56 protein-coding genes are annotated in these 53,917 nt (G+C 69.4%); 24 read left to right on the top strand and 32 right to left on the bottom strand.

Going from position 1 to position 53,917, the window contains the following annotated elements:
* On the top strand, nt 1–306 hold a 306-nt coding region (locus VEC04_RS07455; protein WP_324775390.1), incomplete at its 5' end, for an alpha/beta hydrolase.
* Here VEC04_RS07455 and VEC04_RS07450 read toward each other — a convergent pair.
* Nucleotides 303–1,289 (bottom strand): LLM class flavin-dependent oxidoreductase, encoded by a 987-nt coding sequence (locus VEC04_RS07450; RefSeq protein WP_324775388.1) that lies wholly within the window; start codon nt 1,287–1,289, stop codon nt 303–305. The two genes, VEC04_RS07455 and VEC04_RS07450, sit on opposite strands and share 4 nt — an antisense overlap.
* Nucleotides 1,290–1,404: 115 nt before the next feature.
* Between VEC04_RS07450 and VEC04_RS07445 the strand changes: the two genes are divergently transcribed.
* Complete coding sequence (locus VEC04_RS07445; protein ID WP_324775386.1) at nt 1,405–1,764, top strand: hypothetical protein; 360 nt, start codon at nt 1,405–1,407, stop codon at nt 1,762–1,764.
* A 6-nt stretch (nt 1,765–1,770) separates the two neighbouring features.
* Here the strand turns inward: VEC04_RS07445 and VEC04_RS07440 are convergent, their stop codons facing one another.
* Nucleotides 1,771–2,712 carry a pirin family protein gene (locus tag VEC04_RS07440; protein WP_324775384.1) on the bottom strand — a complete coding sequence of 314 codons (942 nt, stop codon included), beginning with the start codon at nt 2,710–2,712 and terminating at the stop codon, nt 1,771–1,773.
* A gap of 36 nt (nt 2,713–2,748) precedes the next feature.
* A complete protein-coding gene (locus VEC04_RS07435) occupies nt 2,749–3,237 on the bottom strand; it encodes an Lrp/AsnC family transcriptional regulator (protein WP_324775383.1) in 489 nt (162 codons plus the stop codon).
* A 145-nt stretch (nt 3,238–3,382) separates the two neighbouring features.
* Between VEC04_RS07435 and VEC04_RS07430 the strand changes: the two genes are divergently transcribed.
* The 7 genes from VEC04_RS07430 to VEC04_RS07400 all read left to right on the top strand — a co-directional run bounded on the left by VEC04_RS07430 (nt 3,383) and on the right by VEC04_RS07400 (nt 12,244).
* Nucleotides 3,383–4,618 (top strand): thiamine pyrophosphate-dependent enzyme, encoded by a 1,236-nt coding sequence (locus VEC04_RS07430; protein ID WP_324775381.1) that lies wholly within the window; start codon nt 3,383–3,385, stop codon nt 4,616–4,618.
* 229 nt (nt 4,619–4,847) lie between these two features.
* Nucleotides 4,848–5,915: an alpha-ketoacid dehydrogenase subunit beta gene (locus VEC04_RS07425; RefSeq protein WP_349255593.1), complete on the top strand. Its 1,068-nt coding sequence runs from the start codon at nt 4,848–4,850 to the stop codon at nt 5,913–5,915.
* Nucleotide 5,916: 1 nt separating this feature from the next.
* On the top strand, nt 5,917–7,635 hold the full coding sequence (locus tag VEC04_RS07420; RefSeq protein WP_324775377.1) for a 2-oxo acid dehydrogenase subunit E2: 1,719 nt from the start codon (nt 5,917–5,919) through the stop codon (nt 7,633–7,635).
* A 5-nt stretch (nt 7,636–7,640) separates the two neighbouring features.
* Entirely contained in the window at nt 7,641–8,051 is a 411-nt protein-coding gene (locus VEC04_RS07415; RefSeq protein WP_324775376.1) for a hypothetical protein, read from the top strand.
* 8 nt (nt 8,052–8,059) lie between these two features.
* The gene (gene lpdA / locus VEC04_RS07410) at nt 8,060–9,505 is read left to right on the top strand and encodes a dihydrolipoyl dehydrogenase (RefSeq protein ID WP_324775375.1); all 1,446 of its coding nucleotides are present in this window, start codon (nt 8,060–8,062) and stop codon (nt 9,503–9,505) included.
* Between the two features lie 208 nt (nt 9,506–9,713).
* Nucleotides 9,714–10,778 carry a substrate-binding domain-containing protein gene (locus VEC04_RS07405; RefSeq protein WP_324775374.1) on the top strand — a complete coding sequence of 355 codons (1,065 nt, stop codon included), beginning with the start codon at nt 9,714–9,716 and terminating at the stop codon, nt 10,776–10,778.
* Between the two features lie 251 nt (nt 10,779–11,029).
* Nucleotides 11,030–12,244, top strand: a complete 1,215-nt coding sequence (locus VEC04_RS07400; protein ID WP_324775373.1) for an OprO/OprP family phosphate-selective porin — start codon at nt 11,030–11,032, stop codon at nt 12,242–12,244.
* 184 nt (nt 12,245–12,428) lie between these two features.
* On the opposite strand, the gene VEC04_RS07395 is transcribed toward VEC04_RS07400, so the two are convergent.
* Together VEC04_RS07395 and VEC04_RS07390 are read right to left on the bottom strand one after the other, a co-directional pair.
* Nucleotides 12,429–13,514 (bottom strand): glycosyltransferase family 1 protein, encoded by a 1,086-nt coding sequence (locus VEC04_RS07395; RefSeq protein ID WP_324775372.1) that lies wholly within the window; start codon nt 13,512–13,514, stop codon nt 12,429–12,431.
* A 71-nt stretch (nt 13,515–13,585) separates the two neighbouring features.
* Nucleotides 13,586–14,047 carry an Lrp/AsnC ligand binding domain-containing protein gene (locus tag VEC04_RS07390; RefSeq protein ID WP_324775371.1) on the bottom strand — a complete coding sequence of 154 codons (462 nt, stop codon included), beginning with the start codon at nt 14,045–14,047 and terminating at the stop codon, nt 13,586–13,588.
* 109 nt (nt 14,048–14,156) lie between these two features.
* Between VEC04_RS07390 and putA the strand changes: the two genes are divergently transcribed.
* Nucleotides 14,157–17,279, top strand: coding sequence for a bifunctional proline dehydrogenase/L-glutamate gamma-semialdehyde dehydrogenase PutA (gene putA / locus VEC04_RS07385; RefSeq protein WP_324775370.1), 3,123 nt, complete (start codon nt 14,157–14,159; stop codon nt 17,277–17,279).
* Nucleotides 17,280–17,303: 24 nt separating this feature from the next.
* Here putA and VEC04_RS07380 read toward each other — a convergent pair whose 3' ends face one another.
* The 7 genes from VEC04_RS07380 to VEC04_RS07350 form a co-directional block, all read right to left on the bottom strand.
* A complete protein-coding gene (locus VEC04_RS07380) occupies nt 17,304–17,879 on the bottom strand; it encodes a hypothetical protein (protein WP_324775369.1) in 576 nt (191 codons plus the stop codon).
* Nucleotides 17,880–17,908: 29 nt separating this feature from the next.
* The gene (locus tag VEC04_RS07375; protein ID WP_324775367.1) at nt 17,909–18,265 is read right to left on the bottom strand and encodes a hypothetical protein; all 357 of its coding nucleotides are present in this window, start codon (nt 18,263–18,265) and stop codon (nt 17,909–17,911) included.
* Between the two features lie 35 nt (nt 18,266–18,300).
* A complete protein-coding gene (locus tag VEC04_RS07370; RefSeq protein WP_324775365.1) occupies nt 18,301–19,005 on the bottom strand; it encodes a hypothetical protein in 705 nt (234 codons plus the stop codon).
* 9 nt (nt 19,006–19,014) lie between these two features.
* Nucleotides 19,015–20,199: a P1 family peptidase gene (locus VEC04_RS07365; RefSeq protein WP_324775363.1), complete on the bottom strand. Its 1,185-nt coding sequence runs from the start codon at nt 20,197–20,199 to the stop codon at nt 19,015–19,017.
* A gap of 361 nt (nt 20,200–20,560) precedes the next feature.
* A complete protein-coding gene (locus VEC04_RS07360; protein WP_324775361.1) occupies nt 20,561–20,953 on the bottom strand; it encodes a GFA family protein in 393 nt (130 codons plus the stop codon).
* Between the two features lie 29 nt (nt 20,954–20,982).
* Complete coding sequence (locus VEC04_RS07355; RefSeq protein WP_324775359.1) at nt 20,983–21,402, bottom strand: hypothetical protein; 420 nt, start codon at nt 21,400–21,402, stop codon at nt 20,983–20,985.
* Between the two features lie 96 nt (nt 21,403–21,498).
* Nucleotides 21,499–22,716 carry an RtcB family protein gene (locus VEC04_RS07350; protein WP_324775357.1) on the bottom strand — a complete coding sequence of 406 codons (1,218 nt, stop codon included), beginning with the start codon at nt 22,714–22,716 and terminating at the stop codon, nt 21,499–21,501.
* 309 nt (nt 22,717–23,025) lie between these two features.
* Here VEC04_RS07350 and VEC04_RS07345 point away from each other — a divergent pair, with 309 nt between their 5' ends.
* Genes VEC04_RS07345 through arsB form a run of 3 tightly spaced genes read left to right on the top strand, consistent with a single transcriptional unit; the run spans nt 23,026 to nt 24,905 of the window.
* A complete protein-coding gene (locus VEC04_RS07345; protein ID WP_324775355.1) occupies nt 23,026–23,391 on the top strand; it encodes a metalloregulator ArsR/SmtB family transcription factor in 366 nt (121 codons plus the stop codon).
* On the top strand, nt 23,388–23,864 hold the full coding sequence (locus VEC04_RS07340; RefSeq protein ID WP_324775353.1) for an ArsI/CadI family heavy metal resistance metalloenzyme: 477 nt from the start codon (nt 23,388–23,390) through the stop codon (nt 23,862–23,864). The genes VEC04_RS07345 and VEC04_RS07340 overlap by 4 nt, the downstream gene beginning before the upstream one ends.
* Nucleotides 23,865–23,885: 21 nt before the next feature.
* Nucleotides 23,886–24,905 carry an ACR3 family arsenite efflux transporter gene (arsB, locus tag VEC04_RS07335; protein WP_324775351.1) on the top strand — a complete coding sequence of 340 codons (1,020 nt, stop codon included), beginning with the start codon at nt 23,886–23,888 and terminating at the stop codon, nt 24,903–24,905.
* Nucleotides 24,906–24,920: 15 nt separating this feature from the next.
* Here arsB and VEC04_RS07330 read toward each other — a convergent pair whose 3' ends face one another.
* Complete coding sequence (locus tag VEC04_RS07330; protein WP_324775349.1) at nt 24,921–25,898, bottom strand: hydroxymethylglutaryl-CoA lyase; 978 nt, start codon at nt 25,896–25,898, stop codon at nt 24,921–24,923.
* Nucleotides 25,895–27,601 (bottom strand): glycosyltransferase family 39 protein, encoded by a 1,707-nt coding sequence (locus VEC04_RS07325; protein ID WP_324775347.1) that lies wholly within the window; start codon nt 27,599–27,601, stop codon nt 25,895–25,897. Before VEC04_RS07325 ends, VEC04_RS07330 begins: the two co-directional genes overlap by 4 nt.
* A 90-nt stretch (nt 27,602–27,691) precedes the next feature.
* On the opposite strand from VEC04_RS07325, the gene VEC04_RS07320 reads away from it, so the two are divergent.
* Together VEC04_RS07320 and VEC04_RS07315 are read left to right on the top strand one after the other, a co-directional pair.
* Nucleotides 27,692–28,420, top strand: a complete 729-nt coding sequence (locus VEC04_RS07320; protein WP_324775345.1) for a glycosyltransferase family 2 protein — start codon at nt 27,692–27,694, stop codon at nt 28,418–28,420.
* A gap of 116 nt (nt 28,421–28,536) precedes the next feature.
* A complete protein-coding gene (locus VEC04_RS07315; RefSeq protein ID WP_324775344.1) occupies nt 28,537–28,962 on the top strand; it encodes a hypothetical protein in 426 nt (141 codons plus the stop codon).
* Between the two features lie 161 nt (nt 28,963–29,123).
* On the opposite strand, the gene VEC04_RS07310 is transcribed toward VEC04_RS07315, so the two are convergent.
* Nucleotides 29,124–29,921 (bottom strand): phosphatase PAP2 family protein, encoded by a 798-nt coding sequence (locus VEC04_RS07310; RefSeq protein ID WP_324775342.1) that lies wholly within the window; start codon nt 29,919–29,921, stop codon nt 29,124–29,126.
* Between the two features lie 239 nt (nt 29,922–30,160).
* Here VEC04_RS07310 and VEC04_RS07305 point away from each other — a divergent pair, with 239 nt between their 5' ends.
* Nucleotides 30,161–32,044: a ribonucleoside-diphosphate reductase subunit alpha gene (locus VEC04_RS07305; RefSeq protein ID WP_324775395.1), complete on the top strand. Its 1,884-nt coding sequence runs from the start codon at nt 30,161–30,163 to the stop codon at nt 32,042–32,044.
* Nucleotides 32,045–32,048: 4 nt separating this feature from the next.
* Here VEC04_RS07305 and VEC04_RS07300 read toward each other — a convergent pair whose 3' ends face one another.
* Nucleotides 32,049–32,786: a hypothetical protein gene (locus tag VEC04_RS07300; RefSeq protein WP_324775340.1), complete on the bottom strand. Its 738-nt coding sequence runs from the start codon at nt 32,784–32,786 to the stop codon at nt 32,049–32,051.
* Nucleotides 32,787–33,278: 492 nt separating this feature from the next.
* On the opposite strand from VEC04_RS07300, the gene VEC04_RS07295 reads away from it, so the two are divergent.
* Both VEC04_RS07295 and arfB read left to right on the top strand, forming a co-directional pair.
* Nucleotides 33,279–33,740: a YaiI/YqxD family protein gene (locus VEC04_RS07295; RefSeq protein WP_324775338.1), complete on the top strand. Its 462-nt coding sequence runs from the start codon at nt 33,279–33,281 to the stop codon at nt 33,738–33,740.
* Nucleotides 33,737–34,141 carry an alternative ribosome rescue aminoacyl-tRNA hydrolase ArfB gene (arfB, locus tag VEC04_RS07290; protein ID WP_324775336.1) on the top strand — a complete coding sequence of 135 codons (405 nt, stop codon included), beginning with the start codon at nt 33,737–33,739 and terminating at the stop codon, nt 34,139–34,141. Before VEC04_RS07295 ends, arfB begins: the two co-directional genes overlap by 4 nt.
* Before the next feature lie 2 nt (nt 34,142–34,143).
* Here arfB and VEC04_RS07285 read toward each other — a convergent pair whose 3' ends face one another.
* Nucleotides 34,144–35,433, bottom strand: a complete 1,290-nt coding sequence (locus VEC04_RS07285) for an MFS transporter (RefSeq protein ID WP_414642659.1) — start codon at nt 35,431–35,433, stop codon at nt 34,144–34,146.
* Nucleotides 35,430–35,900, bottom strand: coding sequence for a cupin domain-containing protein (locus tag VEC04_RS07280; protein WP_324775334.1), 471 nt, complete (start codon nt 35,898–35,900; stop codon nt 35,430–35,432). The genes VEC04_RS07285 and VEC04_RS07280 overlap by 4 nt, the downstream gene beginning before the upstream one ends.
* Nucleotides 35,901–35,948: 48 nt before the next feature.
* Here VEC04_RS07280 and dapE point away from each other — a divergent pair, with 48 nt between their 5' ends.
* A complete protein-coding gene (gene dapE, locus VEC04_RS07275; protein WP_324775332.1) occupies nt 35,949–37,145 on the top strand; it encodes a succinyl-diaminopimelate desuccinylase in 1,197 nt (398 codons plus the stop codon).
* On the opposite strand, the gene VEC04_RS07270 is transcribed toward dapE, so the two are convergent.
* Together VEC04_RS07270 and VEC04_RS07265 are read right to left on the bottom strand one after the other, a co-directional pair.
* Nucleotides 37,142–37,279 carry a hypothetical protein gene (locus VEC04_RS07270; RefSeq protein ID WP_324775330.1) on the bottom strand — a complete coding sequence of 46 codons (138 nt, stop codon included), beginning with the start codon at nt 37,277–37,279 and terminating at the stop codon, nt 37,142–37,144. The two genes, dapE and VEC04_RS07270, sit on opposite strands and share 4 nt — an antisense overlap.
* An 83-nt stretch (nt 37,280–37,362) precedes the next feature.
* Nucleotides 37,363–38,670 carry an amidohydrolase gene (locus tag VEC04_RS07265; protein ID WP_324775328.1) on the bottom strand — a complete coding sequence of 436 codons (1,308 nt, stop codon included), beginning with the start codon at nt 38,668–38,670 and terminating at the stop codon, nt 37,363–37,365.
* 82 nt (nt 38,671–38,752) lie between these two features.
* On the opposite strand from VEC04_RS07265, the gene VEC04_RS07260 reads away from it, so the two are divergent.
* Complete coding sequence (locus VEC04_RS07260; RefSeq protein WP_324775326.1) at nt 38,753–40,054, top strand: MFS transporter; 1,302 nt, start codon at nt 38,753–38,755, stop codon at nt 40,052–40,054.
* Nucleotides 40,055–40,099: 45 nt separating this feature from the next.
* Nucleotides 40,100–40,531, top strand: a complete 432-nt coding sequence (locus tag VEC04_RS07255) for an SRPBCC domain-containing protein (RefSeq protein ID WP_324775324.1) — start codon at nt 40,100–40,102, stop codon at nt 40,529–40,531.
* On the opposite strand, the gene VEC04_RS07250 is transcribed toward VEC04_RS07255, so the two are convergent.
* The 9 genes from VEC04_RS07250 to VEC04_RS07210 all read right to left on the bottom strand — a co-directional run bounded on the left by VEC04_RS07250 (nt 40,528) and on the right by VEC04_RS07210 (nt 49,655).
* Entirely contained in the window at nt 40,528–41,517 is a 990-nt protein-coding gene (locus VEC04_RS07250; RefSeq protein WP_324775322.1) for a type II secretion system F family protein, read from the bottom strand. The genes VEC04_RS07255 and VEC04_RS07250 overlap by 4 nt on opposite strands.
* A gap of 9 nt (nt 41,518–41,526) precedes the next feature.
* On the bottom strand, nt 41,527–42,504 hold the full coding sequence (locus VEC04_RS07245; RefSeq protein ID WP_324775320.1) for a type II secretion system F family protein: 978 nt from the start codon (nt 42,502–42,504) through the stop codon (nt 41,527–41,529).
* 5 nt (nt 42,505–42,509) lie between these two features.
* Entirely contained in the window at nt 42,510–44,141 is a 1,632-nt protein-coding gene (locus VEC04_RS07240; RefSeq protein ID WP_324775318.1) for a CpaF family protein, read from the bottom strand.
* 3 nt (nt 44,142–44,144) lie between these two features.
* Nucleotides 44,145–45,707 carry a CpaE family protein gene (locus VEC04_RS07235; protein WP_324775316.1) on the bottom strand — a complete coding sequence of 521 codons (1,563 nt, stop codon included), beginning with the start codon at nt 45,705–45,707 and terminating at the stop codon, nt 44,145–44,147.
* Between the two features lie 7 nt (nt 45,708–45,714).
* Nucleotides 45,715–46,374 carry a CpaD family pilus assembly protein gene (locus VEC04_RS07230; RefSeq protein ID WP_324775314.1) on the bottom strand — a complete coding sequence of 220 codons (660 nt, stop codon included), beginning with the start codon at nt 46,372–46,374 and terminating at the stop codon, nt 45,715–45,717.
* Between the two features lie 11 nt (nt 46,375–46,385).
* The gene (locus VEC04_RS07225) at nt 46,386–47,801 is read right to left on the bottom strand and encodes a type II and III secretion system protein family protein (RefSeq protein ID WP_324775312.1); all 1,416 of its coding nucleotides are present in this window, start codon (nt 47,799–47,801) and stop codon (nt 46,386–46,388) included.
* Nucleotides 47,802–47,812: 11 nt separating this feature from the next.
* On the bottom strand, nt 47,813–48,733 hold the full coding sequence (gene cpaB / locus VEC04_RS07220; protein WP_324775310.1) for a Flp pilus assembly protein CpaB: 921 nt from the start codon (nt 48,731–48,733) through the stop codon (nt 47,813–47,815).
* Between the two features lie 126 nt (nt 48,734–48,859).
* Nucleotides 48,860–49,372 (bottom strand): A24 family peptidase, encoded by a 513-nt coding sequence (locus tag VEC04_RS07215; RefSeq protein WP_324775308.1) that lies wholly within the window; start codon nt 49,370–49,372, stop codon nt 48,860–48,862.
* A 112-nt stretch (nt 49,373–49,484) separates the two neighbouring features.
* The gene (locus tag VEC04_RS07210) at nt 49,485–49,655 is read right to left on the bottom strand and encodes a Flp family type IVb pilin (protein WP_168047289.1); all 171 of its coding nucleotides are present in this window, start codon (nt 49,653–49,655) and stop codon (nt 49,485–49,487) included.
* 302 nt (nt 49,656–49,957) lie between these two features.
* On the opposite strand from VEC04_RS07210, the gene VEC04_RS07205 reads away from it, so the two are divergent.
* Genes VEC04_RS07205 through VEC04_RS07195 form a run of 3 tightly spaced genes read left to right on the top strand, consistent with a single transcriptional unit; the run spans nt 49,958 to nt 51,461 of the window.
* Nucleotides 49,958–50,374, top strand: coding sequence for a pilus assembly protein N-terminal domain-containing protein (locus VEC04_RS07205; protein WP_324775304.1), 417 nt, complete (start codon nt 49,958–49,960; stop codon nt 50,372–50,374).
* A gap of 5 nt (nt 50,375–50,379) precedes the next feature.
* Entirely contained in the window at nt 50,380–50,931 is a 552-nt protein-coding gene (locus VEC04_RS07200; RefSeq protein ID WP_324775302.1) for a TadE/TadG family type IV pilus assembly protein, read from the top strand.
* On the top strand, nt 50,928–51,461 hold the full coding sequence (locus VEC04_RS07195) for a TadE/TadG family type IV pilus assembly protein (RefSeq protein ID WP_324775300.1): 534 nt from the start codon (nt 50,928–50,930) through the stop codon (nt 51,459–51,461). Before VEC04_RS07200 ends, VEC04_RS07195 begins: the two co-directional genes overlap by 4 nt.
* Here VEC04_RS07195 and VEC04_RS07190 read toward each other — a convergent pair.
* Genes VEC04_RS07190 through VEC04_RS07180 form a run of 3 tightly spaced genes read right to left on the bottom strand, consistent with a single transcriptional unit; the run spans nt 51,458 to nt 53,882 of the window.
* A complete protein-coding gene (locus VEC04_RS07190; protein WP_324775299.1) occupies nt 51,458–52,747 on the bottom strand; it encodes an anthranilate synthase component I family protein in 1,290 nt (429 codons plus the stop codon). The two genes, VEC04_RS07195 and VEC04_RS07190, sit on opposite strands and share 4 nt — an antisense overlap.
* On the bottom strand, nt 52,744–53,523 hold the full coding sequence (locus VEC04_RS07185) for a tyrosine-protein phosphatase (RefSeq protein ID WP_324775297.1): 780 nt from the start codon (nt 53,521–53,523) through the stop codon (nt 52,744–52,746). Before VEC04_RS07185 ends, VEC04_RS07190 begins: the two co-directional genes overlap by 4 nt.
* A gap of 44 nt (nt 53,524–53,567) precedes the next feature.
* Complete coding sequence (locus VEC04_RS07180; RefSeq protein ID WP_324775392.1) at nt 53,568–53,882, bottom strand: transcriptional regulator; 315 nt, start codon at nt 53,880–53,882, stop codon at nt 53,568–53,570.
* Between the last annotated feature and the right edge of the window lie 35 nt (nt 53,883–53,917).

Below are 53,917 nucleotides of genomic sequence, written 5' to 3'. Positions count from 1 at the left end.
TACGTCGCCGCCTTCTCCGCCGGCGGTTTCAAGGGCCCGGTGGACTGGTACCGGAACCTTGACGCCAACTGGCAGGCCACCGCCTTCCTGCAGGACGCCCGCATTCGCGTTCCCGCCGCCTTCGCGGTCGGCGAGCGCGACCCGGTCCGCCACTACGCCGGACCAGCCGAGGCCGGGCTGAAGGACTGGCTTGCCGATCTGCGGATGCAGCAGGTCATCCCCGGCGCCGGCCACTGGATTCAGCAGGAACGGCCGGACGAGGTGAACCGTCTGCTGCTCGACTTCCTCGGAGGGGTCGAGGGTTAGAGACCCGACCCCGCCCCGGCGGTGATCTCGAGGCTGCGCACCCTCGCGTCGAGATCGTGGATCATGCCCGTGACCATCACCTCATCCACGCCCGTCAGCCCGATGAACTCGGCCAGCTTGGCGCGCACCGTGTCGCGCCCGCCGATGGCGGTGTAGGTCAGCCGGCTCTCCACGGCCGCGACCTGGCGCGCATCCAGCACCTCCGTGATGTCGGCCACCGGCGGCTTCAGCCGGCCCGGCTTGCCGGTCACCACCGCCGCGAAGGCCTGCTGCATCGAGGTCGACAATCTCTGCGCCTCCGCGTCGGTGTCGGCCGCGAAGACGTTGAACGCCGCCATCGCATACGGCCGCTCCAGCTGTTTCGACGGGCGGAATCCCTCGCGGTAGGTCCGCAGCGCCGGCAGCAGCAGCTCCGGCGCGAAATGGCTGGCGAAGGCGAACGGCAGGCCGAGCTGCGCCGCCAGTTCGGCGCTAAACAGGCTGGAGCCCAGCAACCAGATCGGCACGTTCGAACCCTGCCCCGGATACGCCGCCACCCGCTGCCCCTCCACGGCGGGCGCCAGGTAGCCCTGCAGCTCCAGCACGTCGCGTGGGAACTGGTCGGCGGCTTCGAAATAGCGCCGCAGCGCCCGCGCCGTCTCGCCGTCCGTGCCCGGCGCCCGCCCCAGCCCCAGATCGACCCGCCCCGGATGCAGCGCCTCCAGGGTGCCGAACTGCTCGGCCACCACCAGCGGCGCGTGGTTGGGCAGCATCACCCCGCCCGAGCCGACGCGGATCGTCTCCGTCGCCGCCGCCACGTGGGCCAGGGCCACCGCGGTCGCCGCGCTGGCGATACCCGGCATGTTGTGGTGCTCGGCCAGCCAGAAGCGGGTGTAGCCCAGACGCTCGGCGGCCCGGGCCAGTTCAGTGGTTTCCAGCAGGGCGCGACGGGCGTCGCCGCCCTCCACGATCGGCGACAGGTCAAGGACGGAGAGAGCGGTCATCCGGAACAGATCGGGTTGCGGTCGCCGGATTCAAGTCGCGCCGCGCCCACGCGAACGGCGCGACGTTGCACAATCTCCGGTTTGTGAGAGGATGGCTCCACAAGGAGGATCCGTCATGCGCCTGTCTCCCTGCCTGATCGCCGTCGCCGCGTTCGCCACGGCCGCGCCCGCCATCGCCCAGCAGCAACCGCCGCTGCCGCCGCCGCAGCAACCGCAGCCGCCCGTCTTCCGCGATCTCCGCCCGATGATCGCATCGAACGCGTGGACCCGGTCCGAGTACGAGACCTTCCTGCAGGCGGCCCGCGGCAACAACCTGCCGTCCCAGCCGCTGGCCCGCGTCGATCTCGCCAACCGGGTCAGCACCCTGATGGAACTGGGCCGCTGCACTGAAGCCCGCAACGAGGCCCGCACGGCCGGCGACCGGCTGATGGCCGTGCGCGCGCGGCAGCTCTGCCGCACCGACCGGGACGGCTGACCCGCTCTAGACGGGGTCGGTCGGGTCCGGCCTGACCGGCGCCGGGGCCGGCTCCGGCGTCGACGGCACGTCGGGCAGCGGAATGAATTCGAGATCGTCCCCGACGGGCAGGGTCATGCGGCCCGCCTGCCAGTCGGCCTTGGCGGCGTCGATCTTCGCCTGCGACGACGAGACGAAATTCCACCAGATCAGCCGCGGCCCGACCGGCTCGCCGCCCAGCACCATCACCGTCGCGGGCCGCAGCGCCCGCACCGTCGGCTCGGCGGTCGGCTCCAGTACGATCATCTGGCCTTCGTGGAAGGTCCGGTCCCCGACCTCGATCTCGCCCTTCGCCACATAGAGCGCCCGCTCGGAATAGCCGCCGGCGACACCGCGCCCGGGCGGCGGCGTGGTGCGCACCCCCTCGGCCAGTTCCCAGTGGACATAGAACAGCGGCGACGACGTCGGCACGGCCGCCTTCGCCCCATAGGCCTCGCCCGCCACCAGCCGCGCGAACAGGCCGCCGTTCTCATAGGCCGGCTGGTCCGCCTCGCCATGATGGTGGAACGACGGATCGACATCCTCCGCCTCGGTCGGCAGGGCGATCCACGCCTGCATGCCGTGCATCGGTCCGCCCGTGGACTTCTTCAGCGGATCGGTGCGCTCCGAGTGGACCACCCCCTTGCCGGCGGTCATCCAGTTGACCTCGCCGGGACGGATCGCCTGGCTCGCGCCGGTGTTGTCCCGGTGCATGATCTCGCCCTCGAACAGATAGCTCAGCGTCGACAGGCCGATGTGCGGATGCGGCCGCACATTGATCGCCTCGCTGCCCGGCGCGAACTCGGCCGGCCCCATCTGGTCGAGGAAGATGAACGGTCCCACCATTCGCCGGGCGTGGAACGGCAGCACGCGCCCGACCTCGAACCCGCCGAGGTCCTTGCGCCGGGCGTCGATCACCATCTCGATCATATGGAACCCCTCGGCGCCACGCGCGCCCGAACCGGACTATCCAACGTGCGGAGTGATTATGCCAAGAGGCAGGGAGGTCACGCTCTTCACCCCGCGCGTGACGATGTGGCTCTCGCAGTCCGAGACGATGCCGAGGCTGAGCAGCTTCTCGCGCAGGAAACGGTCGAAGGCGTGCATGTCCGAGGTGATGATCCGCAGCACATAGTCCTCGCGGCCGGTGATGGTGGCGCACTGCACCACCTCCGGCCAGTTGGCCACCGCCGCCTCGAAGACGTCGAGGTTTTCGGTCGACGGCAGGCTCAGCTTGACGATGGCGTAGACCTCGAAATCCAGCCCCAGCTTGGTCGCGTCGAGCAGGGTCACCCGCTTGCGGATGAAGCCCGTATCCTCCAGTCTCTTGATCCGGCGCCAGCACGGCGAGGCCGACAGACCGACCCGCTCCGCCACCTCGGCCACGGACAGTCCGGCGTCCTGCTGCAGGATGTCCAGAATTCGGGCGTCAACGGGATCCAGATCGTCGGCCAAGGCGTTTCTCCGGTTCTTGTTATGGCGCAATAAAATACCCGTGAACCGGCATATGCAAGGTCAAAATCGAGCGAGCCTTGGCTGAAAGACCGTGCTACAGGGCGCCGGAGGAAACGCGGTCGGATCAACCGGACGGCAGGACGGAATGAAAAAGCCAAACACCCAGCCCTTGTCGCTGCGCGTGCCCGAGCCCTCGGGCCGCCCCGGCGACAAGCCGGACTTCAGCCATCTCAAGCTCGACGCGCCCGGCGCTGTGGAGCGGCCGGTCGTCTCGACCGCGCCCTTCGACATGCGCGATCACGCCTTCCGCCTCGTCCGCGTTCTCGACGACGAGGGCAAGGCGGTCGGGCCGTGGAACCCGAAGCTGGACGCCGAGACCCTGCGCCGCGGCCTCAAGGCCATGATCCTGACCCGCGCCTTCGACGACCGGATGCATCGCGCCCACCGCCAGGGCAAGACCAGCTTCTATATGAAATGCACCGGCGAGGAGGCCATCGCCGTCGCCCAGGGCATGATCCTGTCCCGCGAGGACATGGGCTTCCCGACCTACCGCCAGCAGGGCTTGCTGATCGCGCGCGGCTATCCGCTCGCAACCATGATGAACCAGATCTATTCCAACGCCTCGGATCCGATCAAAGGCCGCCAGCTGCCGATCATGTATTCGGCAAGGGACTACGGCTTCTTCACGATCAGCGGCAATCTCGGCACCCAGGTGCCGCAGGCCGTCGGCTGGGCCATGGCCAGCGCCTACAAGGGCGACGACAAGATCGCCATCAGCTGGATCGGCGACGGGGCCACGGCCGAAGGCGACTTCCACAATGCGCTGACATTCGCCGCCGTCTACCGCGCCCCGGTCATCCTCAACATCGTCAACAACCAGTGGGCCATCAGCTCCTTCCAGGGCATCGCCGGCGGGCTGGAGACCACCTTCGCCTCCAAGGCGATCGGCTATGGCCTCCCGGCCCTGCGCGTCGACGGCAACGACTTCCTCGCCGTCTGGGCCGCGACCCAGTGGGCCGAGGAGCGGGCCCGCTCCAACCAGGGGGCCACCGTCATCGAGCTGTTCACCTACCGCGGCGCCCCGCACTCGACCTCGGACGACCCCAGCCGCTACCGACCCGGCGACGAGCACGAGAAATGGCCGCTGGGCGACCCCATCGCCCGCCTCAAGCAGCACCTGATCGCGCTCGGCGAATGGTCCGACGAGCAGCAGACCGCCGCCGAGGCCGACGCCGTCGAACAGGTCCGCGCCGCCGGCAAGGAGTCCGAGGCCATCGGCACGCTCGGTCAGTCGCGCCCGTCCGTGAAGACCATGTTCGAGGAGGTCTATGCGACCGAGGACTGGCGCATCACCGAACAGCGCCGCGAGGTGGGGATATGAACCTCTCTCTCCACCGTCATCCTCGGGCCAGACCCGAGGATCAGACCGTCCGGTGCTCGATGTCCGCCAATATGTTCCTGAACTCGGCGCGCCTTCCTGAGACAGCCAGCGTGACTCAACGCCTGATCCTCGGGTCAAGCCCGAGGATGACGGGCGTGGGAGGGCAAGCCTGATGAGCGAGCAAACCACCTTCACCGCCTCCGACCGCACTGACGGCGTCGAACCAGACATGGTCACGGCGTCCAACGCGCCGGACTCGGTCGCGCCCGCCAACGGCGTGCAGCCGATGAACATGATCCAGGCGCTGAACTCGGCCCTGCACGTCAAGATGGCCGAGGACCCCAATGTCCTCAGCTTCGGCGAGGACGCCGGCTATTTCGGCGGCGTCTTCCGGGTCACCGACCAGCTGCAGCAGAAGCACGGCCTGACCCGCAGCTTCGACGCGCCGATCAGTGAATGCGGCATCGTCGCCGCCGCCATCGGCATGGGCGCGTATGGCCTGCGTCCGGTCGTCGAGATCCAGTTCGCCGACTACATCTACCCCGCCTACGACCAGATCGTCTCCGAGGCGGCCAAGCTGCGCTACCGCTCGGCGGGCCAGTTCACCTCGCCCATCGTGGTGCGCTCGCCCTATGGCGGCGGCATCTTCGGCGGCCAGACGCACAGCCAGTCGCCGGAAAGCCTGTTCACCCACATCGCCGGGCTGAAGGTGGTCATTCCGTCCAATCCCTACGACGCCAAGGGCCTGCTGACGGCGGCGATCGAGGACGACGATCCGGTCATCTTCTTCGAGCCCAAGCGGCTCTACAACGGCCCGTTCGACGGCTGGCACCAGAAGCCGGTCTCGCCGTGGAAAGCCCAGGCCCTGGCCCAGGTGCCGACCGGCAAATACATCGAGCCGATCGGCAAGGCGCGGGTCATGCGCGAGGGGAACGACGTCACCATCCTCTGCTACGGCACGATGGTCTGGGTGTCGCTGGCCGGGGCCGAGCACGCCGGGATCGACGCCGAGGTCATCGACCTGCGTAGCCTCGTGCCGCTCGACATCGAGACCATCGAGGCCAGCGTGAAGAAGACCGGCCGCTGCGTCATCGTCCACGAGGCGCCGAAAACGTCCGGGTTCGGCGCCGAGCTCAGCGCCCTGGTTCAGGAGCGCTGCTTCTATCATCTCGAGGCGCCGATCGCGCGGGTGACCGGCTGGGACACGCCCTATCCGCACGCCTTCGAGTGGGAATATTTCCCGGGTCCGGAACGGGTCGCCACGGCGCTGAAGGCCGTCATGAGCGGGGGGCGCTGAGATGGGTCGTTTCGTCTTCAAACTGCCCGACGTGGGCGAGGGCACGGCCGAGGCAGAACTGGTCGGCTGGCACGTCAAGGTCGGCGACACGGTCGCCGAGGACCAGATCATCGCCGACGTCATGACCGACAAGGCCACCGTCGAACTGACCTCGCCCGTCGCCGGCAAGGTCGTCGCCGCCCACGGCGAACCCGGCCAGCAACTGGCCGTCGGCTCGCCCCTGATCGAGTTCGAGGTCGAGGGGGCGGGGAATTCTGCTCCCTTCCCCCTCGATGGGGGAAGGGTCGGGGATGGGGGTGCTCGCGCCTCTGACGCCGGTGAAGCGCAAAAGGTTCCGTCCACGCCTTCCGCACCTGCCTCTCGACAGCCTGCACCCACCCCCACCCAACCCTCCCCCATCGAGGGGGAGGGCTCGGCTGGTTCGGCCAACTACGTCTTCAAACTCCCCGACGTCGGCGAAGGCACCGCCGAGGCCGAACTGGTCGGGTGGCAGGTCAAGGTCGGGGATGCGGTCGCCGAGGACCAGCTGCTGGCCGAGGTCATGACCGACAAGGCCACGGTCGAACTGACCTCGCCGGTCTCCGGAACCGTAGCCGCCCTGCACGGCGAGCCCGGGCAGCAGATCGCCGTAGGCGGGCCGCTGGTCAGCTTCAACGTCGAGGGCAAGGGCAATCAGGCCTCGGCTCCGGCCGCGGCTGCCACGCCCACGCCCACGCCCACGCCCACGCCCAAGGCAGAGGCCGCACCGGCTCCTGTCACGAAGGCCGTTGCGCCTGCGCCCGCCAAAGCCCCGGCGAAAGCCGTGGCCGAAGCCTTCACCACCCGCGCCGCCGGCCAGCGTCCGCTGGCCTCGCCCGCCGTGCGCAACCGCGCCCGCGATCTCGGGATCGAACTGCAGTTCGTCCCCGGCTCCGGCCCCGCCGGCCGCATCGAGCACGGCGACCTGGACGCCTATGTGGCCTCGGGCGGTCGTGGATCGTCGGTCTCCGGATCAAGCACCGCGTCGACCTACGCCCGGGCCGAAGGAACCACCGAAACCCGCATCATCGGCCTGCGCCGCAAGATCGCGGAGAAGATGGCCGAGAGCGTTCGCCGCATCCCGCATATCACCTACGTCGAGGAGATCGACGTCACCGCGCTGGAAGAGCTCCGCGCCCACCTCAACGCCACGAGGAAGTCGGACCAGCCCAAGCTCAACGTCCTGCCCTTCATCGCCCGCGCCATCGTCGTGGCCCTGCGTGACCAGCCGCAGATCAACGCCTGGTACGACGACGAGGCCGGCATCCTGACCCAGCACGCACCGGTCCACCTCGGCATCGCCGCCCAGACGCCGAACGGCCTGATGGTCCCCGTGGTCCGCCACGCCGAGGCCCGCGACCCGTACGACACCGCCCTCGAGATCGCCCGCGTCTCCGGCGCCGCCAAGTCCGGCAAGGCCAGCCGCGAGGAGCTCTCCGGTTCGACCATCACCATCACCTCGCTGGGCACGCTCGGCGGCGTCGTCCACACCCCCATCATCAACCACCCCGAGGTCGCCATCGTCGGCCCCAACAAAATTCAGGAACGGGTGGTGGTGAAGGACGGCCAGATGGTGGTTCGCAAGATGATGAACCTGTCCTCCAGCTTCGACCACCGCATCGTCGACGGCCACGACGCGGCGGTCTTCGTCCAGCGCATCAAGGGCCTGCTGGAGCATCCCGCGACGCTGTGGATGGGGTGAGTGCGATGAGGGCCCTGGGCCTGTTTCTGGCGATCGGCGCCACGACGTTCGCGTCGAGCGCTATGGCCTGCGAGTGGACAAGCCTCGGTCAGCGGCGAGCGGCGGCCGATCGCATCGTTGAGGGGCGCGTCTCGAGCGTGCGCATTGCCCGCGTCTGGGTCCACGACTGGAAGGTTCAGATCGACCGCATAGCCACAGTTGAGCCGGTGACGACCGTCAAGGGCGGACCTCAGTCGGCCCGTTTTGAATATCGCTTCAGCACCCACGAGGCCCACGACCAGGACTGGAGCTGTTCGAGCAGACCGGACCGCACGGTCGAGGCGGGGGAGACGGGCTACTTCCTCTGGGAGCGTCTTCAACGCCCGACGCTGGTGCTGACCCCGGCCGAGTTCCGCCAGCGCGACCTAGATTATTGACGGATGCAATGACCCAGACCCTCTCCACCAAAGTCCTGATCATCGGCGCAGGCACCGGCGGCTACGTCGCCGGCATCCGCTGCGGCCAGTTGGGCCTCGACACCGCGCTGGTCGACGGCGGCGACGGCCTGGGCGGGACCTGCCTGAACGTCGGCTGCATCCCGTCGAAGGCGATCATCCACGCCGCCTCGAAATTCGAGACCGTCGCCAAGGCGGCCGCCGGCGGGACGCTCGGCATCACGGCGTCGACACCCGCCATCGACCTGGCCCAGACCACGGCGTGGAAGGACGGCATCGTCCGCAAGCTGAACGCCGGCGTGGCGGCCTTGCTGAAGAAGGCGAAGGTCAAGGTCGTCAAGGGCTGGGCGACCTTCTCCGACGCCAAGACCTGCACGGTGAAGACCGCCGACGGCGACCTGATCATCACCGCCGAGCACGTCATCCTCGCCACCGGCTCCGAGCCGGTCGAACTGCCCTTCCTGCCCTTCGGCGGCGACGTCATCTCCTCGACCGAGGCCCTGTCGCTCGACAAGGTCCCCGGCAAGCTGGTCGTCGTCGGCGGCGGCTATATCGGCCTCGAACTCGGCATCGCCTTCCGCAAGTTGGGGGCCGAGGTGGCCATCGTCGAAATGGCCGACCGCCTGCTGCCGCTCTACGACAAGGCCCTGACCGATCCGGTCGCCAAATGGCTGGAGAAGCACGGCGTCGAACTGCACCTGGGCGCCAGGGCCGGCTCGTTCGAGAAGGGCCAGCTCAACGTCACCACGAAGGACGGCAAGGCCATCAAGCTCAAGGCCGACAAGGTCCTCGTCACCGTCGGCCGCAAGCCGCGCACCCGGGGCTGGGGTCTGGAGAACATGGGCGTGGCCATGGCCGGGCCCTTCGTGAAGATCGACGACCGCTGCGCCACCAGCATGAAGAACGTCTGGGCCGTCGGCGACCTGACCGGCGAACCCATGCTGGCCCACAAGGGCTCGGCACAGGGCGAGGTCGTCGCCGAGATCATCGCGGGGCGTGAACGCGCTCAAGCAGCGAGCGGCCGCGCCGCGAGCGCTAGCGCACAAGAACCTCGCTTCGACCCGGTGACCATCGCCGCCGTCTGTTTCACCGAGCCGGAGATCATCTCCGCCGGTCTCGGCCCGGAAGACGTCGAGGGTCGCGACGACGTCATCACCGCCGTCTTCCCGCTGGCCGCCATCGGCCGCGCCCTGGCCATCGAGGCGGGCGAGGACGGCGGCTTCGTCCGCGTGCTCGCCTCAAAGACCGACCACCGCCTGCTCGGCGTCCAGGCCGTCGGCCAGCACGTCTCGGAGATGTCCAACAGCTTCGCCCAGATGCTGGAGATGGGCGCGGTGCTGGAGGACGTCGCCGGCGTCATCCACGTCCATCCCACCCTGGGGGAGGCCTTCCACGAAGCCAGCCTGCGCGCGCTCGGACACGCCATCCACATCTAGCGGCGCTAACGCTCGCGACGCGGTCGGTCGCTGCTTGAGCGCGGGATCGCGCGAAGGGCCGGGCCGCGTCGGGTCGGGAGGTCCCGTAGGGCCGACGACCGCACCCCCAAAAAGAGCGTCGCCGAACCGTCACCTTTCCGTCAGCCCGTCCGTCACAAACCTGTGGTCCAAGCGGCTTCGACACAAACCGTCGTCGGAGCCTGAATTCATGAACCGCACCCTGTTCGCCGCCGCCTCGGCGATCGCCCTCGTCGCGCTGGGCGCCTGTGGCGACAACGCCGGCGGAACCGCCCCGGCCGGCGCGACCGGCATCCTCGCCGTCGGCTCCTCGACCGTCTTCCCCTTCGCCAGCCGCGTGGCCGAGAACTTCAACCGCACCGCCGGCGGCGCGACGCCGCGCGTCGAATCGCTGGGCACCGGCGGCGGCATCCAGAAATTCTGCGAGGGCGTCGGACGGGGCACGGCCGACATCGCCAACGCCTCGCGGCCGATGAAGAAGTCCGAGTTCGAGCTGTGCCAGAAGAATGGCGTCACCGACATCGTCGAGATCAAGATCGGCTATGACGGCATCGTCGTCGCCACGGCGCGCACCGGCGAAAGCCTCAATCTCCGCCTGCAGGACCTCTACCTTGGCCTTGCCAAGGAGGTTCCCGGCGCCAACGGGGCCTTCGTCGCCAATCCCGCGACCACCTGGAACCAGGTCAATCCCGGCCTGCCCGCCCAGCGCATCCAGGTCTACGGCCCGCCGCCCACCTCGGGCACCCGCGACGCTTTCCTGGAGCTCGGCATGGCCCCGGGCGCCAAGCTGATCCCGGCCCTGGCGGCGGTGGACGAAGCCGACGGCGACCGTTTCGAGTCGCTGGCCCACACCCTGCGTGAGGACAACGCCTGGATCGACTCCGGCGAGAACGACAACGCCATCGTCCAGACCCTGACCCGCACCCCCGGTTCGATCGGCGTGTTCGGCTACTCCTTCCTCGAGCAGAACATGGACTCGGTGAAGCCGCTGTCCATCGACGGCGTGGCCCCCTCGGCCGCGACCATCGGCGACGGCTCCTACCCGCTGGCCCGCAGCCTCTACATCTACGTCAAGAAGCAGCATGTCGGCGTCACCCCGGGCCTGCAGGAGTTCGTCATGGAGTTCATGTCCGACGCCTCGGCCGGACGCGGCGGCTATCTGCAGGACCGCGGCCTGATCCCGCTGCCCGCGGACGAGCTGGCCGCCCAGCGCGCCATCGCCACGAGCATGACCCCGATGACCGCCCCGCAATAGCGGCGGCTCTTTCGCCGGAAACTGGAACGCCGCGGGCCGGAAGGTCCGCGGCGTTCTGCTATGCGGCGTGACGCGTCTCCGGTGTCACAAATTTTCATGGGAAGCGTCACGGTTATGAGTCGGCCCGGTCGGAATTGCGTCACCGCAATCTCATCGTTCCTTCGCCGGACCTAAGCGAAACCGTCGCCGACGCGGAATACTCCGTGGCCTGACGGACCGTGACGGTCAGCGGCCAACCGAAGGATTCTCCCATGCGACAACATTCCCTGTTGGCGGGCGCCGCGCTCGCCGCCGCCCTTGCGCTCACAGCCGCTCCGGCTCTCGCCCAAAACGTCGGACCCGCCCCTGCCTGGTCGGGCGCACCCGAATACAAATGGGGGGACTTCACCCTCAAATTCCGGGGCCGGGTGTTCGCAGACTACGTCGAACAGGACGTCGACCGCGCCGTCGGCGCCGACTTCAGCGCCTCCGAAGACCGCTTCCGCACGGCCCGCATCGGCGTGCAGGGGGCGTTCGGCGATCAGTGGACCTATGTCGCCGAGGGCAATTTCATCAACGGCGAGTCGAACTGGGAAGACCTGTACGTCCAGTACTCGCCCCGCAAACACACCGCCTTCACGGTCGGCAATTTCAAGAGCCTGTCGCTCGAGAATGTGACATCGGCCCGTTTCACGACCTTCATGGAAAGAGGCCCGTTGAATGATCTGATCGACGCCGGCCGCGTCATGACGCTGGCGGCGCGGACGGGCGGCGACAACTGGTCGATCACGGGCGGCGTCCACGGCGATTCGGTCAATGACGGCGCGCCGGGCGGCGGCGACGAACAGCGCGGCGTCTTCGTCCGCGCCCACTTCGCCCCGATCGTCAGCGACGATACAAAAGTCCACCTCGGCGTCTGGGCCCGCGACCGTGACCGGCGCGACGACACGGCCTTCCGCTACCGCGTGCGCAACAACACCAATTTCGGCGGCCGCTACACCGACGCCGGCTCCTCGCCGCTCGGCGCGGGCGACGCCGACACCGCCATCGGCCTCGAGGCCGCCGCCGTCTGGCGTTCCGTCTCGGTGCAGGGCGAATGGGCGACCATCGACGCCGACCTGACCGGCGGCGGTTCGGCCCAGGCCAGCGGCTACTACGTCTTCGCCTCCTTCTTCCCGACCGGCGAACAGCGCAAATACAAGGCCGCCGACGGCAAGTTCGACCGCGTCAGCATCCGCAGGCCCCTGACCCGGGGCGGCATCGGCGCCGTGGAACTCGCGGTTCGCTATGACGCCGCCGACCTGACCGAGTTCGCGGGCGTGGCCACGGCGGGCGAGTACTCGGCCGTGACCCTCGGCGCCACCTGGTATCCCTGGTCCCACATCCGCTTCATGGCCAACTACACGGACTCGAAGAACGAGGCGCAGGTCGTGGCCTCGGACGTCGACGTCCAGACGCTGCAGTTCCGGGCGCAGTTCGACTTCTAGATCGGAGCCTCACCTCCCCATCGGCGCAGGCCGGTGGGGAGGACAGATCGCGCAGCGATCAGGAGGGGCGGCTCGGTGACAGAGGATTGGCGATAGGCTGGTCGACGCCTGCGCCGCCCCCTGCGGATCGCCGCTCCGCGTCGACCGTCCTCCCCATTCGCCTTCGCTCATGGGGAGGTGAACCTTAAGCCGCCGCCTTCTTCCGCAGCCGGGCGATCCGCCGCAGCCGCCGCCAGAACCGCCCGCGCTCCGGCTCCGGATAGGGCTGCAGGTTCTCGACGAACTGTTCCGCCGAGGCGCGCCAGCTGAACTTTTCGGCATAGGCCCGCACCGCCGCCCGGTCGCATTTCAGCGCCTCGAGGCAGGCTGCGCGCAGGTCCTTGTCGATGGCCCCGGCGTTCGAGCCTGGGATGATGTCGATCGGCCCATGCGCCGGATAGGCCGCCACTGGCGTGCCCGTGGCCATGGCTTCCAGGATCACCAGGCCGAAAGTGTCGGTCCAGCTCGGGAAGACGAACACATCGGCGTCGCGGAAACAGCGCGCCAGCTCCTCGCCGAACCGGGCCCCGAGGAATTTCGCCTCCGGGTATTTCTCCTGCAGCTCGGCCCGCGCCGGGCCGTCGCCGACCACGATCTTCGTGCCGGGCAGGTCGGTCTTGAGGAAGGCCTCGATGTTCTTCTCGACCGCCACCCGGCCGACGTTGAGCCAGAACGGCCGTGGCCAGTCCTTGCCCCCCAGTTCGTCGTAGATCCGCGGCAGGTCCGGGTTGAACTGTTCGGTGTCGACGCCCCTCGACCACGGCGAGACGTTGCGGAACCCGTGCGCCAGCAGCTCGTCGCGCAGGGTCGGCGTGGCCACCATCAGCCGGCCCGACGGCTTGTGGAACCACTTCATATAGGCGTAGCCGACCTGCACCGGGATCGGGAACCGGGCCGAGACATACTCGGGGAATTTGGTGTGGTAGCTGGTCGTGAACGGCAGCTTCCATTCCACGCAGATGCGCCGCGTGGCGATGCCGATCGGCCCCTCGGTGGCGATGTGAACCGCCTCCGGCTCGAAGGCGCGCAGCCGCTCGCGGATCTCCTCCTCGGCCCCCAGGGCCAGCCGGATTTCCGGATAGGTCGGGCAGGGGATGGTCTTGAACTGGCTCGGCTCGATGACCTCGACCTCGTGGCCCATGGCGCGGCATTCCGCGATGGTCCGGGTCAGGGTGCGGACGACGCCGTTGACCTGGGGCTCCCAGGCGTCGGTGGCCAGAACGATGCGCATGAGGGCCGAATGGCTCCGCCGTTGATCGGGGAACCGATCTAGCCGTTTGGAACCGGCTTGGCGAGACGCCCTCAGAGCGGCAACGCTGTCGTCGCCTTCACCTCTTCGAGAACGGCATAGGTTCGTGTCTCGCGCACGCCCGGCATCCGCACCAGCACATCGCCCAGGAAGGTCCGATAGGCGTCCATGTCGGCGACCCGCGCCTTGATCAGGTAATCGAAGCCGCCGGCGACCATGTGGCACTCCAGCACCTCGGGCTGGCGGCGCACCGCCGCGGCGAAGGCCTCAAAGACATCGCCCGTGGTGCGGTCCAGATGGACCTCCACGAAGATCAGCAGCCCCCGCCCGACCTTGGCGGGGTCGATCAGGGCGGCGTAGCCGGTGATGACGCGGCGCTCCCGCAGCCGGCGCACCCGCTCGAAACAGGCGGCGGCGGACAGATTGCAGCGCCGCGCCAGTTCCGCGTTCGACAGACGGCCATCCTCCTGCAGGGCGCGCAACAGGCGGCGGTCGACGGCGTCCAGCGCTTCCATCGGTAAATTCCTGCTCTTGCCGAATGATCATCGGCGCCACAGCCGATCATACGATACACATTCGGCGGCGTCCGCCATATATGCCCGCTGCACCCAGGACCGCACCCCCATGACGATCGCCTTCTCTCCCTCGACCGTCGCTCACTGGGACACGCTGGACGAAGGCAAGTTCGCCGACGAAACCGCCACAGTCCGCGACCTGCTGGCCCGCATTCCGCTCGACGCTGGCGAGCGCGCGGCGGTGCTGTCCAGCGCCGTCGACCTCGTCGAACGCGCCCGCGCCAGCCAGAAGAAACAGGGCGTGGTCGAGAGCTTCCTGCAGGAATTCTCGCTCGGCACCCGCGAGGGCCTCGCCCTCATGTGCCTCGCCGAGGCCCTGTTGCGCACGCCGGACGAGGACACCCGCGATCGCCTGATCGCCGAGAAGATCGGTTCGGCCGACTGGGCCAGCCATCTCGGCCAGTCCGACAGCCTGTTCGTCAACGCCTCGACCTGGGGGCTGATGCTGACCGGCAAGCTGGTCGACGTCGACGAGGAGGCCAGGACCGACCTCCCCGGTTTCCTCAGGCGGATCGTCGGCCGTCTCGGCGAGCCGGTCATCCGCGAGGCCGTCGCCGCGGCCGTCCGCATCATGGGCGAACAGTTCGTGGTCGGCCGCACCATCGAGGCGGCGCTGAAGCGCTCGAACCGCGAGGGCTGGCTGTGCTCCTTCGACATGCTGGGCGAGGGCGCCCGCACAGCCGCCGACGCCGAACGCTACGAGAAGATCTACGCCGACGCCATCGAGGCCGTCGGCAGGACCGCCAGGGGCCAGGGCCCCGAAGCCGGCCACGGCGTCTCGGTCAAGCTGTCGGCCCTGTCGCCCCGCTACGAGGCCACGCATGAGGCCCGCGTCTGGGACGAGCTCTACCCCCGCATCGTCCGGTTGGCCCGCATCGCGGCGAAATACGACATCAACTTCACCATGGACGCGGAGGAGGCCGACCGCCTCGCCCTGTCGTTGAAGCTGCTCGACCGGCTGGCGCACGAACCCGATCTCGGCGGCTGGACCGGCCTCGGCCTCGCGGTGCAGGCCTATCAGAAGCGCTGCCCCGAGGTGATCCGCCGCGTCGCCGAGCTGTCGAAGGCGTCCGGCCGCCGCCTGATGGTCCGGCTGGTCAAGGGCGCCTACTGGGATACCGAGATCAAGCGCGCCCAGCAGTTCGGCCGCACCGACTATCCGGTCTTCACCACCAAGGCCGCGACCGACCTCAACTACCTCGTCTGCGCGAAAGCGATGATCGAGGCCGCGCCGCACATTTACAGCCAGTTCGCCACCCACAACGCCCACTCTCTGGCCGCCGTCTACAGGATGGCGTCGGAGCGCGGCGTGAAGATCGAGTTCCAGCGCCTGCACGGCATGGGCGAAGCCCTCTACGACGCCGCCCGCGACGCCTTCGGGCCCGTCACCGTTCGGGCCTACGCTCCCGTCGGCGGCCACGAGGACCTGCTGCCCTATCTCGTCCGCCGCCTGCTCGAAAACGGCGCCAACTCCTCCTTCGTCCACGCCCTGCTGGACGAGCGGGTGCCCGCCTCCGCCGTCGCCGCCGATCCCATCTCCGCCGTCGAGGCCCACCCCGACCGCCACGCCAAGATCCCGACCCCCAAGGACATGTACATGGACCGCCAGAACTCGCTGGGCCGCGACTACTCCCAGGCCGCCGACCGCGAGCGGCACGCCCTCGCCCTGCAGAAGGTCGACAGCGAGAAGCTGACCTCGGGCCCGATCCTCGGCGGCAAGCTGAAGGCGGGAACCAACCCCCAGCCGGTGACCAACCCCTTCGACACGACCCAGGTGCTCGGCCACGTCTCGGAAGCGACCGAGGCCGACATCGACGCCGCCGTCGACCTCGCCGTCCGCGCCCAGGTGAAGTGGGACCGCATCGGCGGCGCCGGCCGGGCCCCCATCCTGCGCGCCATGGGCGACGCGCTCGAGGCCGACATGGACCGCCTCGTCGCCCTGCTCAGCCGCGAGGCGGGCAAGACCCTCAACGACGGCGTCGCCGAGGTGCGCGAGGCGGCCGATTTCTGCCGCTACTACGCCATGCTGGCCGAACGCGACTTCGGCGGACCGCAGGAGCTCAAGGGCCCGGTCGGCGAGATCAACCAGCTGGTCCTGCACGGCCGCGGCGTCTTCGCCTGCATCAGCCCGTGGAATTTCCCGCTGGCCATCTTCACCGGCCAGATCGCCGCGGCGCTGGCCGCCGGCAACGCGGTGCTGGCCAAGCCCGCCGAACAGACGCCGCTGATCGCCGCCGAGGCCGTGCGCCTCTACTACAAGGCCGGCCTGAACCCCGACCTGCTGGCCCTCGTCCCCGGCCGCGGCGAAACCGTCGGCGCGAAACTGGTCAGCCATCCGGGCGTCGACGGCGTCGCCTTCACCGGCGGCACCGACACCGCCACCCTGATCAACCGCTCGCTGGCCAACCGCCCGGGTCCGATCATCCCCTTCATCGCTGAGACCGGCGGCCTCAACGGCATGTTCGTCGACACCACGGCGCTGAAGGAACAGGTCATCGACGACGTCATCCTGTCGGCCTTCGGCTCGTCGGGTCAGCGGTGCTCGGCCCTGCGCCTGCTCTATGTGCCGCACGACGCAGCCGACGCCCTGATCGAGGGCCTCAAGGGCGCGCTGGCCGCCCAGGTCGTCGGCGACCCCGCCGATCCCTCGACCGACATCGGCCCGGTCATCGACGCCGACGCCAGGGCCATGCTCGAGGCCCACCTCGAACGACTGGGCAAGGATGCGAAGATCGTCGCCCGCGCCGATCTGCCCGCCGGCGCCGACAAGGGCCATCTGTTCGCCCCGACCATCGCCGAGGTCCCCACCCCCGACTATCTCGAGCGCGAGGTGTTCGGCCCCATCCTGCACGTCTGCCGCTACGAGCCCTCGAAGTTGAAGCAGACGGCGTCGAAACTGGCCGAGCGCGGCTACGGCCTGACGCTGGGCGTGCACAGCCGCATCGAGGCCTTCGCCGACGAGGTCGCGCGTCTGGTCCCCGCCGGCAACGTCTACATCAACCGCTCGATCATCGGCGCGGTCGTCGGCGTCCAGCCCTTTGGCGGCGAGGGCCTCAGCGGCACCGGCCCCAAGGCCGGCGGCCCCTACAGCCTGATCCGCTACGCCGCCGAGAAAGCCATCAGCAACAATATCTCCGCCCAGGGCGGCGACCCGGCCCTGCTGAACCTCTAGGCCGCCTGGTCATCCCGGACGCCGCTAGGCGGCGGTCCGGGGCGTCTCCCCCCGCGCCGCTTCCCGGAACAGCCAGACCGACAGCAGCCAGCCGAGCGTGAACACGCCGACGATGACGAAGACGATGTGCTCATAGGCCAGGGCGACGAAGGCGGTTCCGAACTGGGCCAGCGCCGTCACCAGCATGGCCGCCGCCATCCCCTTGGGCCGGAACCGGACGAGAAACGCCCCGACCAGCGCGATGGCGATGACGCCGAAGAAGATCTGGTTCAGCGGATTGTCCTCGTCGCCGATGATCCCGACCGCCAGGTTAGACCAGGTGATCAGGAAACTGGTGCCCACCGCTACGATCACCCCCGCCCGGTAAGCCAGCTGGCCCGACAGCCTCAGGCCGATCTCACACAGCGCCGCGGCCGCCAGCAGCATGATCGCCCAGACGACAAAGTCGAACGTCGTCCACTCCATCCCCGGCAGCAGCAGCCTCGCGGCCAGAGGCACGCACCAAGCGAAGACCGCCCCGCCCCAGACTAACCGCCGCAGCACCCTCGTCAGCCGCGCCTCGGTCTCCATCGTCCCGCCCATCGGCCCGGTCCCGTTCATCGCAGAGTCCTTCGACCGACTGTCCAGTTCTAGTGGAAAATGCCGACCGCGGCCTCGGCCCAGATCAGGGCCACCACTGCGACGACGCCCAGGGCGAAGCCGATGCGGATCACCGGATTGCGCACCCGCCAGGCGACCAGTTCGATCAGGGCCGCGCCGCCGATCAGCAGCACGCCCGCGAAGACGAAGTCGGTCGTCGTCCAGTTGACCTCGTCGGTGAACCGCATCGCGACCGCCGGCGCCAGCATCACAAGGGCGACCGCCGCCCACCCCAGCGGCCGCAGGATGCGCCACAGCTGGTCCAGGTCCTCGTTCGTCACGTTCATCTCGTCCCTCCACGTCGCCATCGACGCCCGAACCATGCCGCAGGCGGCGGTGACCGGCATGAGCGGAATGTGAGGAGTTGCTGAAAAGCGGACCGTCAGCCGGCCGGCCCGGCCACATAGATGGTGCAGGTCGAGGCGCCGCCGGTCAGGGGATTGTCGAACGCCACCACCTCCGCGCGCGCCGCCGGGAACACCGCCGCCAGCACCGCGAGAAAGCCCTCGTCCGGCCCCTCGTCCGACCACATGGCGAACACGCCCTCGGCCGTCAGCGCATCCCGCACCCGGGCCAACCCGTCGCACGAATAGAACCGCGCATGGTCCGGGTGCAGCAGGTTGCGCGGCGAGTGATCGATGTCGAGCAGCACCACGTCGTAGCGCCCGCCCTCGGCCCGCGGCGCATCGAACCAGCCGAAGAAATCTCCGTGCGACAGCCTGCACCGCGGCTCCGTCCCGAGGCTGTCGCCGATCGGAACCAGACCCGCCCGGTGCCACTCGATCACCGGTTCCAGCGCATCGACCACCTCCACCGAGGCCACCCGCGGAACGGCCAGCGCGGCCCGCGCCGTGTAGCCCAACCCCAGTCCGCCGACGAGCACGCGCAGCCCCTGCCCCTTCGCCGCCGCCAGACCGCGCACCGCCAGCTCGATCTCCCCGACCGTGAACAGGCTCGACATCAGATGCTCGTCGCCGAGGATCACCTCCACCACGTCCCGGTCGATGGCCGCCACCCAGCGCCGCCTCAGCACCAGCGGGCCCATGGCCGTGGGCCGGTAGTCCAGTTCCTCGATCAGCCGCCCCATCCCGCCCTCTCAGCCGCCGGCCAGCCGGTGCTCTTCCAGTATCCGCCGGACCGCGGCGACGTCGATCGCCTCGACCGCCACCGGCCGCCCCGTGGCCGCGTCGACGCTGCGCACCGTCGTGGCCATCAGCAGCGAATTGTAAATCGCCTCCTCGGTCGCCTCGATGACCGCGGCGAACAGCGGCGAGACCTGGTCGTTGCCCAGCTCGCTGTAGCCGGTCACGCCGCCGCGTCGCTCCGGCGTCCGCCGCACCGCCTCGGCTGTCGAAAAGGCCACCGCATAGTCTCCGGACCCGTTGGAGAAGGTCGATCCGGTGCGCGCCACGCCGGCCATCGCCCGCCGCGCCAGCCGCGTCAGATTGCGGTCGCCCAGCGGCGCGTCGGTGGCCACCACGATCATGATCGAGCCATCGGCGCTCCGGTCCTCGACGAACTCCCTCAGATGATACTGCCCCAGCGTCCGCCCGACCGGCGCCCCGCCCATGCTCAGCACCCCGCCGTAGTTGCTCTGCACCAGCACCCCGACCGTATGGCCGCCCAGCCGGGCCGGCAGGACGCGCGAGCTCGTGCCGACGCCGCCCTTCCAGCCGAAGGCGACCGTGCCGGTCCCGGCGCCGACGCTGCCCTCCTCGACGGGCCCGCCGCTCGCCCGGGCGATGGCCTCGCGCACATGGGCCACGGTCACCGGCCGGGCCCGGATGTCGTTGAGCCGCCCGTCGTTGGTCTCGCCGACCACAGCATTGACCGAGCGCACGCCCTCGTTGCCGGGCTGCTCCAGCGTCCAGTCGATCACGGCCTCCGCCGCCCGCGGCACGGCGAGGGTGTTGGTCAGGACGATCGGCGTCTCGATCTCGCCGAGCTCGACGATCTGGGTCGCGCCCGCGAACTTGCCGAAGCCGTTTCCCACCGCCAGCCCGGCGGGAACCTTGTCCTGAAACAGGTTGCCGGAATGCGGCAGGATCGCCGTCACGCCAGTCCGGACGCTGGCGCCCTCGATCAGGGTCACCTGACCGACCCGGACGCCGGCGACATCGGTGAGGGCGTTGAGCGGGCCGGGCTGCAGCACGCCCGGGACCAGCCCGATCTCCCTCGCGCGGACCCGGCCGCCGGCCCGCTCCTGCGCCAGAACCGCCGGCGCCAGCAGGACGGCGGGCCCCGCCAGAAGCCCCGCCAGAAGCAATGAACGCCGCAGCATGGCTGCCCCCCGTCAACGGACTGGCGTCCTGCTTAACAGGCCGGCGGGCGACTGCAATGCGGAGGAAACCGGCGGCCGGAGGCTCTCTCGCCTCGCCGGGCGATCCGCGGCCATGGACGTCGCGTCGTCCTCTCCCGCGGCTGGGCCGGACCCGGTCTGGACGACGACCGGAACCACTGCTTCGCCACCGGCGACGTCAACCAGCAGGCGCTGTTCCCCCGCGTCGCCGCGGTCGTCCACCACGGCGGCGCCGGCGCCACAACTGCCGCCGGCCGCGCCGGCGCGATCGGCGCCGACGGGGCCGACGTCGCCGCGCGGTGGCTGCTCGACAGCCTGCCGGAGTAGGCCGCCTGCCGCGTCCTCAGGGCTCGGAGCGGCCCGGGCCTTCCCGGTCGCGCCCATACCGCTTCGCCAGCGGGAAGGGAGGCAACCACGCCTCGCGCCGCACCGTCCAGAGCTCATAGGTCGGCGTCAGCTGGTCGGGGGCGTCGAGCGCCCCCAGCGCCACCTCGGTCTCGTCGCCGGTGCGAGAGAACACGGAGGAGCCGCAGCGGGGGCAGAAGGAGCGGCCGGCGTATTCGCCCGTCTCGCCCTCGATCGTCACCGCCTTCCGCGGGAAGATCGCGAAGGCGTGGAACAGGCTGCCGTGATGCTTGCGGCAATCGAGGCAATGGCACAGCCCGACCCGGTACGGCCGACCCGTCGCCTCGATCCGCACGTCGCCGCACAGGCACCCGCCGGTGAACTGATCCATCCTGCGTCTCCTCCGTCGCGGACTCGCGCTTAATGGCCCTCGGGCGTCCAGAGGGTGCAGCGGGCAATCCAGAGTTCCAGTTCCGCCACCAGATCCGCATAGGCCCGTGTTTCGAAGCTGTGCACCGTCTGCGCATCCGCGTCGAAGGCGAACGGCGCGTCGTGCCGGCGTCGCCCCCGTTCGGTCCGCGGCCAAGGCTGGTACAGGACCGTCAGATTGAAGCTCCCGTTCGGATTGAACTCGGGGCGGAACTCGATATCGATATTGAATCGGCGGCCCGCGTTGGTCGCATTGAACACCGACGAGCCCCCGACCTCGCCAAGGTCGGCGTCCATGCCGACGTGGAGCTCATTCCATCCTACCGCCCATCCAGCCGGCAGGCGCAACGGCTGAAGCTCGCGATAGGCCCTGGAGTTCGGATAGGTGTCGTGCGGGTCGTAGGGGGTCACAGGGTCAGCCTACTTCTAACGCGCCTCTCCGCAACGGTCCTGTGCGCCTCTCTCAACGACGAAAGCCGGCTCCACCTGCGGCGGAACCGGCTCCCGTCATCCCTTGACGCACACCACCTGACGCAGGGTGTGCACGACTTCGATCAGGTCGGCCTGGGCCGCGATGACCGCGTCGATGTCCTTGTAGGCCATCGGCGTTTCGTCGATCACCTCGGCGTCCTTGCGGCACTCGACGCCTTCGGTGGCGCGGACGTGGTCCTCCACCGTGAAACGCCGCTTCGCCTCGGTCCGGCTCATCGCCCGGCCGGCGCCGTGCGAGCAGGTGCAGAACGAGTCCGCATTGCCCTTGCCGCGCACGATGAAGGATTTCGCCCCCATCGAACCGGGGATGATGCCCAATTCGTCGAGCTTGGCCGACACCGCGCCCTTCCGGGTCAGGAACACGTCCTTGCCGAAGTGGCGCTCCTTCGAGACGTAGTTGTGGTGGCAGTTGACCGCTTCCTGCGTCGTCTCCAGATCCGGCCAGAACGCGCGCAGCACGTTCAGGACGCTGTCCATCATCACCTCGCGGTTGGCGCGCGCGTACTTCTGCGCCCACGATACCGCGCGGATGTAGTCGATGAAGCCCTCCGACCCTTCCGGGAAGTAGGCGAGGTCCTGATCCGGCAGGTTCAGGAACCAGCGTCGCGCCTCGTGCTTGGCCCGCTCGATGAAGTAGCTGCCGAAGCGGTTGCCCACCCCGCGCGAGCCCGAGTGCAGCATCACCCACACGTCGCCCGCCTCGTCGAGGCACAGCTCGATGAAGTGGTTGCCCGTGCCCAGCGTGCCCAGGTGGCCGAAGCCACGCGGGTGCGCCGCCTTGGGGTGCTTCTCCACCACGGCGTCGTAGCCGGCCTGCAGGTCAGCCCAGCGGCTCACCGCCGAAGCGGGCGGCTCGCCGGCCCAGGCGCCCTTGTCGTTGCGCCCGCCGTTGTCGGTGCGGCCGTGCGGAACGGCCGCCTCGATGGCGGAGCGGATGCCCGACAGGTCGTCCGGCAGGTGTTCGGCGCGGATCGACGTCCGCACCGCCATCATGCCGCAGCCGATGTCCACGCCCACGGCGGCCGGGATGATGGCCCCCACGGCGGGGATCACCGAGCCCACGGTCGCGCCCTTGCCCCAGTGCACGTCCGGCATCACCGCCACGTGCTTGTGGATGAAGGGCAGCGACGCAACGTTCTTCAGCTGCGCCAGCGCCGCATCCTCGATAGGCACCCCCCGGGTCCACGCCTTGATCGGCGCGCCCGGGCTTTCGATCACGTCATAGCCGCTCATGGCCGACGTCTCCTTCTCTGTCTGATCCTTCCGGACCGGCGCGGCGGAGTCTCGCGGATACAAGAAACCCCTCCGGCCGGCGGCGGGAGGGGTTGCTGGAAAACCGAAGTCGATGGACCCCTGCTCCTATGCACCCTCCGCGCGCGCGCCCTTGCCCTCGACCGGCTGACGGTCGAGCGACATGGGCAGGGTCGCGTTGATGCAATAGGCGAACATGGGTCGTCTCGTTTTCGGGAGGGCGCTGATATCCGAAACCGGACGGCAAAGCCAGCCCTTGACCGCAACGATTAATTCCATATTCTTTGAATTATGGAATTAATGGCTGCCGTCACCCGCCTCTCCGCCCTGGCCCAGGACAGCCGCCTGTCGGTCTTCCGGCTTCTCGTCCGGGCCGGCCGCGAAGGCGTCCCCGCCGGGGAGATCGCCCGCTCGCTGGACATCACGCCGAATACCCTGTCCGCCCAGTTGACCATCCTCTCCAACGCCGGGCTGGTCAGGAGCCGTCGTGACGGGCGCTCCATCATCTACAGCGCCGACTACGGCGGCATGAGCGAGCTGCTCGTCTACCTGATGGAAGACTGCTGTCAGGGCCGCCCCGAGGTCTGTTCGCCGCTCGCCGAAGCCGCGAGCCGCGCCGCCTGCTGCAACACCACCGAAGAAGGAATTCACCAATGAAGCGCCTGCACGTTCACGTCGCCGTCGACGATCTCGACCGGTCCATCGGCTTCTATACGACCCTGTTCGGCGCGCCTCCGGCGATGACCAGGGAGGATTACGCCAAGTGGATGCTCGATGATCCGCGGGTCAATTTCGCCATCTCCGACCGGGCCCGAACGGCCGGAGTCGACCATCTCGGCATCCAGGTCGACAGCGCCGGCGAGCTTCGGGATCTGGCGTCCCGTCTGAAGGCCGCCGGCGAGACCACCCGCGATCAGGAGGCCGCCACCTGCTGCTACGCCCGATCGGACAAGGCGTGGGTGACGGACCCTTCCGGCCTGCGGTGGGAGACCTTCTTCACCTTCGGCGACGCCACCAGCTACGGCGAGGACGGGGCGGACGCGCGTCCGGCCGACGCCGGCAAGCCGGACGCGTCCTGCTGCCCCGCGCCTGTCGGCGCTGTTGACCAACCCGCCGCCGCCTGCTGCTGACCCGCCGGCGCCGACGTCTCCATGAACCTCTTTGAACGCTACCTCACCGTCTGGGTAATCCTCTGCATCGGCGCCGGGATCGGCCTCGGCTGGCTGTTCCCGGGCGTGTTCTCCGCGCTCGCCTCGGCCGAGATCGCCAAGGTCAATCTGCCGGTCGCGGCGCTTGTCTGGACCATGATCGTGCCGATGTTGATGCGCATCGACTTCGGCGCCCTCGGTCAGGTGGGGAGCCACTGGCGCGGCATCGGCGTCACCCTCTTCATCAACTGGGCGGTCAAGCCGTTCTCGATGGCGCTGCTCGCCTGGCTGTTCATCGGCTGGCTGTTCCGGCCGCTGCTGCCGCCGGACCAGATCGAGAGCTATATCGCCGGCCTCATAATTCTCGCGGCGGCGCCCTGCACGGCGATGGTCTTCGTCTGGAGCCACCTCACCAGGGGCGAACCCCATTTCACTCTCAGCCAGGTCGCCCTCAACGACCTGATCATGCTGGTGGCCTTCGCCCCCATCGTAGGACTGCTGCTCGGCCTCGCCGCCGTCACCGTGCCCTGGGAGACCCTTCTCCTGTCGGTGGTCCTCTACATCGTCGTTCCGGTGATCCTCGCCCAACTGTTGCGCCGGGCCCTGCTCCGCTCCGGCCAGCTGGAACGGGCGCTGAGGATGCTGGCGCCCATCTCCATCAGCGCCCTGCTCGCCACCCTCGTCCTGCTGTTCGCTTTCCAGGGCGGGCAGATCATCCGCCAGCCGCTGATCATCGCCCTCCTTGCCGTGCCGATCCTGATCCAGGTCTATTTCAACTCCGGCCTCGCCTATCTGCTGAACCGCGTGGCCGGCGAGTCCCACAGCGTCGCCGGCCCCTCCGCCCTGATCGGGGCGAGCAACTTCTTCGAACTCGCCGTGGCGACCGCCATCAGCCTGTTCGGCGTCCAGTCCGGCGCGGCGCTGGCGACCGTGGTCGGGGTGCTGATCGAGGTGCCCGTGATGCTGTCCATCGTCTGGATCGTGAACCGGACCCGCGGCTGGTACGAACGGCGCCAGGCCTGATCCGGGGACGAACCGTCAGCCCCTCGGCCAGCCCCCGGCCCGGCTCAGCGCGCTCGGGGCCGGGCGGCCGATCTTTTCGCCGATCCAGCGCGCCGTCGTGATCAGGGCGTCGAGGTCGTAGCCGGTCTCGAAGCCCGCCCGCTCCAGCATATAGACCAGGTCCTCGGTGGCGATGTTGCCTGTGGCGCCCGGCGCGAACGGGCAGCCGCCGATGCCGCCCACCGAGGCGTCGAGCACGTCGATCCCCGCCTCCACGCCGGCCCAGGCGTTGGCCAGCCCGGTGTTGCGCGTGTCGTGAAAATGCAGCCGAAGCACCGCCTCCGGCGCCGCCCTGCGCGCCGCTTCGACCGTCTTCGTCACCGCCCACGGGTCGGCCACGCCGATGGTGTCCGCCAGCGCGATCTCGGCCACGCCCAGCTCGCCGATGCGGCCCACCAGATCGGCCACCTGATCCACCGACACCTCGCCGTCGAACGGACAGCCCCAGACGCAGCTCAGGGTCGCCGACAGCGACGGCGCCGCCCCCGGCTCGCCATTTCCTCCCCCCTTCAGGGGGAGGGGGACCGCCGAAGGCGGTGGAGGGGGGGCGTTGGCCCGTCCCGTCAGGATGTCCGACAGCATCGACACCTGCTGATCGACGCCCATGCCCTGGTTCTTCAGCCCGAAGCCGTCGGTCGCCGACATGGCCACATTGACCTCGTCAACGGCAGTGCCCAGCGCCCGGTCGTAGCCCTTGCCGTTCAGCACCAGGCCGATGCGGCTGCGCGCCGCCTCGTGGGGCCCGTTCCTGGCCAGTTCGGCCATGACCTCTTCGGCCCCGGCCATCTGCGGCACGTATTTCGGATGCACGAAGCTGACCGCCTCTATGCGCCGCGCCCCCGCCGCCTCCAGCCGCCGCACCAGATCGGCGCGGACGGCGGGCTCGAGGATCGCCTTCTCGTTCTGCAGTCCGTCGCGCGGCCCGACCTCGACGATCGTGATCGGGCGGCTCACCGCGCCCCGCTCCCCGCCAGTTCGCTCCCCCCCAGCCCGCTTCCTGCCAACCCGCTCCCCGAAGGCGCGTAGACGGTCAGGCTGACGTCGTCGCCGCGCGAATAGTTGTGGCCGTTGACCACCCCCACCGCCCGGCCGGTCACTCCCAGCTCGGCCGAGGCGACGCTGAAGGCGTCGGCGTCGCGTGCCTCGACGATCACCGGCCGCCCCTCAGCCAGCGCCCGCGCCGCGCCCGCGGCGTCGGTCAGTTCGGTCTCGCGCCCGGTCAGGAAGACAAAGCTCGGCTCGTGGAAGCCGGTGATGGCCACCGGCCCCGGCCGCCCCTGCCGCGGATGCAGGTCGGCCCGCTCCAGCACCTGCTGCAGCTGCGGCGCAATGGCCAGCGGGCGCAGCTGACGGATCGTGCCCGCGAGTCCGGCGTGGGCCACCACGCCCAGCGCGATCGCCGCCGCCACCGCCGTCGCCGCCGCCCGGTGCAGCAGCAGGAAGGCCCCGATCAGCGCCGCCAGCGCCGCGAAGACGATGGTGATCGTCGCCCAGGTCTGCGCCGTCGACCGCCCGAACTCGGTCAGGCCATAGACGGTGATCAGCACAATGAGGAAACCGGCGACCACCGACAGAACCGCGCCCGAATAGCGCGACACGGATCCGATCGGCCGGGTCAGGGCCGCCGCCGCCAGCAGCGCCAGCGCGCCGTAGGCCGGCAGGGTGTAGTGGGCCAGCTTGGTCGGGGTCAGCTCGAAGATCAGCCAGGCCGGAACCAGCCAGCAGACGAGGAAGCGCACCGCCGGCTCGGCCCGCCTGTGCCAGCCCGTCGACAACGCCGCCGGCAGCAGCAGCGTGGCCGGGAAGAAGAGCGCCAGCGCTCCGATCAGATAGTAGCCCGGCGGCGCGCCATGGCTCTCGTGGCCGCCGGCGATCTTGGGCGCCAGGTCGCCCGCGATGGCCTCGCGCCAGAAACCGCCGTCGGTGGCGATGGTGATGGCGATGGCCCACGGGCCGACGATCAGGGCCACCAGCGGCAGGCCCCAGCCCCAGCCGAGCCGCGCCAGCCATTTCACGTCACGGTCCCACAGCGACAGCATCAGTATGGCCGGGACCACCACGATCAGGCCGATCGGCCCCTTGATCAGGATCGACAGGCCGACTCCCAGCCAGAACAGCAGCTTGTGCGGCCGTCGCGGCGCTTCCCCGGCCCGCGTGGCCAGATAGATCCGCGCCAGCGCCGCCATGGCCAGGGTCACCGAGGCGCACAGCATGGCGTCGGTCTTGGCGATGCCGGCCTCGGTCGACAGCAGGAAGGTCGCCCCCAGCATGGCCCCGGCGAGGAAGCCGGCCCTCTGTCCGAACATCGCCGCCCCCGCCCAGGCGCAGGCCGCCGCCGCCAGCATGGCCCCGAGGATCGACGGGATGCGGTAGGGCTGGATGTCCCGGTTCTCGACGCTGGAGGTCACCGCCACCGCCGCCGCCTGCATCCAGTAGATGCCAACCGGCTTCTTCCAGCGCGGATCGTCCTGGAAGCGGATGTCGACGTAGTCGCCGCTCTCCAGCATCTGCGAGGTCGCCTGGGCGTAGCGGCTCTCGTCGCGATCGAGCGGCGGCAGCAGCATCAGCACCGGCAGTCCGGCGAACAGGGCGATCAGGGCCGCCAGCAGCGGGCCCCGCCAGCCGGCGATGAATCGGTCGAGGTCGGGGCGCATCATGTTCATCTTCCTAACACGCCGTTTCGGGCCGCGTCAGCCATCCCTCGCCCCGCCCTCCCGCTGTCCCGCGAAACCCGCTAGAGAACGGCGATGATCGAGCAGACCCCCGACATCTCCGTGGTCGTTCCCGTACATGACGAGGAAGGCGCCGCCGGCCCCCTGGCCCGCGAGATCGCCGCCGCCTTCGCCGGGCGTTCCTATGAGATGGTCTTCGTCGACGACGCCTCGAAGGACGGCACCCTCGCCGAGCTGCGCGCCCTGATGGCCGAGCTGCCGGCCCTGCGCGTGCTCAGCCACGCCGCCAATGCCGGCCAGAGCCGCGCCGTCCGCACCGGTGTGCTCGCCGCCCGGGGTCCCATCGTCGTGACACTCGACGGCGACGGCCAGAACCCCCCTGCCGACGCGCCCCGCCTGGCCGACCTGCTGGCCGCCTCGCCGCCCCATGTCGCACTGGTGGGCGGCGTGCGCGCCAGACGCCAGGACACCGGCGCCAAGCGCTGGGCCTCGCGCTGGGCCAACCGCATCCGCAAGCGGCTGCTCTCCGACGACGCCGACGACACCGGCTGCGGCCTCAAGGCCTTCCGCCGCGAGATCTTTCTGCGTCTTCCGTATTTCGATCACATCCACCGCTACCTGCCGGCGCTGATGATCCGCGAGGGCTACGAGAACCGCTACCTCGACGTCGACCACCGCCATCGCGAGACGGGCCGCTCGAAATACACCAACTGGGGGCGGTTGGTGGCCTCGTTCTCGGACCTGCTCGGCGTCATGTGGCTCAAGTCCCGCGCGCGCCGGCCCGGCGGAATCTCCGAATTCTGACCGCTCGCCTGGCAGGCGAGCAACCGTAGCGGTACGGAGCGAACAGGGGTATTCATCGTTAACAAGCGCGGCCGTATCGCCCGGCCGCGTCGTCCGTCCGCTCTGGAGCCCCAGCCATGCTGATCGCCCTGCCGCTGCTCATCATTCCGGTGGTCATCTACGCCATCGTCATCCTGACCGGCGTGGTCGGGACCGGTGGCGTCGCGGCGGCCGAGCAGGCGCTGCGGGATCCGATCTTCACCGTTCCCATGGTCTCGGGCAGCGGGTGGAACATCGGCAGCGGCGACCTGATCCTCTTCCTCGCCCTGCTGCTTCTGTTCTTCGAACTGCTCAAGTCGACCTCCAGCCAGAAGGTCGCCATCGTCAACCACGCGCTGTCGATGATCCTGTTCGTGGCCTGCCTGGTCGCCTTCCTGCTGATCAAGGGCTTCGCCACCTCGACCTTCTTCCTGATCCTGACGATGATCATGCTCGACGTCCTCGCCGGCTTCATCGTCACCATCATCTCGGCCCGCAAGGATCTCGAGTTCGGGGCGGGGTGAAGAACCACTCTCCCCGTCATCCTCGGGTCAAGCCCGAGGATCAGATGTTGGGCCAGGCTGTGCGGCAGTGTCGGCCCGCGAGCGTGACCGCAGGAGTTTCCCTCGAGCACCGGACGGCCTGATCCTCGGGTCAAGCCCGAGGATGACGAGCGAGACGGAGGTCAGGTCCGGCTGTCCTCATCCACCGGCAGCACGTGCGGCTCCTGCGGGTGTCCCGCCTGACGCCGCTGGATGGCGTAGGCGACCAGCCACAGCGCCATGGCCCAGGCCGCCCCGACGCTCCAGCCGGCCAGCACGTCGGTGGCCCAGTGCGCCGCCAGATAGACCCGCGTCAGCCCGACGATCAGCGTCAGCAGCACCGCCACCCCGATGATGTAGGCCTTGAACCGCTTCTGCGGGAACGCCCGGGTCAGCATCACCCCGATGCTCAGATAGAAGACCGCCGACAGCAGGCTGTGCCCCGACGGGAAGCTGGCGCTCATCGTCTCCACCGCCCGCAGCGCCTCGGGCGGCCGCTCTCGCCCAAACAGCGCCTTCAGCCCCTCGCTCAGCGCCACGCCGCCGATCAGGCCCAGCACCAGCAGCAGGGCCGACAGCCGCTTGCGCTGCAGGATCAGGAAGCCCGTCACCACCACGGCGAACAGACTCAGCACCGCCGTGCCGCCCAGCGCGGTCAGGTCCAGCGCCGCCGTCTCCAGCCAGCCGGGGCCCCACGGGTCGAGCGCCGTCGCATTCGGCCGCATCGCGCCCAGCACGGCCTCGTCGAAGGCCCGCCCGTCCGCCTCGGTCATGTCGTCGGCCAGTTCGACGAAGGTCATCACCCCCAGCGCCACGATGAACAGGGCGCTGACCGCGGCGATCTCCGTGCGCGCGATGCGCAGGGCGCGGCGGCCGAAGTGGAGGATCTGGTCGGGGATCATCGGCCCGAAACGGTCCCGCTTGCGGGACGTTCCCCTCACGCGTTCGTGATCGAAAATCGGCGGCCCGCATCAAGCCCCCGTCATCCCGCCGTCACGGCCTGTCCACAGGCTCATCCCCCGCCTTGAACGTGATTCGCCCAGAAAGTGATCGTCAACCCCGTTGACGGGTCGTTAGCCATCTGCGCCCCATATGTGGGCTTGGGGAGCGTTGGGGCCACTAGATGATGTGGTCGGTGGCGCGAACGACTTAATCGATCCAGTTCAGGGCAGTGACCATTATGGCCGGCGGCGAAGCGTTGAAGACAGTGGATTTCCAGTCGGTCGCGGCTGCGGACGCCGCTGATCGACCCCACCTGAAGGTGGTGCCCTCGATCCAGCTCGACCGGTCCCGCGACGACCTCCTGACCGACTTCGGCAAGAAGACGCTCGAGGACCGCTATCTGCTGCCCGGCGAGTCCTACCAGGACATGTTCGCCCGCGTCGCCACGGCCTATGCCGACGACGCCGACCACGCCCAGCGCGTCTACGACTACATGTCGAAGCTGTGGTTCATGCCGGCCACCCCGGTGCTGTCCAACGGCGGCGCCGACCGCGGCCTGCCCATCTCCTGCTTCCTCAACGCCGTCGGCGACAGCCTCGACGGCATCCAGTCGGTCTGGAACGAGAACGTCGCCCTCGCCTCCAACGGCGGCGGCATCGGCACCTACTGGGGCGGCGTCCGCTCCATCGGCGAGAAGGTCAAGGGCGCCGGCCAGACCTCGGGCATCATCCCCTTCATCCGGGTGATGGACTCCCTGACCCTGGCCATCTCGCAGGGTTCGCTGCGCCGCGGCTCGGCCGCCGTCTACCTCGACGTCCACCACCCCGAGATCGAGGAGTTCCTCGAGATCCGCAAACCGTCGGGCGACTTCAACCGCAAGTCCCTGAACCTGCACCACGGCATCAACATCACCGACGAGTTCATGTTCGCGGTCCGCGACGGCAAGACCTTCGAGCTGAAGTCGCCGAAGAACGGCGAGGTCCTCAAGACCGTCGACGCCCGCGCCCTGTGGCAGAAGATCCTCGAGATCCGCCTGCAGACCGGCGAGCCCTATCTGATCTTCTCCGACACCGTGAACCGCCAGATGGCGCCGCACCAGCGCGAGCTGGGCCTGTCGGTCAAACAGTCGAACCTGTGCGCCGAGATCATGCTGCACACGGGCCGCGACCACCTCGGTGTCGACCGCACCGCGGTCTGCTGCCTGTCCTCGGTCAACGCCGAGACCTTCCTCGAATGGCGCGAGGAGCCGAAATTCATCGAGGACGTGATGCGCTTCCTCGACAATGTGCTCGAGGACTTCATCCGCCGCGCCCCGCCGGCCATGGCCGCCGCCGTCTATTCGGCCAAACGCGAGCGTTCGGTCGGCCTCGGTCTGATGGGCTTCCACTCCTTCCTGCAGCAGCAGGGCGTGGCCTTCGAATCCGCCATGGCCAAGTCGTGGAACATGCGGCTGTTCAAGCATCTGCGCCGCGAGGCCGACAAGGCCAGCCGCCTGCTGGCCGAGGAGAAGGGTCCCTGCGAGGACGCCGCCGAGCGGGGCGTCATGGAGCGCTTCAGCCACAAGCTGGCCATCGCCCCGACCGCCTCGATCTCGATCATCTGCGGCGGCACGTCGGCGGGCATCGAGCCGATCCCGGCCAATATCTACACCCACAAGACCCTGTCGGGCTCCTTCGCGGTCAAGAACCCCTATCTGGAGAAGCTGCTCGGCGAGAAGGGCATCGACACCAGCGAGGTGTGGAACTCCATCCTCGAGCACGAGGGCTCGGTCCAGCACCTCGACCAGCTGAGCGACGACGAGAAGGCCGTCTTCAAGACCGCCTTCGAACTGGACCAGCGCTGGGTCGTCGAACTGTCCGCCGACCGCGCCCCGGAGATCTGCCAGGCCCAGTCGATCAACCTGTTCATCCCGGGCGACGTCGACAAATGGGACCTGCACATGCTGCACTGGCGGGCGTGGGAGACCGGCGTGAAGTCGCTCTACTACCTGCGCTCCAAGTCGGTTCAGCGCGCAGCCTTCGCCGGCGCCGAGACCAAGGCCGAGGATGAGCCCGACCCCAACCAGCCCGACCTCTTCAGCGCCGCCCGCACCGACTACGACGAGTGCCTCGCCTGCCAGTGAAGCCTCAGCGCGGCCTCGCCTCGATCCGCGCCTGAAGCGGCGTCCGGGGCAGGCTGGCCAGGGTCAGACGCCCGTCCCGGTCCGCATCCAGCGCCAGGAACCAGCGCTCGGTCGCCGTCGCCCATTCCTCGCCCGTCACCCTCTGGTCGACGTTGACGTCGGCGGCCTTGACCGGCTGCGGCAGGTTGAAGAAGCCCGCCTCGGCCACGGCGCCGTAGCCTGCGGTGCGTCCGCCTCGTCCGCCGCGGTGAGGCCCGCCACCCGGAGGACCAGCCTGCAGTTCCGGCGCCGCCCGGGCCATCGGCGCGGGCCTCTCCCCGCCGCCGCGCGGCCCGCCTCGCCGGGGACCGGGGCCGCCCTCCGCTCCCCGGGACAGCATGCGCAGCCGGGTCTCGTAGGCCGCCAGTTCCGCGGAATCCAGCCGGCCGCTGCGATCCTGGTCGAGGACACCGAACCAGCGGCGACCATCCGCCGCAAACTCCTCGAACGTGACCGCGCCGTCCAGGTCGGCATCGGCGCCGAGGAACCAGTCCGACACCGGCCAGGGCTCGCCCGGTTCAGCCATGAAGGGCTCCCCGAAGGGGCTGATGAACATGGCGGTGAGAGGAGCGCCATCGCCCGGTCTCCCGCGCGGACCGCCGGGCGGCCCGCCCGCGCAGGCGGCCATCGCGACCACGACGCCGAGCAGCACGCCCCGGGCCAGAATGCGGGTCGGGCGGAGGGAGGCCGGGGTCTGGGTCATGGGCGTCTCGCCGGAACGGGAGGCCATCAGGTGACCGTCCATTGGGTTCGCAAGAGGGCGTAGTTATTTCAGGGTTGAAGACAGGCCGCCAGCAAACCGCCACGAAGCCGCACGCTCGCCGCCACCTGCTGCCCCGGTGCTGCCCCGATGCTGCGCTGCAAATCCGCCCGCTTTCCGCACACTTTGCAGATCCAACCCGCTGATTTCGCTCTGGATCGTCCCTCCGGCAGCGTCATGAACGCGCCTGGGGAGAAGCCCGTCGTAAACTGCTCCTGTCCCGTCCGTCGGCCGGGCGCACGATCTTTGACAATCGCATCCCCGCCGCACCGCCGCAGGCGCGCCGATCATTGTGAAACTGCCGACTCTGCCGACCCTGCCACTGCGAATTTCTGCTCGCCCGTTGCCGACTCTGCCGACTCTGCCACACCAAATTTTCCGCCCTCCGGCCCGCGCTTTGACATCAGGCCCGGAACCAGACAGTCAGTCCCCGCCATGACCGCGCCCCGCATCTTCGTCGACGCCGACGCCTGCCCGGTGAAGGACGAGGTCTATCGCGTCGCCGAGCGCTACGGCCTGAAGGTGTTCGTGGTCTCCAACGGCTGGATCAACACCCGCCGCGACCCGTGGATCGAACAGGTGGTCGTCGACGCCGGCCCCGACATCGCCGACGACTGGATCGCCGAACGGGCCGGGCCCGGCGACATCGTCATCACCTCCGACATCCCGCTCGCCGACCGTTGCCTCAAGGCCGGCGCCCAGGCGCTGAAGTCGAACGGCCAGCCGTTCACCCCCGACTCGATCGGCTCGGCCCTGGCCGGGCGCCTGGTCGGCGAGCATCTGCGCTCCATGGGCGTCGCCACCAGCGGCCCGCCCCCCTTCGGCCCCAAGGATCGCTCCGCCTTTCTTCAGGCGCTGGACCGGGCCGTGATCATGGCCAAACGGGTGGTCCGGTGACCGTCGTCCCCGAGAACGAACTGGAGTTCCGCTTCTTCCGCGCCGGCGGACCGGGCGGCCAGAACGTCAACAAGGTCTCGACCAGCGTCCAGTTGCGTTTCGACGTGATCAACTCACCGTCGCTGACCGAACCGGTCAAGGAACGACTGCTCAAGCTGGCGGGCAGCCGGGCGACCCAGGCCGGCGAGGTGCTGATCACCGCCGTCCGCTTCCGCACCCAGGAACGCAACCGCGCCGATGCGATGGAGCGGCTTCAGGCCCTGGTCGACGAGGCCTCGATCAAGCCGGTCTATCGCGTGCCGACCCGCCCCACACGCGCCTCGAAGGAGCGCCGCCTCGAAGGCAAGGCCAAGCGGTCGACGATCAAGAGCGGCCGCGGCAAGCCCGGCCTCTCGGACTGACCTCAGTCCAGCCGGTCGGCCTTGCGCAGTCCCGGGAACAGCCTGGCCCAGACCCCCGTCGCCGCCAGCGCCCCGAAGCCGCCGAACACCGCCGCCCCGACCGGTCCCAGCAGCCGCACCGCCACTCCGGAATAGGCCTCGCCCAGTTCGTTCGAGGCGCCGATGAACAGCATCGACACCGAACTGACCCGGCCGCGCATGTGATCCGGCGTGGCCAGCTGGATCAGGGTCTGGCGGATGTTGACGCTGACCATGTCCGCCGCCCCGCCGATCAGCAGCACCAGACCCGACAGCCAGGCCGCCTTCGACAGGCCGAAGGTCAGGGTGCACAGGCCGAACACCGCCACCGCCGCGAACATCCACCGCCCGCCGTGCCGCACGATCGGGAACCGGCTCAGATAGATGGCCATGCCCAGCGCCCCGACCCCGAACGAGGCCCGCAGCAGGCCGAAGCCCTCCGGCCCGACATGCAGGATGTCGCGCGCGAAGATCGGGGTCAGCAGCGCCACCCCCGCCAGCAGCACCACGATCAGGTCCAGAGAGATGGCGCCCAGCACGATCTTGGTCTTCCACACATAGGCCAGCCCTTCCTTGACCGACTCCAGCGGCGACAGCCGGCTCTCGACCGGCTTCGGCTTGCCGCTGGTGCGGATCAGCAGGAAGCAGCCGATGCCGAGCAGGAACAGCCCCATCGCCGCCGCATAGGCCAGCGGCACGTTTATCCCGACGATCACCCCGCCCAGCGCCGGTCCGGCGATGGCCCCGGTCTGGAAGGCGATCGACTGGGCTGCGATGGCCGGCGGCAGGGCCCGGCGGCCGACCACCATCGGCAGGAAGCTCTGGCTGGCGGGGGCGAGGAAGGCCCGCGCCGCCCCGAACAGCGCCGCCACCGCCAGCAGCCCCCACAACGGCGGCGAGCCGTGCAGCGCCATCAGCAGGAAGCCGCCGGCGCACATCGCCTCGACCAGGATCGACAGGGCCACGGTCCGCTTGCGGTCGCGGCGGTCGGCCATCGCCCCCGCCGGCAGGGTGAAGGCCAGCAGCGGCAGGAATTGGCAAAGGCCGACGAGCCCCAGATACAGGCTCGCCTCCTCGATCGGATGGTCCCGCCGCGCGATCTCGTAGACCTGCCACAACAGGGCCGACGACTGGATCTGGATGCCCAGCACGGCCGTCACCCGGCCCAGCCACAGCAGCCGGAAGTCGCGGATGCCCCACGGACTGGACGGCTCTCCGTCCCCCGGCGGGACGGGCGGCGTCGGGGCCCCGGTGTCTACGCTCTCGACGGTCACGTGCGCCGGTCGACCTTCGGATACGGCGTCCCGTCCCGATGGAAATAGCCGCCCGGCCGGAAGACCATGTCGATGTCCGGATAGTCGCCGCTGTCGCCGCCGGGCGTGCGCGTCCCGACCTCCAGCAGCACCGCCTCGGCCCCCGACCGGTTCTCGATCTTGTGGCCGTTGGCGACCCCGGCCTTGAACCCGGCGCAGTCGCCGGCCCGCAGAACCGTCTCCCCCTCGTCCTCGATCAGCACGACCTCGCCGGAGAGCACCCAGACGAACTCGTCCTCACCCTCGTGCCAGTGCCGCTGGCTAGACCAGGCGCCGTCCGGCAGGCGCAGCAGATTGACGCCGAACTGGTCCAGCCCGACCGCGTCGCCCAGCCGCCACCGCCGCCGCGGCTTGCACGGCCCCGCGAACTCTTCCGGATAACCGGTCCCGTGTCCGGTGGGCGCGCTGTCGATGTCGATCTTCGGCATGGAGAGAAGCCTTCTCGCAATCGTCCGAACCCCCTAAAGCACAGGTCCATGAGCGCCGCATCACATCCGGTTATCGATCCTGTCGAACTGACCCGCGACCTGATCCGAAGACCCTCCGTCACCCCCGCCGACGAGGGGGCGATGGACATCCTCGAGCGCCTCCTCATCGGCCTCGGCTTCACCTGCCGGCGGATGAAGTTCGGCCCCGCATCAAGTAGCGAAGCGGTAGGCGAGCAGGCCTTCATCGAGAACCTCTACGCCCGGCGCGGGACGGCATCTCCCAACCTCTGCTTCGCCGGCCACACCGACGTCGTCCCGCCCGGCTCAGTCGCCGCCTGGTCCGCCGCGCCGTTCGAAGCCGAGGTCCGCGACGGCGTCCTCTACGGCCGCGGCGCCGTCGACATGAAGGGTGGCATCGCCGCCTGGATCGCCGCCGTCTCGCGCATCCTCGCCGACGGTGACGTCCCCGGCTCGCTCAGCTTCCTGATCACCGGCGACGAGGAAGGCCCCGCCCTGCACGGCACCAAACGCGTCGTCGAAACCCTGATGGCGGAGGGCGAGGTCATCGACGCCTGCGTCGTCGGCGAGCCGTCGTCCCAGCACGCGCTCGGCGACACCATCAAGATCGGCCGCCGCGGCTCCCTCAACACCTGGATCACCGTCCACGGGAAACAGGGCCACGTCGCCTACCCGGACCGCGCCGCGAACCCGGCCCCCGTCATCGCCCGGCTGATGGCGCGGCTCGCCGACCACCGCCTCGATGACGGCTACCAGGGCTTCCAGCCGTCGAACCTCGAGATCACCACCATCGACATCGGCAACCCGGCCACCAACCTGATCCCGGCCGAGGCGAAGGCGCGGCTGAACATCCGCTTCAATCCGAACCACACAGGCGACGAGCTGATCGCCTGGCTCAACGCCATGGCCGGCGAGGCCCAGGCCGAGAGCGGCCTGCGCATCGAGCTGGAGAATCTGTGCTCGGGCAACGCCTTCCTGACCGAGCCCGGCGCCTTCGTCACCGGCGTGCAGGACGCGGTCGAGGCCGTCGCCGGCCGCCGCCCCGAGGCCTCGACCACCGGCGGCACCTCCGACGCCCGCTTCATTCGCGCCATGTGCCCGGTGCTCGAACTCGGGCTCGTCGGCCAGACCATGCACCAGATCGACGAGCGCGTTCCGGTGAGCGAAATCGAGGCGCTGGCGGAGGTCTACCGCCGCGTCATCACCACCTACTTCGACCGCCGCTAGAACAGCAGGTCGATGCCCAGCATCGCCGCGCCGAACATGGCGGCGAAGGCGACCAGGAAGTAGAAAATCTCGCGCCGCGCGCTGCCCCGGCGCTCCAGGGTCATGGGCGGCAACTCGACCGGCAGTTTCGTCATGACGCACTCCCGCAAAACCGTACGAGGGTGCGCCCCGATCCTTGCCGGGACGTTGAAAAACGTGGTTGCCGGCCCGCCTGGTCTCAGCGTCGCTCGAGGAAGCGCAACGCCGTCAGCACATGCGCCTTCACCCCGACCGGCAGCACCGCCTCGTTGACGTCGAACGACGGCGAGTGGTTCGGTGGCGAGGTCGCCGGATCGACCCCGTCTGCGCTGCCGCCGAGGTGGTAGAAAACCCCCGGCACCTCTTGCGACAGATAGCTGAAGTCCTCGGCCACCGTGGTCGGCGGCGCGCCCGGATTGACGTTGCCCTCGCCCGCGGCCTCCTCCAGCACCGGAGCGAGCCAGCCCGACAGCGCCTCGTCGTTGAACACCAGCGCCGCGTTCTGGCGCACGCCGAACTCCGCGATCGCCCCGTAGTTCTCGGCGACATTGCCGATGGCGATCTCCGCCCGCCGCACCAGATCGTCGCGCTGGGCGATGTCGAAGGTGCGCAGCGTCCCCGACAGCACCGCCTGGTCCGGAATGATGTTGTAGCGCACTCCGGCGTCGAGGGTGGCGATGGTGAACACCGTCGGCGTCGTCGTCGGATCGATGGTGCGGGCGGTCAGGCTGTTGATGGTCTGGACCACGTCGGCCGAGGCCGAGATGACGTCGACCCCCTTCCAGGGCCAGGCCCCGTGGGTCTGCCGTCCGCGCAGGGTGATGTCGATCCGGTCCGACGCCGCCATGAAGCCGCGCGGCCGGTACCACAGCGTCCCCGGCCGGCCGGGGACGACGTGCAGGCCGAAGATGGCGTCCGGGCGCGGGTCGCGGAGCGCGCCCTCCTCGATCATCAGGGCCGCACCGCCCTTCGGCTCGCCCGGAGGCGCGCCCTCCTCGGCCGGCTGGAAGATGAACACCACCGTGCCGGCGATCTCGTCCTTCATCCCGGCCAGAACCTCGGCCGCCCCCATCAGCATGGCCACGTGCGCATCGTGGCCGCAGGCGTGCGCCACCGGCACCGTATTGCCCATGTAGGTCCCGGTCGCGGTCGAGGCGAATGGCAGGCCCGTCGCCTCCAGCACCGGCAGGGCGTCCATGTCGGCGCGCAGGGCCACGGTCCGGCCGGGCCGTCCGCCGCGCAGAATCCCGACAACCCCGGTCTTGCCGACGTCCGTGCGCACCTCCAGCCCCAGCGACCGCAGATGTTCCGCGACCATGCCGGCGGTGCGGGTCTCGGCGAAGCCCAGCTCAGGATTGGCGTGCAGGTCGCGGCGCCAGGCGACCACTTTCGGCGTGACCCCTTCGACGGCGGTCTCGACGCTCCCAAGCGGGACTTGGGCATGGGCGGCGCCGGCGACGAGAGCGAGGGCGAAAGCGGAGGCGGCGAGCAGGCGGCGAATGGGCATGGCGGCGTCTCCGGAAATCAGGCTCAACCGTCGCGGACGGCGCACGCTTTCGCAAGGCCCCGCCGCCGCCTAGACTCTCGCCGTGAACCTTCGCTCCCCCGCCTTCATGATCCTGTTCGCGGTCAGCCTGATCGCCGCCGCCGGCAATATGGCGCTGCAGTCGGTGCTGCCGGCGATCGGACGCGAGTTCGGCATCCGCGACACCCTGGTCTCCGGCGCCTTCGCCATTTCGGCGCTGATGTGGACCCTGACCTCCCCCTACTGGGCGGGCCTGTCCGACCGCCTGGGCCGCAAGCGGGTGATCATGATCGGCCTGGCGGGCTTCGTCGTCTCGATCGGCGGCTTCGGCCTCGCCACCACCGCCGGGTTGCAGCTGTGGCTGGCGCCGATCCTCGCCTTCGTCCTGATGGCGGTGGCCCGCACCATCTACGGCGTGTTCGGCTCCGCCTCGCCCATCGCCGCCCAGGCCTATGTCGCTGACCGCACCACGCCCGAGCAGCGCACCCAGTCGATGTCCCTGCTCGCTTCGGCCCAGGGACTGGGCACGGTCATCGGCCCGGCGCTGGCGCCCTTCTTCATCCTGCCGATCGTCGGCCTGGCCGGTCCGATGTACGCCTTCGCCCTGTTCGGAGCCGTCGTGCTGTGGGTGGTCTGGCGGCGCCTCCCCAGCGGCGACGTCGTGCGCCAGCCCGCACCCGGCCGTCATCGGGGAAGCGCTGGCAAGGGGCTGTGGAAGGATCCCCGCGTCCGCGACTACCTCCTCTACGGCCTGCTGGTCACCGGGTCGCAGGCGGTGAACATTTCGGTGCTGGGCTTCCACATCATCGACGAGATGGCGGTGACCGGCGTGTCGGTGCGCGACGCCCAGCCCTTTATCGGAATCGCGATGCTGGCCGGCGCGGCGGCGACCCTGATGGCGCAGTGGGGGCTGATTCCGCTGCTCAAGCTGCAGGCCGCCGACCTGATGCGCTGGGGCGCCGGGCTGGCGCTGCTCGGCAATGCGATGACCATCGCGGCTCCCGGCTACTATGGCGTGGTGATAGGCTATGCGGTGATCTCGCTGGGCGTCGGCTTCGCCCGTCCGGGCTTCACCGCCGGCTCCTCTCTCTCCGTCGAGCCGCATGAGCAGGGCGCCGTCGCCGGCCTGATGATGTCGCTGGCGGGTCTCAGCTTCCTCGGACCGCCGGTGATCGGGGTGGCGCTGTATGAGGTCGCCGAGCCGGCGCCGTTCGTGGCGAACATCGTGCTGCTCGGCTTCGCGACGGCGCTGTGCTTCGTCAGCGCCCGCCTGCGGCTGGGCCCGCCCGACCTGCCCGATCGCGACGAGACGCCCTCGCCCGAGACGCCGCCTGCTTCGCAGCCGGGCCCCGAGGGCGGCCGCTAGAACCGCGGTCTTTTCAGCGCCCGAAAGCCGTGCCAGATCGACGGCATGGAAACCGCCCGCATCGAGAAACGCATCGGCGTCCGCGCCTCCACGGACCGCATCTGGGAACTGATCGCGGACCTGCCCGGCTGGGATCGCTGGAACCCGGTCGAAACCTCGGTCGAGGGAACGATCGCCTATGGCGGCTCCATTGCGCTGACCGAGACCATTCCCGGCCTGCCGGAGCGCCGCGCCAGCGTGACGGTCGGGGAATGGACACCGTACTCCCAGCTGGTCTGGCTCGAGAAGCGCGGGCTGTGGTTCAGGTCGATCCGCTACTTCGAGATCGAGGAGCTGGAGCCCGGCAGCTGCGTCGTCGCCAACGGCTTCATCTTCTCGGGCCTGCGCGGCGAGATGTATTTCGACCGCCACCGCAAGGCGCTCCGCAAGGCGGTGGATTCCATCGCGGAGGCGATGAAGACGGCCGCCGAAGCCTAGCCGCCCTTCGCCATCGTGTCCTGGATGCTGATGATCGCCGGAGTCAGAATGACGATGAACAGCACCGGCAGGAAGAACAGGATCATCGGAACCGTGAGCTTGGCGGGCAGGGCCGCGGCCTTCTTCTCGGCCGCCGACAGGCGCATCTCGCGGTTTTCCTTGGCCATGGTCCGCAGCGCCGAACCCAAGGGCGTGCCGTAGGTCTCGGCCTGCGTCATCGCGGTCGCCACCGATTTGACGCCCGGATGATTGGTCCGCTTGGCCAGCCCCTCGTAGGCCATGCGCCGATCGGGAAGATAGCTGAGCTCGGCCGAGAGCAGGGTCATTTCCTCGGCGAGGTCGATGGAGGAACCGCCGATCTCCTGGCTGACCTTCTGGATCGCCGCCTCGATCGACATGCCCGCCTCGACGCAGATCAGCAGCAGATCCAGCGCGTCCGGGAACGCCTGCATGATCGACGTGCGACGCTTCGAGATACGGTTGGCGAGGAAGATGTTCGGCCCGTAGAAGCCGATCACCGCCGCGAACATGCAGATCGCCAGCCGGTTCATGACCGGCAGGCCGAAGTCGTTCAGGATGAAGAGGTAGAAGGCCGCGATCGCCAGCATGACGAACGGCATGGAGAAGCGGAAGAAGTAGAAGGTGGTCAGCGGTTTCGGGCCGCGATAGCCGGCCTGAGCCATCTTGTCCGCGACCTTGGGGTCCTCCAGCAGCTTGGTCAGGTTCAACCGCTCGACCACCCGCTTCTTGAACCCCGTATCGGTGTGCCGAAGAGCCTGCGGACCGGCGCCCTGGGCGGCGATCGCCTGGCGGGAGCGGCGCTTCAGCTCCTCGCGGCGCTCGCCGACCGCCTTCATCCGGCTTTCCAGCTTCGCCTCGCCTCCTATCGAGCCGAGCAAGGTCACCAGGGTGGCGAACACCAGCACGCCCACGCCCATGCTGAGCAGGTTCTGCAGATTGGTGACGAAGCCGATGATGTCTCCCACACCGCGCCCCTAGAACTTGAACGAGATCATGCGCTTCATCACGAAGACGCCGAGGGACATCATCAGCACCGCGATCAGCAGCATGAACTGCCCGCGCGGCTCGGTGAACAGCTTGGCCATGTAGGCCGGGGTCGTGATGCTGACGAGGATCATCACGGCGGGCGGCAGCGAGCCGATGATGCCGGCGGAAGCGGTGGCTTCCGAAGACAGGGCCTTGATCTTCTCGCCCATCATCTTTCGGGCGCGCAGCACCGTCGAAAGGTTGCCCAGCGCCTCGGCCAGGTTGCCGCCGGTCTTCTGCTGGATGCCGATGACGATGGCGAAGAACTTCAGCTCCGGCGTCGGCATGCGCTCGTACATTCTCTCCAGCGCCTGCTGCAGGGTCAGACCCACGCCCAGTCCTTCGACGAGCAACTGGAACTCAGGTCCAAGCGGAGCCGGGCTTTCCCGGGCGATGATCTTGAAGCAATCGTGCACCGGCAGGCCGGACTTGATGCCGCGCACTATGACGTCCACGGCGTCGGCGAAGTGGCTGGAGAATTTCTTCATCCGCCGCTTGCCGAGGAAACCCACGACCCAGCGAGGAAAGCCGAGCCCGAAGACCACGGCGGCCCCGACCGCGATCAGGATGTTGAGCCCGAACAGCAGCGGCGCGAGGAGAGCGATCACGCCCAGCACGGCGCTGATGATCCAGAAGGTCTTCACCGTCGTCGCGAGGCCGGCCTGCTTCAGCTTGGCGGCGAGGCTGATCCGGGCCTTGCGTGAGGCGCGCTCCGATTCCTGGAGCTGCTTCATGATCTGCTTGCGGCGGGCTTCAGGCGTGTTCGCCGCGGCCGCCTTGCGGGCCGCCGCCATGTTCTGCTTGGGACCGCCGAGGTTCTGCGCGCGCTTGATAGCGGCTTCGGAGGAGTCGCCGCCGCCGACGAAGGCCCAGCCGAGACCGCCGATGGTGATGAAGGCCAGAACCGCTGCGAGGATCGGAAGCACGGCGGCTACTCCGCCGCGTCGAGGGCTTCGGCCAGCTCGCGCTCGAGGCCGTAGTAGCGGGCGCGATCCCAGAAGCGCGGACGGGCGATGCCGGTCGAGCGGTGACGGCCGACGATCTTGCCGTTCTCGTCCTCGCCGGTGATCTCGTAGACGAACAGGTCCTGGGTGACGATGACGTCCCCCTCAAGACCGACCACCTCGGTGATGTGGGTGATGCGGCGCGAGCCGTCGCGCAGGCGCGCCGCCTGGATGATCACGTCGACCGAACCGACGATCATCTCGCGAATCGTCTTCGACGGCAGGCCGTAACCGCCCATGGTGATCATCGACTCCATCCTGCTGATGGCTTCGCGCGGCGAGTTGGCGTGCAGAGTGCCCATCGAGCCGTCGTGGCCGGTGTTCATCGCCTGCAGCAGATCGAACGCCTCCGGCCCGCGGACCTCGCCCACGATGATCCGCTCGGGACGCATCCGCAGACAGTTCTTGACCAGATCGCGCATGGTGATCTGGCCTTGGCCCTCGAGGTTGGGCGGACGGGTCTCGAGGCGCACCACGTGCGGCTGCTGCAGTTGCAGCTCGGCCGCGTCCTCGCATGTGATAACCCGCTCGGTGGGATCGATGAAGGCCGTCAGGGTGTTGAGCAGGGTGGTCTTGCCTGAGCCCGTGCCGCCCGAGATGACGAGGTTGCAGCGCGACGCGCCGATGACGCCCAGGACACGGGCACCCTCGGGACTGATGGAGTTGAACTCCACCAGATTCTTCATCGTCAGCTTGTCTTTCTTGAATTTCCGGATCGTCAGAGTGGCGCCGTCGATGGCCAGCGGCGGCGCGATGACGTTGACGCGGCTGCCGTCGGGCAGGCGCGCGTCGCAGATCGGAGAGCTCTCGTCGACGCGGCGGCCGACCTGCGACACGATCCGCTGGCAGATGTTCATCAGCTGGGTGTTGTCGCGGAAGCGGACGTTGGTCAGCTGAACCTTGCCGCCGACCTCGATGAACACCCGGCCGGCGCCATTGACCATGATGTCGGCGATGTCGTCGCGCGCCAGCAGCGGCTCCAGCGGGCCGTAGCCGAGGACGTCGTTGACGATGTCCTGGACCAGGTGCTCCTGCTCGGCCACCGACATCGAGACGTTCTTGATCGCCACGAGTTCGGCGACGATGTCGCGGATCTCCTCCGCCGCCGCTTTCGGATCCAGACCCGCCAGTTGGGCCAGGTCGATCGTGTTCATCAGGGCGTTGAAGATCGTCGTCTTGGTGGCGTGGTAGTAGTCCGACTGCTCGCGGACGATCTCGGCGACCGCCTGGGCCTTCTTCAGCTGTTCGAATCCGGGTGTGGCCTTCGGCCCCGGCGCGTTCTTGGGCGTCGGCGCCGCGGCCGCGGGCCTCGGCCTCGAGGCCAGGGCGTCGAGACGATCGGCGGCCTCCGACGCGGGTTTGGCATTGTACGAGTCGGCGCGGGCTTCCTCCCGGGCGAGCTCGGCGACATCTCCGCCGAAGGCGAACGCCTGCGTCTGGACGCCAGACTCCGGCTGCAGGCCTGCCGGCGGCGCGGCGGCGTGCGCGGGCGCGGGCGCGGGCGCCGGACGCGGGGCCGCTGCGGCGGCTCCAGGCTGACCTGTGCGCTTGCCGAACACTCGTCAGGTCTTCTTCTTGAACAGGCCGGAGAACATCGACTTGCCTTCGCCCTTGGCGGGCTTGCCCTTCGGCCCGGTCAGCATCGGCAGTTCACGGCGCGAGACGATCTGGGCCAGCATCTGGAAGGCCTCGGCGGCCTTGGACTTGGCCCCGGCGTCGAGGATCATCTGGCCGTTGTTGGCGGCCGCGCCGAACACCTTGGGATCGAACGGGATGATCAGACTGGGATGGACCCCGAGGGCGGCCCCGAACTCCTTGGCCGGAATCTCCGGGCGCCCGGGGACGCCGACCTGGTTGAGCACCAGCCGGGGCGGGGCGTCATTGGGCCGGCCCTGACGGATCAGGTCGATCATGTTCTTGGCGTTGCGCAGGCTGGCGAGATCAGGCGTGGCCACGACCACCACCTCGTCGGCGGCGATCAGGGTGCGGCGCATCCAGGCCGACCAGACGTGCGGCAGGTCCAGCACCACGAAGGGCGCGGTCGAGCGAATCTGGGTCGTGACCTCCTCGAAGGCCTCGGGCGAGATGTCCCAGTCCGTATCGAGGGTGGCCGGAGCCGCGAACAGGCTCAGCTTGTCGGTGCAGCGGACCATCATCCGGTCCAGCAGCACCGGATCGAGACGATCCGGCTGGCTGAGGGCGTCGGCGACGCCGTTCAGCGGATCCTGGTTGAAGTCGAGGCCGGCGGTGCCGAACGGCAGGTCGTAATCGACGATGACCGTGTTGGCGCCGATCCGCTCGCTCATCGCATAGGCGGTGTTGTGGGCGACCGAACTGGCTCCGGCCCCGCCGCGGGCCCCGACGAAGGCGATCGAGCGACCGACGAAGGGCTGGGCCGGATCGTTGAACAGGCCGCCGATGGCCGCGATCAGCTGCAGGGGCTGCAGCGGCGCGACCAGATATTCGCTCACGCCGCGGCGCATCAGTTCGCGGAACAGGAGGATGTCGTTGGTGGCCCCGATGACGACCACCTTGGTGCCGGCGTCGCAGACCTCGGCCAGTTGGTCGACTTCCCACAGCAGGGTCTGCGGATCCTTCAGGCATTCGACGATGATCAGCGGCGGCGTCGGCTCGTGCTGATAGGCCTCGACAGCGGCGGCGACGCCTCCGACGCGGATCTGGGTCGTGGCGCGGGACAGGCGGCGATCCTGCCCGGCCCGCTCGGCCGCCGCCAGGGTATCCTGGCGTTCGGCGAAGACATGGATGGCGATGCGCGGCACCGAGACTTCAGGTCCACCGCCGCCCAGCGCCGGCGGCGAGAAGGCGGCGGAAGCCCCGGCGACGAGGTCGCCCACCGGATTGAAGCCAGCCACCGCGGGAACCTGGCTCTCGGCCGGAGCGGGCGGATAGGTCGGCGCCGCCGCGACGGCCGCAGGCGTGAACTGCAGGGGGTGCCGCACCTCGTCTTCCATGCCGGTGGCCGGCGGGTTGGGCGCATATGCCCCGCCGGCATCGCCGGCGGGGCGGGCGGCAGGGCCCGGGCCGGGGCCGGCCGCGACATAGCCCATTTCGAGGTCGAACTCGTCCTCGAAATCCTCGACCGGTCGGGGGAAGGCGTTGGTCATGATCGGTCTATTCCACAGCCTGGGCGATACGGCCCTCGACCAGCGGTTCCTGCGGCGCCGAGGTGATTTCGCCCCGGCGGTAGTTGTCGAACACCACGGCCGCGCGCCCGGAATCCGCCGGACTGGTCCGGCGATGGGCGACGATGTCGCGCGGGTCGGCGATCTGGGCGGCGAGATTGGCGTTGATGGCGCAGCCCAGGCCCATCGAGCTGTTGTTCGAAAACCGGCCTTCCATGGCGCGGGGCTCGGCGGCGCAGTTCGGAATCACGGCCCGGACGGTCTCGAAGCCGGCGAGAACCGGCGCACGGGGATCGGGCGCGGCGTAGGAGGCGACGACGATGCGGTCGGCCGGAAGACCGGCGGACTCGAGCGCCGAGCGCACCGCCCAGGTCTGGCGGGCCGCCGCCGGGTCCTCGCCCGAGGGACCCTCGATCCTGATCGAGCCCACACCGCCGGCCATGTAGCGATGCGCGAGATCGTTGAGCGCCGCATGCTGGTTGGACGACAGACCGTCCTCGTGCACGGCCAGGGCGATCCGGTCGAGGCCGGGCTCGACCTGCAGCGCATAGCGCGACAGCGGGGTGAGCGGCTGCCTGTCGGTAGCGCCCGTCGAGACGCAGGCGCCGAGGACGGTGGCGGCGGCGACGGTCAGGAGGAGGGCGCGCATCATCGGGGTCCTCATTCGATCACATAGCCCACGGGGCCGCTCCAGCCGGCGTCGGCGGCGTCCGCGGCGACGTTCGGGCGGCCGTAGTGCTGGTTCAGCTGTCCGAACAGGATGGTCTGGGCGTCGTTGGCGATCCGCAGGCCGTCGGCGGGCGTCTGCATCCGGTCCGGCGAGGTCGGCGAGACGATGTAGGCCTCGACGATGATCACCAGTTCGGTTTCGCCGGACAGGTAGTCCCGCGAGCGGAACAGGGCCCCGAGCACCGGCAGGTCGCCGAGCCCCGGCAGTTGGTCAATGTTCTGGCGGGTGTCCTCCCGCAGCAGGCCGGCGATCATCAGCGAGCCGCCCGAGGGCAGTTCGACGGTGTTGGACGCACGGCGCACATTGAGGCCCGGGATGACCAGGGCGGTGCCGCCCTGTCCGCCGCCCAGGGTGAAGGCGCCGAGCGAGGTCAGCTCCGACACCTCGGTCGACAGCTGCAGCGAGATCCGGCCGGGGGACAGCACGATCGGCCTCACCGCCAGACGCACGCCGTACGGCTTGAACTCGATGGTCACCTTGATGCTGTCGGCGTCGGTCTCCTGACCGACCGGCACCGGGAACTCGCCGCCGGCCAGGAATTCGGCGCTCTCGCCGTTGGCGGTGGTGATGTTCGGCTCGGCGAGGATGCGGACGAGGCCGGCGCGTTCAAAGGCGCGCAGGGAGGTGTTCAGGCTGCTGCCGTCGCCGGCCGAGTCCTGATAGTTCAGGACGCCGCCGCCCAGCTGGTTTCCCGATACCGCGAAGGTGGCCGCCTGGGTGAGGGTGAGGCCGTCGCCGACGCTGGCCAGAACGGCCGTGGCGTCGAGACCGAGTTGTTTCACCGCGGTGCGCTGGACCTCGACGATGCGGGCCCGGACGGTGATCTGGTCGGAGCCTTCGATGGTCATCATGTTGATGACCTTGTCGGGACTCGCCACGAAGGCGCGGGCGACCTGGCTGGCCCGGTCGGCCTCGCCCGGGCTGAAAACGGTGCCGGTGAGGATGACGCTGTCGTTGACCGCCTCGGCGTGGACGTTCGCGCCCGGCATGACCCGGCTGAGCGTGTCCTGCAGGGCCGACACGCCGGCGTCGACGCGGATGCGAAGCGAAAGGATGGTGCGGCCGGCGTTGTCCAGCACCACGGCGTCGGTTTCGCCGGGGGCGAGGCCGATGATCGTGATGCGGCGGGGCGAATGCAGCATGGCCTCGGCCACGAGCGGATTGGGCACGATCACGTCGCGGGCGTCGGCGGGCAGATCCACCGCCATCGACGAGCCGCGCGGCAGGCTGATCAGCTGCGACTGCGAGCCCATGGAGACGGCGGCGCGGGTCTGGGCCTGGACGGCGGAAGGCGACGGCAAAACGACGACCAGCAGGCCGGCGAGGGCGACGGCGGCGAGACGCATCTGCGGGCGCTTCATTGGACCACCACCACTTCAGGCGCGCCACCGCGGTAGACGCGGACGGCGGAGGATTCACGCGGTCCGGCGGACACCCGGCCCGAGGGGCCGCCGGTGTCGGCGTAGGAGCGCAGGATGAGGCTGAGTTCGCCCTCGGACTTGGCGAGGGCGAGGGCTTCGGCGTCGCGCGGGCCGACCTCGAGAGTGGCGGTCGCGCCGATCACGGTCTGCTCATCGTCGCCGGCGCGGGTCGACTGGTCGATCGCCAGCACCTTGATGTTCTGCATGACCGTGGCCGAGGTGAATTTGGAGCGGTCGCCCTCGGAAGCGCCGATGTTGCCGAGCGTGGTTTCGCGGGTCAGGACTACGTCGACCCGGTCGCCCGGCAGGATGAAGCCGCCGGCCGCCGTCTCGACAGTGACGCGGATAGCCATGGCGCGCATTCCCGGCTCCAGGTAGGCGGCCATGTAGCCGCTGTCTCCGGCGCGGACGATCTTGCGCATCACGATGGGCTCGCCGGCGAGAATGGGTTCGCGCACCACCGAGCCGACGTAGTCCGCCTTGGCCCCGCCGGTGGCGAGATTGGACGCGGCGCGTGTCACCGCGGCGACGGCGCCCTCAGGCTTCGACTCTTCCTTATCCCCGGCGGCCGGCTCCCCAGCGGCCGGAACCGGCGTCGAGCCGTCAGTGATGAAGGCCGGATTGACCTGGTCGAGGGGCCAGTCCTTCCACTCCATGTCGGACTCGTCGAGGCGGCGGCCCGGCTGCAGGTCCTTGGCGGCGACGAGCACCTTGGCCATCGGCCGCGCCTCGACGGCCGCGGCGGTGGCGACGGCGGTCGGCTCCTTCGAGGGGGATCCCATGGCGCGCACGACCAGGGCCAGCCCGATGGCGGCCACGGCGGCGACGCAGATCACGATGATTCGGGCAGGCTTCATCGACTGTCTCCGGCAGGGCCGGCCGGACCCCTGAATTGGTCCTTTGGCCCCCTACCGTTAACGAACATGGCGGCTGCGGGTTAACGTCGGCCTAAGTGCTAACGCACGGATTCGCCTCGCCCGTTTCTAGCCGGCGAGGAAGGCGACCATCAGCGGCGAGGTCGGCCAGGCGACCAGCGCGCCGGCGGCGATGGCGACGCCGTAGGGGATGTGCCCCTTCGGCTCCATCAGCTGCACGAACCAGCCGGGACCGGCGCCGACATAGGGCTGCAGCCACGCCCGGCTGACCAGCAGGGCCAGCGAGAAGAGGCCGCCGATCACAGCCGTCGCGAGGACGAACACGCCCGAGCCCGACAGGCCGAGCCAGAGGCAGGCGGCCGCCATCAGCTTGACGTCGCCGCCGCCCAGGAAGTTCAGGGCGAACAGGCCCATGCCGATCAGCAGGGCCGCGACCGCCACGCCAACATGCATCCCGATCTCCACGGCCCCCAGGCCGAGAAGAAGGGCGGCGGGGAAGAAGCCGAGGATCAGGAGCCCCGAAATCCAGTTCGGGATCTTCATCGACGTCAGGTCCTTCAGCCCGGCGACGATCACCAGGGCGGGAAGGATGGCGAGCAGGACCAGTTGCAGGAGTTCCATTCGCGCAGCCTGCCCGATCGACCTTTAAGGCGGCGTTTCCGGGGAGGCGCAAAAGCAAGGGGCCGGAGCGTTTCCGCTCCGGCCCCCGCCTGGTTCAAGACGCTTACGACGCTTAGGTGGCGCCGATGGCGGTGGCGACCTTGCCGAACTGGGTCGAGATGTTGGTACCTAGGGCGGTGACGGCCGCGATGATCACGACGGCGATGAGGGCGGCGATCAGACCATATTCGATGGCCGTGGCGCCCGACTCATCGGACATGAACTTCGAAATGAACTTCTTCATGGTCATGGTTCCTTTGCAGACGAGGAAGCGAGCTACTGAACGCGGGGGGGGAGCCGGTAGCCCGCTTGACCCCCAAAACGCACCGTCGTTATCGCCCATATCGGTTAAGGCCCGGTCGCCGGGCGTGGTTACCAGAAGATTTACTGTAGAATGGTTCGGCTTAACCGCTCCGCGCCCCGTATCAACGAGCCGGAACCAGGGCTGAACCGGTAATCCGGCGGCAGTTTCAAACTTTATTGAGGTTTCGCGGGCAGGTTCGCCATCACGCTCTCGCGCGCGCTCGCTCTATGGACACCGTCGCCATGACCCGCACCCACCGCCTGCTCCTCGCCCTCGGCGCCGCCGCCCTGCTGGCCGGCCCCGGCCTCGCCGTGGCGCAGTCCGCCCGCATCAGCGTTGAAATCGATCAGGCCCAGCGCGTTCAGTTGAGCGGCCCGGCCGGTTCGGTGATCGTCGGCAATCCCGAGATCGCCGACGTCACCGTGGTCGACGCCAACACCCTCTACATCACAGGCAAGGGCTATGGCGTGACGGAAGTCGTCGCCGTCGATCCGATCGGCCGCACCGTCTTCCAGAGCCAGGTCGTGGTCACCGCCGGCGACGGCGCGGGCCGGGTCCGCGTCTGGCGCGGGGCGCAGGCGACCGAGATGGCCTGCGCCGCCTCCTGCTCGCCCTCGGTGCGGGGCACCAACGGTCCTCCCGCTCCCCCGGCCCAGTAGCGCCCGTGATCACCCGTCGTCGACGCTCGGCGTTCAGAGGCCGCCCGCTGCGGCGCGGGTTCCTGCGCAACCGCGACGGTTCGGCCGCCGTCGAGTTCGGCCTGGTGGTCTTGCCCTTCTGCGTCATGATCTTCGCCATTCTCGAGGTGGCGCTGATCTTCACGCTCGATTCCGTGCTCGAGAACGCGGCCATCGCCACGGGGCGTCTTGTCCGGACCGGTCAGGCCAGCGCCCAGGGCATGACCGCGGCCCAGTTCAAGACCCAGCTGTGCAGCCGGATGAGCATCTTCTCGGGCGACTGCGAATCCAGGGCGACGATCGACGTGCGGGTCATTCCGCAGTTCAACACGACGCCGCCGGACCCGCTGGCCGGAGACGGCTTCGATCCGAGCGGGCTGACCTACGCCAACGGCAATCCCGGCGATCTGGTCCTCGTGCGCGTCTGGTACCAGCATCCGCTGCTGACCACCTTCCTGTCGCAGGCCCTGTCGAGCGTCGGCGACCGCACGGCGATGCTGACCGCCACCACCGCCTTCCGCAACGAGCCCGCCGGATGAGACATGGTCTGATCAGGCGGCTGACCGGAGACGAGCGCGGCGTCTCGGCGATCGAGTTCGCCATGCTCGCGCCGGTGCTGATCGCCTTCTACATGGGCATGACCGAGTTCTGTCAGGGCTTCATGGCCCAGAAGCGGATGGGTCACGTCTCGGCCACGGTCGCCGATCTCATCGCCCAGGAAGAGACGGTCACCGCCGCGACCATCGACGACATCTTCGACATCGGCGGGCTGATCATGAAGCCGTTCCCGACCTCGACCCTTCACCAGCGGGTGTCGAGCGTGACGCGGACCGCCGGCAGCGCGCGCGTGGACTGGAGCCGCGGCGACGGCATGACGGCCCGGGCGGTGGGGTCGACCATCACCCTGCCGGCCGACCTCGTTTCCGACGGCGAGAGCGTCGTGGTGGCGGAAGTCACCTACGACTACGACTCGGCCGCCGACTATCTGATGCCGGGGCTGACGCGGTTCTCGCACACCTACTATCTGCGGCCGCGGACGGTGGACAAGACGGCCTGCACCGACTGCTAGGACCCGGTCAGTGCTTCGCGCAGGGCGAGGATCTTGACCCCGGTCTCGGCCAGTTCGGAAGCGGGGTCGCTGTCGGCGACAATGCCGGCTCCGGCGAGAGTGCGGAAACGCCAGCGTCCCTCCGCCCGCTCGAAAGAGGCCGTCCGAATCAGCACCGAGGCGGTCAGGCCGCCGTCTTCGCCGATGTGAAACAGGCTGCCGCACCATGGGCCGCGCGGCGGCTCGTGCGCGGCGATGACCTTCATGGCCTGATGCTTGGGGGCGCCGGTGATCGAGCCGGGGGGAAAGGTGGCGGCCAGCAGATCGGCGACGCCGGTCTCCGGCCTGGCCGTTCCGTTCACCGTCGAGACCAGATGGTGGACCGTGGGATGGCTCTCGATCTCGAACAGCCGGTCCGCCGTCACCGAGCCCGGCTCGGCGACGCGGGACAGATCGTTGCGCATCAGGTCGACGATCATCAGGTTTTCGGCCCGGTCCTTGGCGCTGGCGCGGAGCTCCACGGCGAGGGCGGCGTCGCGGGCGGGATCGGGGTGGCGCGGACGGGTGCCCTTGATTGGCCGGGTCTCGATGCGCCGGCTTCCGCGGTCGAAGGTCAGGAAGAGCTCGGGCGAGTTGGAGACCAGCGCCCGATCGCCGAGCCGCCAGAAGGCGCCGTAGGCGGCGGCCCGGCCGGCGAGGCGCAGCATGACGTCGAAGGGGTCGGCGCCGGGGCGTAGCTCCCCGGACCAGGCGCGGGCGATATTGGCCTGGAACAGCTCGCCCGAGGCGATGCGGGCGACGACGTCGGCGACGGCGGCGAGGTAGGTCTCCGGCGGAGCCTCGGCCTGCATGGCCGCGGCGGGCGGAGGCGGCGGGGGGGCATCGACCGCCCGGGACAGCCAGAGGTCCGCCCGGTCGGCAGCGGCCGCGGCGGCGTCCGGGTCGGCGCCCCGGCCGGTGACGGTGACGGTCCGGTCCCGATGATCGAAGGCGAGCATGGCGGGGTAGCGGGCCAGCATCAGGTCGGGCCAGATCGGCTCCCGTGGCCCGGTGGCGGGGCGGGCGCCGGCGTCGTAGGCATGGAGTCCGACCACGCCGCGCGACAGGGCCGGCTCGCGCAGCAGGCCGAGGCCGCCCTCCCCGCCGGTCCAGTCGGGGTCGGCGCCGACGAAGGACCAGCGGCCCAGCGGACCGCCGTCGGAGAGCAGGGCGAGGGCGCCGTCGCGATGGCGCAGACCGGCGGCGACGGCGAGGGGGTCGCGCCACGGACGGACGCGGGTCTCGGTCGTCTGGAAGGGCCGGATCACTCCGCCAGCCGCTCGCCGATGCGGTCGCGCAGGGCCGCGTCGACGCCCAGCGCCTGCTCCAGCCAGGCATCGACCGAGCCGGCGCGGGCGGCGATCTCGGCCAGCGCCGCCTCGAGGTAGGCCGGCTCGACGCCGAGGAAGGCGACCACGGCGTCATGGCCGGCGGGGCGGCCGGTCATGGTCTCGAGCTGTCTGGCGATGCCGGGAGCGCGGCCGGCGAGATCGACGGCGGTGTTGGTCAGCAGATAGTCCTCGATCATGTCGTCTCGGTGGACGCCGAGGAGGTGGTGGGTCAGGGCAGCGAGCAGGCCGGTGCGGTCCTTGCCGGCGGCGCAGTGGATCAGGACGGCGCCCTCGGCCTCGGCGAGGGCGCGGAAATAGCGAGCGAAGAGGTCGAGGTGGGCCGGCTCGAAGGGCAGCTCGCGGTAGGTCTCGGTCATGAAGCGCCGGCCGGCGTCGACGGTCAGATCGGCGGTCTTGAGGAAGGTGATGTGCGGCGCCTCGCGGCCGTCGTCGTGGTCGCTCTCGATGACCGTCGCGGCGAAGCCCGGGGGGCGGCGGGAAGGCTGGTCGCGGCGCTCGCCGGGACGGCGCAGGTCGACCACGGCGGCGATGCCCAGCCCGGCCAGCCGCGCGAGGTCGGCGTCGGAGGCGCGGGCGTGGTGGGCGGAACGGAACAGCCGGCCGCCGGCGATGCGGCGGCCGGCGGCCGAGGCGTAGTCTCCGTAGTCTCGGAAATTGTCGAGGGCGTCGAAGCGATGGATGCGGCCGGTCATGCCGCCTCTCTAGCCCACGTCCGCGACGCTTCCCACCGCGCCGCTCAGGTCCCGGCGCCTCCCGGGCCGACGAGGCCCTGCATGGCGTCGAGATAGGCGAGGAAGGCCTGGCGGCCCGCCGGGGTCATCGTCGCCTCGGTCAGGGGTTTGCGGCCTTCGAACCGTTTGACGACAGAGACGAAGCCGGCGTCCTCGAGCTTTCTGAGGTGGACCGACAGATTGCCGTCGGTGGTCTGAAGCCGAGCCTTGAGGGTGTTGAAGTCGGCGCTCTCCACTCCGGACAGCACAGCCATGATGCCGAGCCGGACGCGGCCGTGGATGACCTCGTCGATGCGGTTGATGTCGAAATCGTCCGCCACGCTCAGCCCCTCGCCGCCCGCATCAGCAGGAAGCC

The sequence above is a fragment of the Brevundimonas sp. genome (genome assembly GCF_035626535.1).
GTDB lineage: Bacteria > Pseudomonadota > Alphaproteobacteria > Caulobacterales > Caulobacteraceae > Brevundimonas.
This window is presented reverse-complemented; position numbering and strand designations above follow the sequence as displayed.

Excerpts from the sequence above, each read along its gene's own strand:
- VEC04_RS07450 (WP_324775388.1), bottom strand. The coding sequence starts at position 1,289 with ATGACCGCTCTCTCCGTCCTTGACCTGTCGCCGATCGTGGAGGGCGGC.
- VEC04_RS07445 (WP_324775386.1), top strand. The coding sequence starts at position 1,405 with ATGCGCCTGTCTCCCTGCCTGATCGCCGTCGCCGCGTTCGCCACGGCC.
- VEC04_RS07440 (WP_324775384.1), bottom strand. The coding sequence starts at position 2,712 with ATGATCGAGATGGTGATCGACGCCCGGCGCAAGGACCTCGGCGGGTTC.
- VEC04_RS07430 (WP_324775381.1), top strand. The coding sequence starts at position 3,383 with ATGAAAAAGCCAAACACCCAGCCCTTGTCGCTGCGCGTGCCCGAGCCC.
- VEC04_RS07425 (WP_349255593.1), top strand. The coding sequence starts at position 4,848 with ATGGTCACGGCGTCCAACGCGCCGGACTCGGTCGCGCCCGCCAACGGC.
- VEC04_RS07420 (WP_324775377.1), top strand. The coding sequence starts at position 5,917 with ATGGGTCGTTTCGTCTTCAAACTGCCCGACGTGGGCGAGGGCACGGCC.
- VEC04_RS07415 (WP_324775376.1), top strand. The coding sequence starts at position 7,641 with ATGAGGGCCCTGGGCCTGTTTCTGGCGATCGGCGCCACGACGTTCGCG.
- lpdA (WP_324775375.1), top strand. The coding sequence starts at position 8,060 with ATGACCCAGACCCTCTCCACCAAAGTCCTGATCATCGGCGCAGGCACC.
- VEC04_RS07405 (WP_324775374.1), top strand. The coding sequence starts at position 9,714 with ATGAACCGCACCCTGTTCGCCGCCGCCTCGGCGATCGCCCTCGTCGCG.
- VEC04_RS07400 (WP_324775373.1), top strand. The coding sequence starts at position 11,030 with ATGCGACAACATTCCCTGTTGGCGGGCGCCGCGCTCGCCGCCGCCCTT.
- VEC04_RS07395 (WP_324775372.1), bottom strand. The coding sequence starts at position 13,514 with ATGCGCATCGTTCTGGCCACCGACGCCTGGGAGCCCCAGGTCAACGGC.
- VEC04_RS07390 (WP_324775371.1), bottom strand. The coding sequence starts at position 14,047 with ATGGAAGCGCTGGACGCCGTCGACCGCCGCCTGTTGCGCGCCCTGCAG.
- putA (WP_324775370.1), top strand. The coding sequence starts at position 14,157 with ATGACGATCGCCTTCTCTCCCTCGACCGTCGCTCACTGGGACACGCTG.
- VEC04_RS07380 (WP_324775369.1), bottom strand. The coding sequence starts at position 17,879 with ATGAACGGGACCGGGCCGATGGGCGGGACGATGGAGACCGAGGCGCGG.
- VEC04_RS07375 (WP_324775367.1), bottom strand. The coding sequence starts at position 18,265 with ATGCCGGTCACCGCCGCCTGCGGCATGGTTCGGGCGTCGATGGCGACG.
- VEC04_RS07370 (WP_324775365.1), bottom strand. The coding sequence starts at position 19,005 with ATGGGGCGGCTGATCGAGGAACTGGACTACCGGCCCACGGCCATGGGC.
- VEC04_RS07365 (WP_324775363.1), bottom strand. The coding sequence starts at position 20,199 with ATGCTGCGGCGTTCATTGCTTCTGGCGGGGCTTCTGGCGGGGCCCGCC.
- VEC04_RS07360 (WP_324775361.1), bottom strand. The coding sequence starts at position 20,953 with ATGGATCAGTTCACCGGCGGGTGCCTGTGCGGCGACGTGCGGATCGAG.
- VEC04_RS07350 (WP_324775357.1), bottom strand. The coding sequence starts at position 22,716 with ATGAGCGGCTATGACGTGATCGAAAGCCCGGGCGCGCCGATCAAGGCG.
- VEC04_RS07345 (WP_324775355.1), top strand. The coding sequence starts at position 23,026 with ATGGAATTAATGGCTGCCGTCACCCGCCTCTCCGCCCTGGCCCAGGAC.
- VEC04_RS07340 (WP_324775353.1), top strand. The coding sequence starts at position 23,388 with ATGAAGCGCCTGCACGTTCACGTCGCCGTCGACGATCTCGACCGGTCC.
- arsB (WP_324775351.1), top strand. The coding sequence starts at position 23,886 with ATGAACCTCTTTGAACGCTACCTCACCGTCTGGGTAATCCTCTGCATC.
- VEC04_RS07325 (WP_324775347.1), bottom strand. The coding sequence starts at position 27,601 with ATGATGCGCCCCGACCTCGACCGATTCATCGCCGGCTGGCGGGGCCCG.
- VEC04_RS07320 (WP_324775345.1), top strand. The coding sequence starts at position 27,692 with ATGATCGAGCAGACCCCCGACATCTCCGTGGTCGTTCCCGTACATGAC.
- VEC04_RS07315 (WP_324775344.1), top strand. The coding sequence starts at position 28,537 with ATGCTGATCGCCCTGCCGCTGCTCATCATTCCGGTGGTCATCTACGCC.
- VEC04_RS07305 (WP_324775395.1), top strand. The coding sequence starts at position 30,161 with ATGGCCGGCGGCGAAGCGTTGAAGACAGTGGATTTCCAGTCGGTCGCG.
- VEC04_RS07300 (WP_324775340.1), bottom strand. The coding sequence starts at position 32,786 with ATGACCCAGACCCCGGCCTCCCTCCGCCCGACCCGCATTCTGGCCCGG.
- VEC04_RS07295 (WP_324775338.1), top strand. The coding sequence starts at position 33,279 with ATGACCGCGCCCCGCATCTTCGTCGACGCCGACGCCTGCCCGGTGAAG.
- VEC04_RS07280 (WP_324775334.1), bottom strand. The coding sequence starts at position 35,900 with ATGCCGAAGATCGACATCGACAGCGCGCCCACCGGACACGGGACCGGT.
- dapE (WP_324775332.1), top strand. The coding sequence starts at position 35,949 with ATGAGCGCCGCATCACATCCGGTTATCGATCCTGTCGAACTGACCCGC.
- VEC04_RS07270 (WP_324775330.1), bottom strand. The coding sequence starts at position 37,279 with ATGACGAAACTGCCGGTCGAGTTGCCGCCCATGACCCTGGAGCGCCGG.
- VEC04_RS07265 (WP_324775328.1), bottom strand. The coding sequence starts at position 38,670 with ATGCCCATTCGCCGCCTGCTCGCCGCCTCCGCTTTCGCCCTCGCTCTC.
- VEC04_RS07255 (WP_324775324.1), top strand. The coding sequence starts at position 40,100 with ATGGAAACCGCCCGCATCGAGAAACGCATCGGCGTCCGCGCCTCCACG.
- VEC04_RS07235 (WP_324775316.1), bottom strand. The coding sequence starts at position 45,707 with ATGACCAACGCCTTCCCCCGACCGGTCGAGGATTTCGAGGACGAGTTC.
- VEC04_RS07230 (WP_324775314.1), bottom strand. The coding sequence starts at position 46,374 with ATGCGCGCCCTCCTCCTGACCGTCGCCGCCGCCACCGTCCTCGGCGCC.
- VEC04_RS07225 (WP_324775312.1), bottom strand. The coding sequence starts at position 47,801 with ATGCGTCTCGCCGCCGTCGCCCTCGCCGGCCTGCTGGTCGTCGTTTTG.
- cpaB (WP_324775310.1), bottom strand. The coding sequence starts at position 48,733 with ATGAAGCCTGCCCGAATCATCGTGATCTGCGTCGCCGCCGTGGCCGCC.
- VEC04_RS07215 (WP_324775308.1), bottom strand. The coding sequence starts at position 49,372 with ATGGAACTCCTGCAACTGGTCCTGCTCGCCATCCTTCCCGCCCTGGTG.
- VEC04_RS07210 (WP_168047289.1), bottom strand. The coding sequence starts at position 49,655 with ATGAAGAAGTTCATTTCGAAGTTCATGTCCGATGAGTCGGGCGCCACG.
- VEC04_RS07205 (WP_324775304.1), top strand. The coding sequence starts at position 49,958 with ATGACCCGCACCCACCGCCTGCTCCTCGCCCTCGGCGCCGCCGCCCTG.
- VEC04_RS07195 (WP_324775300.1), top strand. The coding sequence starts at position 50,928 with ATGAGACATGGTCTGATCAGGCGGCTGACCGGAGACGAGCGCGGCGTC.
- VEC04_RS07185 (WP_324775297.1), bottom strand. The coding sequence starts at position 53,523 with ATGACCGGCCGCATCCATCGCTTCGACGCCCTCGACAATTTCCGAGAC.